General features: G+C 45.4%; 57 protein-coding genes, 1 tRNA gene and 2 rRNA genes (2 of these 60 only partly in view). 34 read left to right on the top strand and 26 right to left on the bottom strand.

The annotated features are described in order from the left end of the window. Together QWZ13_RS05175 and rrf are read left to right on the top strand one after the other, a co-directional pair. A 23S ribosomal RNA gene (locus QWZ13_RS05175) occupies positions 1–1933 on the top strand (it extends 1069 nt beyond the left edge of the window). A gap of 146 nt (positions 1934–2079) precedes the next feature. Then, positions 2080–2195: ribosomal RNA gene (rrf, locus tag QWZ13_RS05180) — 5S ribosomal RNA — on the top strand. Positions 2196–2561: 366 nt separating this feature from the next. On the opposite strand, the gene QWZ13_RS05185 is transcribed toward rrf, so the two are convergent. Continuing rightward, positions 2562–2768, bottom strand: coding sequence for a hypothetical protein (locus QWZ13_RS05185; protein ID WP_290280829.1), 207 nt, complete (start codon positions 2766–2768; stop codon positions 2562–2564). 29 nt (positions 2769–2797) lie between these two features. Here QWZ13_RS05185 and QWZ13_RS05190 point away from each other — a divergent pair, with 29 nt between their 5' ends. Next, positions 2798–3814: an IS110 family RNA-guided transposase gene (locus QWZ13_RS05190; RefSeq protein ID WP_290283236.1), complete on the top strand. Its 1017-nt coding sequence runs from the start codon at positions 2798–2800 to the stop codon at positions 3812–3814. On the opposite strand, the gene QWZ13_RS05195 is transcribed toward QWZ13_RS05190, so the two are convergent. After that, a complete protein-coding gene (locus QWZ13_RS05195; protein WP_290280165.1) occupies positions 3796–4011 on the bottom strand; it encodes a hypothetical protein in 216 nt (71 codons plus the stop codon). The two genes, QWZ13_RS05190 and QWZ13_RS05195, sit on opposite strands and share 19 nt — an antisense overlap. Positions 4012–4038: 27 nt before the next feature. Between QWZ13_RS05195 and QWZ13_RS05200 the strand changes: the two genes are divergently transcribed. After that, positions 4039–4224, top strand: coding sequence for a hypothetical protein (locus QWZ13_RS05200; protein ID WP_290280830.1), 186 nt, complete (start codon positions 4039–4041; stop codon positions 4222–4224). A 112-nt stretch (positions 4225–4336) separates the two neighbouring features. On the opposite strand, the gene QWZ13_RS05205 is transcribed toward QWZ13_RS05200, so the two are convergent. Further along, complete coding sequence (locus tag QWZ13_RS05205; RefSeq protein WP_290280831.1) at positions 4337–4480, bottom strand: hypothetical protein; 144 nt, start codon at positions 4478–4480, stop codon at positions 4337–4339. Positions 4481–4521: 41 nt separating this feature from the next. After that, complete coding sequence (locus QWZ13_RS05210) at positions 4522–4845, bottom strand: hypothetical protein (protein WP_290280832.1); 324 nt, start codon at positions 4843–4845, stop codon at positions 4522–4524. On the opposite strand from QWZ13_RS05210, the gene QWZ13_RS05215 reads away from it, so the two are divergent. Then, on the top strand, positions 4844–5431 hold the full coding sequence (locus tag QWZ13_RS05215; RefSeq protein ID WP_290280833.1) for an alpha-ketoglutarate-dependent dioxygenase AlkB family protein: 588 nt from the start codon (positions 4844–4846) through the stop codon (positions 5429–5431). The genes QWZ13_RS05210 and QWZ13_RS05215 overlap by 2 nt on opposite strands. On the opposite strand, the gene QWZ13_RS05220 is transcribed toward QWZ13_RS05215, so the two are convergent. Further along, positions 5428–6030: a hypothetical protein gene (locus tag QWZ13_RS05220; protein ID WP_216001449.1), complete on the bottom strand. Its 603-nt coding sequence runs from the start codon at positions 6028–6030 to the stop codon at positions 5428–5430. The genes QWZ13_RS05215 and QWZ13_RS05220 overlap by 4 nt on opposite strands. Positions 6031–6271: 241 nt before the next feature. On the opposite strand from QWZ13_RS05220, the gene QWZ13_RS05225 reads away from it, so the two are divergent. Beyond that, complete coding sequence (locus QWZ13_RS05225) at positions 6272–7138, top strand: acyl-CoA thioesterase (protein WP_216001448.1); 867 nt, start codon at positions 6272–6274, stop codon at positions 7136–7138. 2 nt (positions 7139–7140) lie between these two features. Then, positions 7141–7746 (top strand): flavin prenyltransferase UbiX, encoded by a 606-nt coding sequence (locus tag QWZ13_RS05230; protein ID WP_290280834.1) that lies wholly within the window; start codon positions 7141–7143, stop codon positions 7744–7746. On the opposite strand, the gene QWZ13_RS05235 is transcribed toward QWZ13_RS05230, so the two are convergent. From QWZ13_RS05235 to QWZ13_RS05245, 3 genes are read right to left on the bottom strand one after another with little or no spacing between them, the layout of a single operon-like run. Further along, the gene (locus QWZ13_RS05235; protein ID WP_290280835.1) at positions 7743–9089 is read right to left on the bottom strand and encodes a multifunctional CCA addition/repair protein; all 1347 of its coding nucleotides are present in this window, start codon (positions 9087–9089) and stop codon (positions 7743–7745) included. The genes QWZ13_RS05230 and QWZ13_RS05235 overlap by 4 nt on opposite strands. Positions 9090–9127: 38 nt before the next feature. Further along, entirely contained in the window at positions 9128–10831 is a 1704-nt protein-coding gene (gene traF / locus QWZ13_RS05240) for a conjugal transfer protein TraF (RefSeq protein WP_290280836.1), read from the bottom strand. Positions 10832–10865: 34 nt separating this feature from the next. Next, entirely contained in the window at positions 10866–11033 is a 168-nt protein-coding gene (locus tag QWZ13_RS05245; protein ID WP_290280837.1) for a hypothetical protein, read from the bottom strand. Positions 11034–11173: 140 nt separating this feature from the next. Here QWZ13_RS05245 and QWZ13_RS05250 point away from each other — a divergent pair, with 140 nt between their 5' ends. Continuing rightward, positions 11174–11770: an LPP20 family lipoprotein gene (locus tag QWZ13_RS05250; RefSeq protein WP_216001445.1), complete on the top strand. Its 597-nt coding sequence runs from the start codon at positions 11174–11176 to the stop codon at positions 11768–11770. 16 nt (positions 11771–11786) lie between these two features. Then, positions 11787–13019 (top strand): flagellar assembly protein T N-terminal domain-containing protein, encoded by a 1233-nt coding sequence (locus QWZ13_RS05255; RefSeq protein ID WP_290283279.1) that lies wholly within the window; start codon positions 11787–11789, stop codon positions 13017–13019. A 7-nt stretch (positions 13020–13026) separates the two neighbouring features. Here QWZ13_RS05255 and QWZ13_RS05260 read toward each other — a convergent pair whose 3' ends face one another. Genes QWZ13_RS05260 through QWZ13_RS05280 form a run of 5 tightly spaced genes read right to left on the bottom strand, consistent with a single transcriptional unit; the run spans position 13027 to position 19336 of the window. Next, positions 13027–13851: a symmetrical bis(5'-nucleosyl)-tetraphosphatase gene (locus QWZ13_RS05260; protein WP_290280838.1), complete on the bottom strand. Its 825-nt coding sequence runs from the start codon at positions 13849–13851 to the stop codon at positions 13027–13029. Between the two features lie 8 nt (positions 13852–13859). Continuing rightward, complete coding sequence (rsmA, locus tag QWZ13_RS05265) at positions 13860–14639, bottom strand: 16S rRNA (adenine(1518)-N(6)/adenine(1519)-N(6))-dimethyltransferase RsmA (protein ID WP_290280839.1); 780 nt, start codon at positions 14637–14639, stop codon at positions 13860–13862. Next, a complete protein-coding gene (gene pdxA / locus QWZ13_RS05270; protein WP_290280840.1) occupies positions 14632–15633 on the bottom strand; it encodes a 4-hydroxythreonine-4-phosphate dehydrogenase PdxA in 1002 nt (333 codons plus the stop codon). The genes rsmA and pdxA overlap by 8 nt, the downstream gene beginning before the upstream one ends. Beyond that, entirely contained in the window at positions 15630–16859 is a 1230-nt protein-coding gene (locus tag QWZ13_RS05275) for a peptidylprolyl isomerase (RefSeq protein ID WP_290280841.1), read from the bottom strand. The genes pdxA and QWZ13_RS05275 overlap by 4 nt, the downstream gene beginning before the upstream one ends. A 5-nt stretch (positions 16860–16864) precedes the next feature. Further along, entirely contained in the window at positions 16865–19336 is a 2472-nt protein-coding gene (locus QWZ13_RS05280) for an LPS-assembly protein LptD (RefSeq protein WP_290280842.1), read from the bottom strand. 134 nt (positions 19337–19470) lie between these two features. Here QWZ13_RS05280 and djlA point away from each other — a divergent pair, with 134 nt between their 5' ends. Then, the gene (gene djlA / locus QWZ13_RS05285) at positions 19471–20292 is read left to right on the top strand and encodes a co-chaperone DjlA (protein WP_290280843.1); all 822 of its coding nucleotides are present in this window, start codon (positions 19471–19473) and stop codon (positions 20290–20292) included. Between the two features lie 3 nt (positions 20293–20295). On the opposite strand, the gene trmB is transcribed toward djlA, so the two are convergent. From trmB to ftsY, 6 genes are all read right to left on the bottom strand, one after another. Continuing rightward, positions 20296–21000: a tRNA (guanosine(46)-N7)-methyltransferase TrmB gene (trmB, locus tag QWZ13_RS05290; RefSeq protein WP_290280844.1), complete on the bottom strand. Its 705-nt coding sequence runs from the start codon at positions 20998–21000 to the stop codon at positions 20296–20298. A 13-nt stretch (positions 21001–21013) separates the two neighbouring features. Next, positions 21014–21382 (bottom strand): DUF423 domain-containing protein, encoded by a 369-nt coding sequence (locus QWZ13_RS05295; RefSeq protein WP_290280845.1) that lies wholly within the window; start codon positions 21380–21382, stop codon positions 21014–21016. 76 nt (positions 21383–21458) lie between these two features. Further along, positions 21459–22331: an RNA polymerase sigma factor RpoH gene (gene rpoH / locus QWZ13_RS05300; protein WP_216001435.1), complete on the bottom strand. Its 873-nt coding sequence runs from the start codon at positions 22329–22331 to the stop codon at positions 21459–21461. A 149-nt stretch (positions 22332–22480) separates the two neighbouring features. Further along, positions 22481–23446: a permease-like cell division protein FtsX gene (gene ftsX, locus QWZ13_RS05305; protein ID WP_290280846.1), complete on the bottom strand. Its 966-nt coding sequence runs from the start codon at positions 23444–23446 to the stop codon at positions 22481–22483. Between the two features lie 13 nt (positions 23447–23459). Beyond that, positions 23460–24125 (bottom strand): cell division ATP-binding protein FtsE, encoded by a 666-nt coding sequence (ftsE, locus tag QWZ13_RS05310; protein ID WP_216001433.1) that lies wholly within the window; start codon positions 24123–24125, stop codon positions 23460–23462. After that, positions 24122–25114 (bottom strand): signal recognition particle-docking protein FtsY, encoded by a 993-nt coding sequence (gene ftsY, locus QWZ13_RS05315; protein WP_353958971.1) that lies wholly within the window; start codon positions 25112–25114, stop codon positions 24122–24124. Before ftsY ends, ftsE begins: the two co-directional genes overlap by 4 nt. A gap of 77 nt (positions 25115–25191) precedes the next feature. Between ftsY and QWZ13_RS05325 the strand changes: the two genes are divergently transcribed. The 5 genes from QWZ13_RS05325 to QWZ13_RS05345 are packed head-to-tail and all read left to right on the top strand — an operon-like array spanning position 25192 to position 28975. Continuing rightward, complete coding sequence (locus QWZ13_RS05325) at positions 25192–26091, top strand: hypothetical protein (RefSeq protein WP_290280848.1); 900 nt, start codon at positions 25192–25194, stop codon at positions 26089–26091. Further along, positions 26066–26659 (top strand): 16S rRNA (guanine(966)-N(2))-methyltransferase RsmD, encoded by a 594-nt coding sequence (gene rsmD, locus QWZ13_RS05330; RefSeq protein ID WP_290280849.1) that lies wholly within the window; start codon positions 26066–26068, stop codon positions 26657–26659. The genes QWZ13_RS05325 and rsmD overlap by 26 nt, the downstream gene beginning before the upstream one ends. A 60-nt stretch (positions 26660–26719) precedes the next feature. Continuing rightward, on the top strand, positions 26720–28147 hold the full coding sequence (locus tag QWZ13_RS05335; protein ID WP_290280850.1) for a coniferyl aldehyde dehydrogenase: 1428 nt from the start codon (positions 26720–26722) through the stop codon (positions 28145–28147). Positions 28148–28204: 57 nt separating this feature from the next. After that, a complete protein-coding gene (coaD, locus tag QWZ13_RS05340; protein WP_290280851.1) occupies positions 28205–28687 on the top strand; it encodes a pantetheine-phosphate adenylyltransferase in 483 nt (160 codons plus the stop codon). A gap of 33 nt (positions 28688–28720) precedes the next feature. Beyond that, positions 28721–28975: a YfhL family 4Fe-4S dicluster ferredoxin gene (locus QWZ13_RS05345; protein ID WP_216001427.1), complete on the top strand. Its 255-nt coding sequence runs from the start codon at positions 28721–28723 to the stop codon at positions 28973–28975. 57 nt (positions 28976–29032) lie between these two features. Here the strand turns inward: QWZ13_RS05345 and QWZ13_RS05350 are convergent, their stop codons facing one another. Further along, complete coding sequence (locus QWZ13_RS05350; protein WP_290280852.1) at positions 29033–29158, bottom strand: hypothetical protein; 126 nt, start codon at positions 29156–29158, stop codon at positions 29033–29035. On the opposite strand from QWZ13_RS05350, the gene QWZ13_RS05355 reads away from it, so the two are divergent. After that, a complete protein-coding gene (locus tag QWZ13_RS05355; RefSeq protein WP_290280853.1) occupies positions 29157–30155 on the top strand; it encodes a GMP reductase in 999 nt (332 codons plus the stop codon). The genes QWZ13_RS05350 and QWZ13_RS05355 overlap by 2 nt on opposite strands. A gap of 27 nt (positions 30156–30182) precedes the next feature. On the opposite strand, the gene QWZ13_RS05360 is transcribed toward QWZ13_RS05355, so the two are convergent. From QWZ13_RS05360 to QWZ13_RS05375, 4 genes are read right to left on the bottom strand one after another with little or no spacing between them, the layout of a single operon-like run. Next, entirely contained in the window at positions 30183–30806 is a 624-nt protein-coding gene (locus QWZ13_RS05360) for a CDP-alcohol phosphatidyltransferase family protein (RefSeq protein WP_290280854.1), read from the bottom strand. Then, the gene (locus QWZ13_RS05365) at positions 30799–31437 is read right to left on the bottom strand and encodes an ATP-binding cassette domain-containing protein (protein ID WP_290280855.1); all 639 of its coding nucleotides are present in this window, start codon (positions 31435–31437) and stop codon (positions 30799–30801) included. The genes QWZ13_RS05360 and QWZ13_RS05365 overlap by 8 nt, the downstream gene beginning before the upstream one ends. Positions 31438–31444: 7 nt before the next feature. Further along, positions 31445–33172 carry an ABC transporter permease gene (locus tag QWZ13_RS05370; protein WP_290280857.1) on the bottom strand — a complete coding sequence of 576 codons (1728 nt, stop codon included), beginning with the start codon at positions 33170–33172 and terminating at the stop codon, positions 31445–31447. Continuing rightward, positions 33172–34452, bottom strand: coding sequence for an ABC transporter substrate-binding protein (locus QWZ13_RS05375; protein ID WP_290280858.1), 1281 nt, complete (start codon positions 34450–34452; stop codon positions 33172–33174). Before QWZ13_RS05375 ends, QWZ13_RS05370 begins: the two co-directional genes overlap by 1 nt. 86 nt (positions 34453–34538) lie before the next feature. Here QWZ13_RS05375 and glnE point away from each other — a divergent pair, with 86 nt between their 5' ends. Continuing rightward, the gene (gene glnE / locus QWZ13_RS05380) at positions 34539–37343 is read left to right on the top strand and encodes a bifunctional [glutamate--ammonia ligase]-adenylyl-L-tyrosine phosphorylase/[glutamate--ammonia-ligase] adenylyltransferase (RefSeq protein ID WP_290280859.1); all 2805 of its coding nucleotides are present in this window, start codon (positions 34539–34541) and stop codon (positions 37341–37343) included. A 136-nt stretch (positions 37344–37479) separates the two neighbouring features. Beyond that, entirely contained in the window at positions 37480–38478 is a 999-nt protein-coding gene (locus tag QWZ13_RS05385) for a branched-chain amino acid aminotransferase (RefSeq protein WP_290280860.1), read from the top strand. Positions 38479–38534: 56 nt separating this feature from the next. Here the strand turns inward: QWZ13_RS05385 and yhbY are convergent, their stop codons facing one another. After that, a complete protein-coding gene (gene yhbY / locus QWZ13_RS05390; protein WP_216001419.1) occupies positions 38535–38849 on the bottom strand; it encodes a ribosome assembly RNA-binding protein YhbY in 315 nt (104 codons plus the stop codon). 83 nt (positions 38850–38932) lie between these two features. Here yhbY and rlmE point away from each other — a divergent pair, with 83 nt between their 5' ends. From rlmE to truB, 12 genes are all read left to right on the top strand, one after another. Further along, positions 38933–39553, top strand: a complete 621-nt coding sequence (gene rlmE, locus QWZ13_RS05395) for a 23S rRNA (uridine(2552)-2'-O)-methyltransferase RlmE (protein WP_290280861.1) — start codon at positions 38933–38935, stop codon at positions 39551–39553. Positions 39554–39599: 46 nt separating this feature from the next. After that, a complete protein-coding gene (gene ftsH, locus QWZ13_RS05400) occupies positions 39600–41531 on the top strand; it encodes an ATP-dependent zinc metalloprotease FtsH (protein ID WP_290283280.1) in 1932 nt (643 codons plus the stop codon). A gap of 86 nt (positions 41532–41617) precedes the next feature. Next, complete coding sequence (gene folP, locus QWZ13_RS05405) at positions 41618–42448, top strand: dihydropteroate synthase (protein WP_290280862.1); 831 nt, start codon at positions 41618–41620, stop codon at positions 42446–42448. A gap of 24 nt (positions 42449–42472) precedes the next feature. Next, complete coding sequence (gene glmM / locus QWZ13_RS05410; RefSeq protein WP_290280863.1) at positions 42473–43819, top strand: phosphoglucosamine mutase; 1347 nt, start codon at positions 42473–42475, stop codon at positions 43817–43819. Between the two features lie 114 nt (positions 43820–43933). Continuing rightward, positions 43934–44689, top strand: a complete 756-nt coding sequence (tpiA, locus tag QWZ13_RS05415; RefSeq protein ID WP_290280864.1) for a triose-phosphate isomerase — start codon at positions 43934–43936, stop codon at positions 44687–44689. A 5-nt stretch (positions 44690–44694) separates the two neighbouring features. After that, entirely contained in the window at positions 44695–45033 is a 339-nt protein-coding gene (secG, locus tag QWZ13_RS05420; RefSeq protein ID WP_252729144.1) for a preprotein translocase subunit SecG, read from the top strand. A 9-nt stretch (positions 45034–45042) separates the two neighbouring features. After that, a tRNA-Leu gene (locus tag QWZ13_RS05425) sits at positions 45043–45129 on the top strand. A gap of 356 nt (positions 45130–45485) precedes the next feature. Then, the gene (gene rimP, locus QWZ13_RS05430) at positions 45486–45941 is read left to right on the top strand and encodes a ribosome maturation factor RimP (protein ID WP_216001414.1); all 456 of its coding nucleotides are present in this window, start codon (positions 45486–45488) and stop codon (positions 45939–45941) included. Between the two features lie 61 nt (positions 45942–46002). Next, a complete protein-coding gene (gene nusA / locus QWZ13_RS05435; protein ID WP_290283281.1) occupies positions 46003–47496 on the top strand; it encodes a transcription termination factor NusA in 1494 nt (497 codons plus the stop codon). A gap of 17 nt (positions 47497–47513) precedes the next feature. Next, positions 47514–50090: a translation initiation factor IF-2 gene (gene infB, locus QWZ13_RS05440; RefSeq protein WP_290280865.1), complete on the top strand. Its 2577-nt coding sequence runs from the start codon at positions 47514–47516 to the stop codon at positions 50088–50090. 75 nt (positions 50091–50165) lie between these two features. Further along, entirely contained in the window at positions 50166–50570 is a 405-nt protein-coding gene (gene rbfA / locus QWZ13_RS05445) for a 30S ribosome-binding factor RbfA (protein WP_216001411.1), read from the top strand. Between the two features lie 2 nt (positions 50571–50572). Beyond that, entirely contained in the window at positions 50573–51490 is a 918-nt protein-coding gene (gene truB / locus QWZ13_RS05450; protein WP_290280866.1) for a tRNA pseudouridine(55) synthase TruB, read from the top strand. Here the strand turns inward: truB and QWZ13_RS05455 are convergent. Then, positions 51449–51601 (bottom strand): hypothetical protein, encoded by a 153-nt coding sequence (locus QWZ13_RS05455; protein WP_290280867.1) that lies wholly within the window; start codon positions 51599–51601, stop codon positions 51449–51451. The genes truB and QWZ13_RS05455 overlap by 42 nt on opposite strands. A 29-nt stretch (positions 51602–51630) precedes the next feature. Between QWZ13_RS05455 and rpsO the strand changes: the two genes are divergently transcribed. The 4 genes from rpsO to QWZ13_RS05475 form a co-directional block, all read left to right on the top strand. Next, positions 51631–51900, top strand: a complete 270-nt coding sequence (gene rpsO / locus QWZ13_RS05460; RefSeq protein WP_216001409.1) for a 30S ribosomal protein S15 — start codon at positions 51631–51633, stop codon at positions 51898–51900. Positions 51901–52096: 196 nt separating this feature from the next. Then, complete coding sequence (pnp, locus tag QWZ13_RS05465) at positions 52097–54220, top strand: polyribonucleotide nucleotidyltransferase (RefSeq protein WP_290280868.1); 2124 nt, start codon at positions 52097–52099, stop codon at positions 54218–54220. Positions 54221–54449: 229 nt separating this feature from the next. Beyond that, complete coding sequence (locus tag QWZ13_RS05470; RefSeq protein WP_290280869.1) at positions 54450–56222, top strand: sensor domain-containing diguanylate cyclase; 1773 nt, start codon at positions 54450–54452, stop codon at positions 56220–56222. Between the two features lie 89 nt (positions 56223–56311). Further along, positions 56312–56814: the start of a GGDEF domain-containing protein gene (locus QWZ13_RS05475; RefSeq protein WP_290280870.1), read on the top strand. The gene runs 1288 nt beyond the window's last position; 503 of the gene's 1791 nt are visible here — the first part of the coding sequence; it begins with the start codon at positions 56312–56314; its stop codon lies beyond the right edge, outside the window.

The following is a 56814-nucleotide window of genomic DNA, read 5'->3' on the forward strand; positions in this document are numbered from 1 at the left end:
AAGGGAAACAACCCAGACCGTCAGCTAAGGTCCCAAAGTTTTGGTTAAGTGGGAAACGATGTGGGAAGGCTCAGACAGCTAGGAGGTTGGCTTAGAAGCAGCCATCCTTTAAAGAAAGCGTAATAGCTCACTAGTCGAGTCGGCCTGCGCGGAAGATATAACGGGGCTCAAACCAAACACCGAAGCTACGGACTTGCGTTTAGGCGTGAGTGGTAGAGGAGCGTTCTGTAAGCGGATGAAGGTGAGTCGAGAGGCTTGCTGGACGTATCAGAAGTGCGAATGCTGACATGAGTAACGATAATGGGAGTGAAAAACTCCCACGCCGAAAGATCAAGGGTTCCTGTCCAACGTTAATCGGGGCAGGGTGAGTCGGCCCCTAAGGCGAGGCTGAGAAGCGTAGTCGATGGGAAACGGGTTAATATTCCCGTACTTGAGTGTAGTGCGAAGGGGGGACGGAGCAGGCTAGGTCATCCACGCGTTGGTTGTCGTGGTTCAAGCGTGTAGGCTGAGTGTTTAGGTAAATCCGGACGCTCGTGAAGGCTGAGACGTGATGACGGTGTCTCTACGGAGACCGAAGTGATTGATGCCATACTTCCAGGAAAAGCCTCTAAGCTCCAGCTACACTGAAACCGTACTCTAAACCGACACAGGTGATCAGGTAGAGAATACCAAGGCGCTTGAGAGAACTCGGGTGAAGGAACTAGGCAAAATGGTGCCGTAACTTCGGGAGAAGGCACGCTGCTGGCGGTGACGAGATTTACTCTCTGAGCTACTGGCAGTCGAAGATACCAGGCCCCTGCGACTGTTTACTTAAAACACAGCACTCTGCAAACACGAAAGTGGACGTATAGGGTGTGACACCTGCCCGGTGCCGGAAGGTTAATTGATGGGGTTAGCGTAAGCGAAGCTCTTGATCGAAGCCCCGGTAAACGGCGGCCGTAACTATAACGGTCCTAAGGTAGCGAAATTCCTTGTCGGGTAAGTTCCGACCTGCACGAATGGTGTAACGATGGGGGCGCTGTCTCCACCCGAGACTCAGTGAAATTGAAATCGCTGTTAAGATGCAGTGTATCCGCGGCTAGACGGAAAGACCCCGTGAACCTTTACTATAGCTTCACACTGGACTTTGAATGTATTTGTGTAGGATAGGTGGGAGGCTTTGAAGCAGCGACGCTAGTTGTTGTGGAGCCAACCTTGAAATACCACCCTGATACATTTGAGGTTCTAACGCAGGCCTCGAAACGAGGTTGCGGACCGTGTGTGGTGGGTAGTTTGACTGGGGCGGTCTCCTCCCAAAGAGTAACGGAGGAGTACGAAGGTGCGCTAAGCATGGTCGGAAATCATGCGGTTAGTATAATGGCAAAAGCGCGCTTGACTGCGAGACGGACAGGTCGAGCAGGTACGAAAGTAGGTCATAGTGATCCGGTGGTTCTGTATGGAAGGGCCATCGCTCAACGGATAAAAGGTACTCCGGGGATAACAGGCTGATACCGCCCAAGAGTTCACATCGACGGCGGTGTTTGGCACCTCGATGTCGGCTCATCACATCCTGGGGCTGAAGCCGGTCCCAAGGGTATGGCTGTTCGCCATTTAAAGTGGTACGCGAGCTGGGTTTAGAACGTCGTGAGACAGTTCGGTCCCTATCTGCCGTGGACGTTGGAAAATTGAGAAGAGCTGCTCCTAGTACGAGAGGACCGGAGTGGACGAACCGCTGGTGTTCGGGTTGTCATGCCAATGGCATTGCCCGGTAGCTACGTTCGGACGGGATAACCGCTGAAAGCATCTAAGCGGGAAGCCCCCTTCAAGATAAGTTTTCCCTGAGACTTTAAGTCTCCTGAAGGGCCCAGTAAGACTAACTGGTTGATAGGCAGGGTGTGTAAGCGTTGTGAGGCGTTGAGCTAACCTGTACTAATTGCCCGTGCGGCTTGGCCATATAACGCCAAAAGAGTTTTGATTGTTGATCAAACATTGCGAATAAGAGTTGAACGATAGACCCGAATATATAAGAGAATTCCTCTAGTACCCAATTGCGTAAAGCGTGGTAGCGCATATACCACCACGAGTTACACAACCAGTTTGCTTGACGACCATAGAGCGTTGGAACCACCTGATCCCATACCGAACTCAGCAGTGAAACGACGTATCGCCGATGGTAGTGTGGGGTTTCCCCATGTGAGAGTAGGTCATCGTCAAGCGCCAAATAAGAAAAGCCCGTTAGGTAAACCCTAACGGGCTTTTTGCTGTGCGGAAGAAAAGTTTAGGGCTGCGAGCTGCGAGCTGCGGGTCAGGTCAACAGATGGTGTTCATTGGCATGCTGCACCGCGGTGGCTGAATGGCTGCCCTCGGTCGCGGTGAATACGTCCTTGTACGCTTAAGTTCGCCATCCATGGCTCACATACCCGAGGTCAACCACACAGCAACCACGGCTTGGGTCAGCTGAGAAACTGAGTATATGCACCAAATAACTTGTAGGAATCTTCGGAGCGTAGCGGAGAGATGATTTTTTTAAGCTGCAAGTTTATAGCTGCAAGCTTCAAGCGAGACAAACACATTGCATCACCTTAAAACATCGCGTCTCCGCAGGCTTCGATCGCTCCTACGCAACATTGGATATGAAAGTGGCAACCTATTAAGCATTGAGGGTGTGGGTGGGTTGAGTGGGTATCTGAGCCATGGATGGCGAAGCTAAGCGGCGCATGGATAATGGTATGGACCCACCCCACTTCCCTATCGGCCTCATAATGGGCCAAAATGGAAGTTGAACACAAACCATTTAACAGAAGCGGAGTGGGTCGATATGAAGATTACAACGATTGGGTTAGATATTGCAAAGTCTGTTTTTCATCTGTTTGCTACCAACCGGATGGGCAAGCTGGTTAAGAAAAAGCAGCTGCGTCGAAAAGAGGTTTTGGCTTACATGGCAAACTTAGATCCGTGTTTAATTGTGATGGAAGCCTGCGGCGGCGCCAACTACTGGGCGTGGGCGTTTATTGCGCAAGGTCATCAGGTCAAACTTATCGCGCCGCAGTACGTCAAGCCGTTTTTAAAAGGTAATAAAAACGACTACAACGATGCTGAGGCAATCGCTGAAGCCGCGCAGCGGCCAACGATGCGCTTTGTGCCTATCAAGAGTATTGAGCAACAAGATGTACAGAATTATCACTGCCGCCGTGAACGTCTTAAAAAGGCCCGTACCGGATTGGTCAATCAGGTACGAGGGTTACTGGCGGAGTATGGGATTGTGATTAACCAAGGGATTGCCTCTGTACGCCGAACATTGCCGGAAGTATTAGAAGATGCAGAAAATGGTTTAACGGTTATGGCACGAGAGCTCTTTGCCGACTTGCTCGACGAGCTGTACGAACTGGATCAACGACTGCACATCTGCGAGCAAAGGATAAAAGCAGTGAACAAAGAGAACGAGACCTGTAAACGCCTAGAAGGCGTGTTGGGCATCGGCGCAATAACCGCCAGTGCATTGTATGCGGCTGCAGGCGATGGCAAAAACTTTGTGAATGGTCGTCATTTTTCTGCGTGGATTGGCCTCGTACCTGGGCAACACGCCAGTGGCGGCAAGGCAGGTTTACTTGGGATCAGTAAACGGGGTAACGGCTACTTACGCACTCTATTGATACACGGTGCTCGCGCAGTACTCATGCATTCGGCCGGCAAGATCGATCGCTTCAGTTGTTGGGCACAAGCACTGTTGGCGCGCCGCGGGCATAATAAAGCCTGTGTCGCTGTAGCTAATAAACTAGCACGTATTGCTTGGGTAGTTATGGCCCGAGAAGAGAGTTACCGCTTAGCGGTATAGAAGCAAACGCCAGCCAAAGGCTGGCAATATAATAAGAGAAAGTAATTACCTTTCACTTCAGTTGCAAAAGACAGATTGATCGGATGGTGAGATAGGTCAGACCGGCTCATCCGAACCCTTACACGCGCATTGGCCTTCGAGGCCGTATGGATGATGAGGGGGTTGAGCGCAGATAACCATCGGGGCCAGGAGGTCAAAAACACCTTCAGTCAAAGGCCGGATATATGAGAGCAATGATTTTCTCTCACATGATGATCAAATATGTCTTGCAAACGGGGTGGGTCCATATATGCGCGAACAGCGACCGCTCAAGCCATCCACTCCCTCAAGGCGATCAACGCCATGGAAAAGCAACATGTCGCCGTAACTTGCAAGACATGGTAACCCTCAAGGCGACCACTGGCACCTAAGGTGTTGTTTGCCTCTCAACTTGCATAAAAAATGGCGGACCAATGAATTGGCCCGCCATTTTGTACTTCCTTGTCCCAATATCCTTATCGGAACTCCCTTTAGTTTAATCCCTTAAACATGCCATCCTTGGCGTACTGCTCCCTTACTATTCAAACATGTTGAAGCAATCTTGCTTCGGCCTGAATCGAAGGGAAATGTAAGGTAGTCGAAATGAAAAATACACAAGTTTCCGAAAAGTACCCTTATACTAGACATAGGGTAGCTTTAGATAATACTTTATTGAAAATCTTGTGTAGTTAGTCAGATCGCTTATCGAGTTGAGCTTTAAGCGCAGCAAAAGTTTCTAGTTTGATATCATCAGCCAGTTCAACAGGTTGATTGTCGGGAATTAGAGCGCTGGCGTCTAAATTCGCACTACTGGCTTCAGGTGTTGATTGATGTTTGGCTTGAAGGTGAGCGCTTAGAGCGTCTACGGCTTCTATAGATCCTTGAATGCCCTCGTCATCACCCTGCCAGTTATCGATACGAGACTCTAGTTTTTGAATCATCTCTTCGACTTGGGTATCGCTGGGTGAGGAATCCTTTAACCATTTTTCTGCACTTTGTGCGGTGGTAGACATGAGTAAACCTATAACAATTATTGATGATGGCCTTTCTAGGGTGCAAGTATACTCAGATTGGCTCAATAATGCAGACGCTTGCTTTGAAAAGTTACAGCAAGAAGTAGAATGGCAGCATCGTAAAATCATCTTATTCGGAAAAGAGCATAGCATTCCTAGACAGGAATCCTGGGTAGGAGAGCAAGGAGTGGGCTATCAATATAGTGGTCACAGATATATTGCAGCAGGTTGGCCAGAGTGTTTGGCGAATGTGCCTGCACAAATAGAAAAGGCGTTTGGCTGGAAAGCAAACAGCGCTTTATTGAATTTTTATACCGATGGTCAAAATTCAATGGGTTGGCACAGCGATGATGAACCAGAGCTGGGGCATAACCCAACAATTATGATTTTATCTGTTGGCGAACCACGCACATTTCAAATGCGCCACAAAAAAGAAAAACAACAGAAACACGCCATAGAGCTCGCGCATGGCTCGCTATTAATCATGTCGAAGGAGACGCAGCATCATTGGCAACACGCTATACCAAAGCGTGCGAAGATAAAGCAGCCTCGAATAAGCTGTACGTTTAGAAAGGTGTTAGTTTAAAGGCCTTCAGAGATCTCATCTGCGTCACGGTACAAAGACGACATTTTGTCAAAAATTGCGGTTTTAATGCTGTCTTTTTCGTATTCTGATCGATGCGTTAATGCACTGAGCTTAATACGGTGTAAGTGCAAGCACGGTATGTCTACATCAAACTCTCGTAGATCACCTTTAATTAGAATCGGTAAAAACGGATCGTCATCGTGGCTGGTTTTAACCATGCGCTTTAAAGCATGCCGGATGGGTAATGGAACTGGCTTAACATTAGAGTTTTTATACTTAACAATAATATAAAGTCCACTTTTTCCGATTAAACGGCCTGGCACTATAAAAAGCCCGGTATCTCTAACGGCTTCTTGGCTTATGCCATGAAAAGTATCATGAAAAGCATATGGGTTCGGTAGAACAACCATCTTTCCAGACTCTGTCGACGGAAAGTTTAGGCTGTAATTGGTGTAGATCTGCTCAACCGATGGAGAGTAGACGCATAAACGAGACTCAAAACGAGATACAAAGCTTTTAGCCATATCGCGCTGCGTGAAGTTATCTAAACTCCAAACGAGATCGTTATTAGCTGTGTTTGTATCTAATGCAGTGCTCATGTTGTTCTCCAGTTGAACGCAATTTCACTATAGTCTGCTTCAGACTTTATAGCACGTTAGAATGCATCGGGTGTTCATTTTTGTGAATCAGTGCCTAATTTGACCCTAAACAGGCCAACAAATGCCAATATATTGAATTATTGGTTGTTATTTGAACGGTGAAAATAAAAACGTCAAAAATTCACAGAAACTCGAACAGTCATAGGCTAAAATAGACTGAAATATTATTGGGAAATGATTCATGTCTGAAGTGGTTAGTAACCTCATTGAACTTTTGCAACTCGAGTCGTTAGGCAACAATCAATTTAGAGGCTTATCGCAAGATCTTGGTTACCCGAAGCTATTCGGTGGTCAGGTTATTGGACAGGCGTTGTCGGCCGCGAGCCAGACATTATCGGATAAATCTGTTCACTCATTACACGCCTATTTCTTAAGACCAGGCGATGCGCATCACCCAATCGATTACAATGTGGAAATAGTGCGAGATGGCCGTTCATTCAGCGTTCGTCGGGTAATCGCCAGCCAGTTTGATAAACCTATTTTGGCGCTCACCGCCTCTTTCCAGATCGAAGAAGATGGTTTAGACCATCAAGTTTCCATGCCAAATGTACCGGGACCTGATTTACTTGAACCCGAGTTAAAGATTTTTAGAGCGCATGCCGAAGAAATACCAGAAAAAGTACGAGCGCAGTTTACCGCCGATCGGCCGATAGAGTATCGCATCGTGGAAGCTCAGAACCCATTCAGGCCCAAGCATGGTATTGCCAAACGCCATATGTGGATTCGTTCCACCGCTCCGTTACCCGATGATCCTATTATCCACAAGTCGATGCTTGCCTATACGACCGATTACGGGTTTCTAGAAACGGCTCTAATGCCTCATGGTATTTCGGTGGTGAGTCCAAACTTAACGATCGCCAGCTTAGACCATGCGATTTGGTTCCACCGACCATTCCGATTGGATGATTGGTTATTGTATGTTGCCGATTCTCCAACAACAGGGCGAGCGCGAGGGTTTGTTCGGGGTCAAATCTTTGATCGAGAGGGTCACCTCGTGGCTAGTACCACGCAAGAAGGTATGTTGCGATACAATGAAGGCGATAAATAATCATGCCGTTTGAAGTTACCTTAGCCATAACGGGCGCCAGTGGTGCGCCCTACGCCAAGCGTTTGTTGCAAGTATTGCTCGATCAGCAGGCTACAGTGCACTTATTAGTTTCTAAAGCCGCGTTAATGGTAATGGCGCAAGAAGACCAAACGCCGTGGCCATCGAATCATGAAAAAATGAAGCAGCATATTCGTGAGACGTTATCGGCAAACGGTGAATTAATTGTCTATGGTAAAGAAGACTGGTCTAGCCCCGTTGCCAGTGGTTCAGGGGCGCCGGAAACAATGATTATTTGCCCATGTTCAATGGGGACTATGGCGGCTATTGCCACAGGGCAATGCGATAACCTAATTGAACGTGGCGCGGATGTGGCTTTAAAGGAAGAAAACAAACTCATTATTGTGCCGCGAGAAAGCCCGTTCAGTGAAATACACCTAAAGAATATGTTAGCGCTGAAACAAGCGGGAGCAACCATCATTCCGGCAAGTCCGGGGTTTTATCATCAGCCGAAAACAATTGAAGACTTAATCGATTTTATCGTTGCGCGTATTTTAAAATCGGCCGGGCTGAAGCAAAGATTGCTAGCTCCTTGGGGGCGAGGCACCTAAACCGTATTTAAATAGGCTTTGACGCGACTGGCTCGTTCAAGGTCTAAGGCTTCTCCAATGGCTTTCCCTTTTAGTCCTTTATCCACAAATCGTTGTGCGGTAACTTCTGACGCCACCTGAAAACATTGTTTTAAGATCTCTTTTTGAGTGTAGGTATGTTGCTCAAACCCTGATCGGCCTCGGAAATCAGCTTCACATACCATTGAAAATTGATCGATGAGTTCGGGTTGTGAAAAACCACCGAGCGACTTAATGAGCTTTACAATGGTAGTGGGTTTTAAGTTTTTAATATTATGGCTGTGGGTATGATATCGGGCAACGCGCTCTGCAAGAACCGTCGCTTTCGTTGGCCACTTATAGTGTTTGGCTAATTTCTTAATCAAGTTTGCACCCGATCCTTCGTGGCCATGATGTGAAGGTAATACAGCATCTTGGGTTAACCCTTTGCCTAAGTCGTGACATAAGGTTGCAAATAAAGGTTCTAATTGCTGAGTCATTGAGCGACATATATCGAGCGCTTTTAGAGTATGAATACCGGTATCAACTTCGGGGTGCCAGCGCATGGTTTGAGGAATACCAAATAGCCTATCCAGCTCAGGGAAAATAACCTTGAGAGCGCCGCAACGTTTGAGAACGTTAAAAAATTCGCTCGGTACTTCAGCTTGAAGCGCGCGCGACAACTCTTGCCAGACACGTTCAGCAACTAAATGCTCCAACTCACCGCTGCTGACCATGTTTTCCATAAGTAACATGGTTTCATCGGCCACTTGAAAGCCGTGGTTGTATAAACGGGCTGCAAAACGGGCGACTCGCAATACACGCAATGGATCTTCGCAAAATGCCGGAGACACATGACGCAGCGTTTTATTTTGAATGTCAGCTAACCCACCATAAGGATCAACAAATTGGCCATCGTCTGTTTTAGCAATGGCATTAATTGTTAAATCGCGACGAAGTAAATCTTCCTCTAACGTAACGTCAGCATCAAAGGTTACAGAAAAACCCGTATAACCGTGGCCCGACTTTCGTTCGGTGCGTGCTAATGCGTATTCATCTTTAGTTTTGGGGTGCAAAAAGACAGGGAAATCGTCGCCTACTTGAGTGAAGCCTTGTGACAATAAGTCTTCTGGCGACGCGCCCACAACAACATAGTCTTTGTCTTTAAAAGGAATGCCAAGCAATTCATCTCTGACGGCACCACCAACGAGGTAGGTTTTCATAATGTTAAATAATTGAAAATAGAATAATAAGTATAGTCTACACAGGCTGGCGATGCGATGGTGTTTCGGAGATCTCCGATTTTGAATTTGTAGATCTATAGATAAATAAAAGCCCGACGGCAAAAAGTCGGGCTAATGTTATTTCGTTTAATCTGGGCGTGCTAGAAGTTCATCGAGAATTCTACAACTGCGCCCATGTCTTGAATGAGTACCGCCCAATCATCCAAGGAAGTAGGTTTCGCCCAAGCACTGATTTCAACGCCTACGCCAAATGGCGTTAAGCCAATACCACCTGAAACCACACTGCTGTTTTCAACACTTAAGTTAGCGCGGTAACCTGCACGAAGTGCCGCCCAGCCCCATGCGTTGACTTCACCGCCTAAACCGAAGTACCGCGTAGGTACACCGTATTTCAGCGGTTTGTTTTCAGTGATGTCTAGATCTACAGCCACTTTAGTGAACTTAGTTTCATGTGCGGCACCAACACGCAATTTAGGGCGAATGAGTAATTCAGTGCCCGACTTACTTTCCAATGTCCAAGGGATCAAATCTTTTAAAGCCACCCCTGCACGAACTTTACCGTAGAAGTCCCAAGTTTTTGCGGCACCAAAATCAACGTTAACACGCATAAGCGAAGTAGTGTTGTTTAGAAAGTAGCCTGATGGGTCGGCCGATAACTGATCCATTTCAGAAGAAGAGTTTGATAAATTAATGGTTTTTTCAAAGATATTGATTGATTGAATCTTTGGAGTTACACCAAAAGCAATGTCTTCACCGCCAACAACAAATCGGCGTGCGGCTGATACACTCACTTCAGTAATGTTTGCGCCAACAAACTCTATTTCACTTTGAGGGTCTTCGCCCAATGAAAAGTTAATGGAGCCGTTGACGATGGTGCCGTTTGACCCATTGAAATTGTCTAATGCTATTCGGGAATCGTCGACATCTCCTTGCGCGTCTATAATTGCTTGTTCTTTAACTGCTAACTCGTCTTCCCAGGCTTGATACTCTGGGCTACCAAATGCCGGAGCATTTTGAAAATGTAGGGTTAAATCTGCATTGGCCGCAGCTAAGGCTGATACGGCAGCAGTTAAATTTGTTGCTTCTGTTGAATATTCTGATAAATCGCCAGTTAGATCTACAATTGGGTCTAAATCTTCAGAGGCTACATTTAATGTGGAGCCAACAGCCGTATTGGTCGATATACCTACCGCCAAACCTAAGCCTTCACTTGGTAGTGCAGCATTTAAAATATCTAAGCCTAAACCCAACTGCAATGGCTTACTTGATAGGCCAGTTAAATCACTTTGTGCTGAACGAGACGTGTTGTTTAAATTTGAAACTTGGGTGCTTACAGAGACAACCGTTGTATCCAAAGTGGCCGAATTACTAGATAAAGAGGCTGAAGCATTTCCTAAATCATCAACAGCTGTTTCGTATGCTGGTTGGTCATTATTATCTACTGCAGTTTCAATATCCAGAATGGCTTGAGTAATATCATCAACATCGCCACCAATTGCTGTCATCGTCGTAGCTATGTCACCCACCGCAGATTCAAGAGCAGCCGAATCAATCGTTTGAACTTGATCCCAAGTACCGCCTGATTCTGTAAATGCGCCTGCGCTTTTGATAAACCCTTTCGAATCGTCCACATAAAACTTGAAGCTCGGTAGCGTCATACCAAAACCCACGCCGTCATACTGGTCTGCTAGCAATGCTGGGTTGAAATTCACAGCATTTTGAACTTCAGAAGAGGCCACGCCGGTATTACCCATGGCATTAGATTGAGCATCGTTGCCGTTGAATGGCGTTGCAATGGCACTGCCTGCAACCGTTATTGCTACAGCTAAAAGGGTCTTTTTCATGGAAATTCCTAATGGTTTTTATCGTCAATAGTGTCTAGCTTAGTCTATTCGATGAGGCTTGGCACCGTAACGAGCGGTTATTGTTGCCCTTTGCTTTGAAAAAAGCACTGTATAGGTCTTTTTTTAGCCATATTAGCGCTGTTAGCCGATTAATTGGCACTCGCTTGTTCAATGAGAGTCGAATCCGTGACGTATTGACCACCGTTATCAGTAATTTGAAACAAAAAAGTCGTTTGGGTTTCTTCGTTGGAAAAGTTTTTTAAGATTTGCCTAAGGCTTTTTCATTGCACGCCGATACACACATCAAAGCAGCAATTCAGCGGCATCGCAGTGGAGTGACCTATGACTGTACGTAATTTATTTCTCATGGCTTTTATATTGGTATTTTCGACCAGTTGCAGTATGTGGCCTTTTAACAGCAAGCAAAAGAAAGTCGACGAAATTGTTTCTAACGTGAAGCAAATTAATGAGAAGCTTCCTCCGATGGAACCAATGGTGCTTCGTGTGACTGGCTATGGTGCTATTAATCCAACGACACGAAATTTAACCGAAGTCCAAAAGCGCTTATTAGCCATGCGTGCTTCCAAGTTAGATGCGTATCGTACTTTAGCTGAGCGTGTTTATGGTACCCAAATCATCGGTAACTCTACGGTTGAAAATCTTGTGGTGCAAAACGATCAGTATCGCTCTTTTGTCGATGCGAAAATAATTGGTGCTAACGTAATTTATCAAGATGCCTTACCCGATGGCAGCTATGAAACCATGGTTGAAATGATTATTGATGAAGGCTTCCGTAACTGCTTGGCCAGCCAAAATAATGGCCGACAAAACTCAAGTTGTGCCTCTAGCGCGTTACACGATTTAGATTCTATATCTCGTAACAGTTTAACGGCACAAGGTGTTGAGTCTTCGGGTTCTGGTTTGTACTTTATAGAGTAATGATAGGGGCAGAGTGATGAAAATTTTTAGGCACATTCAAACGATTGTCGCTTTGCTTGTACTTTTAACGACAGGCGCTGCTGCGCAATCTTCTATGCCCGATCTTCGAATGGTCGAAGCGCAAGGGTTTGCACCTGTTGAGTTTAATGATGAAAACAGCGCCCGTATGCGCGCATTGCGAAATGCCATCGAAAACGCCTCACTACAAGGGGCATCAAATATTCAAAGCACTCAGGTTATGGAGCAGGGCAACCTCACGGTCGACTACTTACGTGTGAGCAGCTCTGCAAAAGTTTCCGATGTACAAGTTATGAGTGAATCGCGTGAAGGCGATTTATATAAGGTTTCGATTCTTGCGAAGGTCGACCCTAAAAAGATGTGCGCTAATGTGATGTCGAATCATTTTCGAAAATCGGTAGCGGTCACGGGGTTCCCCATGGAGCACCCCGAACACACTTCGTTAGGGCGATTAGGCTCGGTTGATCGATCACTGGCTGCATTGTTGGTGAATGATCTCAGCGGTTTGAATGGCGTGCGTGTTCTAAATGCTAACTACATGACGCTGTACCCAAATTCTGAAAGTGCACCCACGCAAATTTCACCTCGTATGACATTAACCCGCGCTGTTACGGCCGCGAAAGATTTAGGGGTTCAGTTTGTTGTTTCTGGTGTAATACGAGATTTGGCAATGGAAAATCCAGATGCTCCGAGAGCGAGTAATTGGGACGGGTGGCTAAAAAAAGTTGGCATCAGTAAAGCCTCACGCACTCGTCATTTTGTACTCGATATATTTGTCCATGATGGCTATTCAGGTGCCTTGGTATTTCAGACTCGGTATCGCACATACGGAATTTGGAACGAACGTAACAACGCCCAAGTCGGTTTTGGTACCGCTAAGTTCTTTTCAACTAACTACGGCGAACAAGTCAGAATTATGTTGAACCAAGCCGTGGACGACTTGCAAGAAACCATTCAATGCCAGCCATTCATGGCGACGATTGCTCAAGTGAATGGCAAGCGCATATATATATCTAGTGGTGCTGAAAGTGGGTTACGACCTGGAGACTATTTATCGGTTTATCGAACCAGTCAAAAATTTGATCGCCAAGGTGAAAGCTTCTGGCAAATTACCGATACTCGTTTAGTTGCTCAAGTAAAGCAGGTACAACCCTATTATGCAGTGGCTGATCTACCAATAGATGCTGATCGATTGAATCTGCAAATGGATGACATCATCATGGCTTGGTAATTAGGCGCTAAACCTGATAAAACACCAAGCCATTGCTGTTGCAGTGGGTGCGCTCGCCGCTGTCTAAGTTCATCATTGTCATGTCATTACCCCAAACGTATCCGGTATCGAGCGCCAATACATCATCGTTACCGGTTATGCCCCTTAGCGCGGCCCAATGCCCAAAAACCAACGTATGTTGTCTCTTTATCGGCCATTCGAACCACGGCTTCATGCCATTGGGTGCGTTACTTGCTTCGCCATTGTGACTAAAATTGAGTTTGCCATGTAAGTCTGTAAATCGCATTCTAGTGAAGGCGTTGATCACGTATCGTATACGATCAAACCCGTTAAGTTCATCGCGCCAAGTGTCTGGGCTATTGCCATACATGACCTTCAAGAAATCGCTGCGCAGCTTATCGTTACGAAGAATTTCTTCGGCTTCATGAGCGAGTGCGATCGCTTGTGTATCGGACCAGCACGGCGGTATGCCGGCGTGGGTTAAAATAAGTTTGCGTTCAACATCTCGAATCAATAAAGGTTGTTGTACCAACCAAGCTAAGTCTTCGTTGATGGTCGGCGATGAGAGGGTGTCTAAAATATCCGGGCTGTTGGTCGATTTTACGCCCGCGTGAATCGCTAATAGGTGTAAATCATGGTTCCCTAATACAGTGCTGGCACTGTCGCTCATCTCTCTCACAAACCTCAAGCAGCCGGCTGAGTTTGGTCCTCGATTCACTAAATCGCCTGTCAGCCAAAGATGGTCCTGGCTGGGGTCAAAATTTACGTGATCAAGAAGCATCTTCAAAGGGTCTAAGCACCCTTGAAGATCGCCCACTGCATACAAAGACATGGTGGTTCCTATTCGCTAATTACATTCGCGATATCGACAAAGGTTTTAATGCTGAGCGTTTCTGCTCGGGCACTTGGGTCTACATCGATAGAGGTGAGTTGTTCGTCGTTGACAATACCTTTTAAATTATTGCGTAATGTTTTACGACGCTGGGCGAATGCCGCTTTGACCACTTTTTCAAATGTTGCAAAATCATTTGCAGGGTGTTTTATTTCTTTGCGCGGCTCTAATCGTACGATAGCGGAATCTACTTTTGGCGCAGGGTCAAAACTGCCAGGAGGCACGGTAAATAAATAGCGTGTTTGGCACTGGTACTGCATCATAATGCCTAAACGGCCATAGGCTTTTTCACCCGGTGCCGCGCATAGGCGTTCTACCACTTCTTTTTGCAACATAAAATGCATGTCTTGAATAATGGGCGCGTAACTGAGTAGGTGAAACATCAGTGGTGTTGAAATGTTGTAGGGTAAGTTACCTACTAAACGCAACGGGCGCTCATCTGTGTGTAATGCAGCAAAGTCAAACTGCATAGCGTCGGCTTCGTGTATCGTCAGTGCTTGGGCATTGAAGAATTGAGCGCGTAAAATTGGGATTAAATCGCGATCGAGTTCAATCACATCTAAGTGCCCATCTGTTGCTTCTAACAAAGGCTCAGTAATAGCGCCTCTACCGGGTCCAATTTCTACCAAATGTTGGTCTGGTTTGGGCGCGATGCTGCTGATGATTTTATCGATGACATGAGAGTCATGGAGGAAGTTTTGTCCAAATCGTTTACGAGCTTTATGCATAGCGTTTCTCCCGGTGCATAGCCATGGTGTACGCCGTGGTCAGGGCAGTTGTAAGTGAGCCGGTATTGGCGTGGCCTGTGCCGGCTAAATCGAGGGCCGTACCATGATCCACCGAAGTTCGAATAAAGGGTAGGCCAAGGGTGATATTTACCGCGTTCCCAAAGCCTTTATACTTTAAAACGGGCAACCCTTGATCATGGTACATCGCCAATACGGCATCAGCGCCATCTAAATAGTGCGGTTGAAAAAGAGTGTCGGCTGGCAGAGGCCCTATTAAATTTAGTTTCATGGCTCTCAGTTTTTCGAGTGCTGGAATAATTGTATCAATCTCTTCGCGCCCTAAGTGACCGTCTTCACCCGCGTGCGGATTCAAACCCGATACTAATATTTTTGGCTGCGAACAGCCGAAATCTTGTTGCAACGCGGCATATAATATAGCGATTGTTGAATGCAGTTTTGTCGGTGTTATAGCCGAAGGAACTTCAGCCAACGGTAAATGCGTGGTGACTAGCGCCACACGCAAACCTTCGGTGGCTAACATCATAACAACATCTTCAACACCACAAGCATCGCGCAGGTATTCCGTGTGGCCGGTAAAAGGTAAGCCAGCGTCATTGATGATACTTTTATGTACAGGGCCCGTTACGATGCCAGCAACGTGTTGGTTTTGAGCGCAATCAATGGCAGCGTCTAAGGTTTCTAACACGTAGGAGGCATTTAATGCTGAGAGCTCACCTGCATTGCAGTGCGTTTTTAAGGGGATGTCATACACATACAGGTTGCCGGGCTTTGCGGCACTTAGTGTGGCGAAATCCTCAATACTAACCAAGGTTAACGTGATATTTAATTGCAACACTTCAGCGCGACGGGCTAATAATTCTGCAGATGCAAACGCGACTACACAGATATCACCGCCAGCATGAGCCAGTTGCAAAACAACATCTGGACCAATACCGGCAGGTTCACCTGGAGTAATCGCTAATGGCCGAATCATGGGCGATACTCGATAAACGATTCAGCCAGCAGTTCAGTTTGCCAGCGTTGAATAGCTTCTTGGAAGCGTCTATTTTGCAATTGACTTCGAATTTGATTCCGCAATACATCTAAGCCAACATTACGAGTGCGCTTATCTTCTACTCGAAGAATATGGAATCCAAATCGAGTTTTAAATACGGGAGACAGCGCATTGATGTCTGACGCTTTTGCAGCGGCTGCGAACTCTTTAGCATATGAGTCTAAAGTAGCCCAGCCCAAAGACCCCCCAACACCACGAGTACCAATGTCGTCACTGAATTGATCGGCTAATTCTGCCATATCAGCACCGCTTTCTATTTGGCTGCGCAAATTTTCGATGGCCGCTTTTGCCGACGCTTCGTCGAGTAAGGCATCTGACTTTATTAAAATATGGCGAATATTAAATTCTTGAATGTTCACTTGCTGAGCGTCGGTTTTGTTGATCAATTGCCCCACGTGAACGGCATTTTCTTTTTCGATCAAAATGGCTTCGTTCTCTTTAAGCACAGGCACTAACGTTTTAAATACCGTCGGAATGGCATCGAGCTTTCGCAATCCTAAATCTTTAGCGTTTGGGTCAAGTTTCAGAGATTGTCCTCGGTTTAGGTTGTCGGTTAAGGCTTGGGCTTGTGCCAACTCAGAAACTGGGAATTGGCGGTAATAAAGCTGATATTCAATGTCTTGCAATGATTGACCGGCCTGGCTGTTGATAAAGCGTTCTACTTCGGCTTCAGATACATAAACCGAACTCGCAACGGCGCGCCGATGAACTTCATTCAGTAACAGCTCTTTGGAAATTTGAGTACGGAATGAGGCAATGGTTTGGCCTTGCGCTTTTACCGCTGCAAGTAATTGCTCTGTGGTCGCATTTTGGCGTTGAGCAATGGTGTTGATAGCGTTGTCGATATTGGCTTGAGGAATGGTTAAATTCATTTTGTCGGCGATTTGGTATTGCAACGATTCAAGTACGAGTTGATCGAGCACTTGTTTTTCTAAAATGGCATCGGCCGGTAAGACGTTAGGGTTTGTTCGATACTGCATTTTTACGTTTGCGATGCGGGCGTCGAGTTCTAGTTGAGTCACGATATCATCATTAGCGATGGCTCGTATGCGATCTAACGTGTCGGCTTGAGCAACTACGCTTGCCAAAAAAATCAAAGGTGCTGCACAAAAGATAACTAAAGTTTGTTTCATGTTAGTGGCCAATAAACCTATTTGTAATTAAACATTTTACCGGTGTACCCGATATTTAAATTCGTTAAAAAGTCTTCAATGGTGCCAAAACTTGCACCTAAGCCTTTAAGGGTGAATTCGAAATACACCCCTCGATTTGTTTCAAGTGGAAAAAAAGTATCGCTCTGATCGTTGTCTACGGCGGTGTCATACCCAGCTAAGCGAATGTTCCAACAGCAGCTGTCGTAATCTACACCGTAAACAAATTCTTTAAATTTAAAGCCGTCTAGTTGAAAATCTTCTTCGTTGTTCTCGACTATAGCATAGCCAATTAAGGCTATATTTTGGCGAACCGGAAAGTAGGTTGCAAACCCAAGTTCTCGTTCACTCCCTTCTTGGGTTAAATGTAAGTTACTAAAAACGCGGCCTTCCGGTTGGTAACTTACATTAACGTTGTAATCTTTCAGTTCTAGTGAACGGTGTGCAAACCCCCACTGGCTGCTTACGGTTAATGCGTCGCTCGGTTTAACGTCGGCTTTTACCGTCCACGAAGAATACTCAATAGGTGTGTTAGTTGCCGTTGCCGCTTCGTTTAGCGTGATACGTTCTTGGCTGAGTTTCATGCCCTTTTCGAGGGCTAAGGTCGCCAGCGTGCGGTTGTTTTCACTAGAAATGAATGAGCTTGTCAAGCTACTTGAAAGGCGGTTCATATCTCCTATGCGATCGATACTGCTGAATCTTGACGTTTGAAATAATGCATAGGCGGTGGCTTCTGTTTCTTCTAATACGTCATGGGGCTGCTCCACAAAAGGTGTATAAGTGTAGTGGAGTCTAGGTGTGATTTCGGTATTAACTTTTTCACCAGGATTTTCGATAGTCAATGCTTGGTCAAAGGTTGCCCGCCAAACTGTTCGGTCTGTTTGTTTTTTTTCTGTGGCTGCATTGGCCGTTGAAAATACGTCAAACAAATCATTTTCAGTATTATAAACCGTGTAATAACCGGTGATACTGGGTTTAAAATACCCCCAGTTTTCGATAATCGGGCTAGTGAACTCAATTTGAGCGTGGTTGCGTTGCGTTGAATTGTTAAGTGACACGTCGTTTTCATCGAGTGTGCTTTTTAACTCGTTGCTCAAAGCTCTATCAAAAAAAGCCATGCGTGTTTGTGTGTCGGTATTAACAAAATCTAACCATCGCGTAGAGTGTTCAAGTGTGATTTCAGGCTGACGTTTGAGTTCGGTTTGGGCGGCGCTGGCAGGTCGTGCTTCTGCGTCAAACAGTGAGTGATGCTCATAGTAGAGTTTGCCACGCCAATCCGTCACTTGAGTTGTTGCCAAAGCATGGGTTTTGTTAAAGCGGTAGCCTTCAGCGCTATCAGCGACAGGCTGTTTGTAGTCGATGGCGAGCGTGTTCTTAAAATCGCCCGAACGATGCGTTAAGTTGGCCTTAAGTGTTTGCTCAGGCTTTGCTTCGGTTTCTGCAGCAAAAGCTTGTTCAAAGTTTACATCGCTGACCCAGTTGGCTTTAACATCGTAAACCGTATTTTGACTTAGTTTTCCAGATTGCTGATGCTTTACTTGCCAGCGTTGAATGTCTTGTTGGGCGGAGTCGTCAAGATCTTTTGGGAGCGTTAATATCGCTACATCGTTTATGCCATTATGGTTAGGCGTTAAAAAACGAAACTCGTTATCAAAGAGTAGGCCTTCATTGCCAAAATAATGCAAGGCTAGGGTGTCATCATAGTTGGGCGCTAAATTCATGTAAAAAGGCAGCCGTAGCTCACCTAAAAACTGGTCGCCCTGTGTAAACCCAAAGGTAGGTGTTAAAAACCCCGTAAATCGCTGATCGTCTAATGGGAAACTAACATACGGCCAGTAAAAAACTGGAACCCCTTTAACTTTTAATTGCGTGTGCCATGCTTTGGCGTAACGCTTTTCATTGTCTATGGTCAAGCTAGCCGACTGAAGCGCCCAGGCGTTGTCGCTGGGAGAACAGCGCGTTAAGGCTACTTTTTGTGCATAGGTGTAGCGATCATCTCGCCCTAAAGTGTCGGCCTTGCCGCGCATATCGTTGGAATGAATGACAAAGACGCTGTTGTTTGCACTTGCCGCAGAATTTTGAGTGCTAAATTGTGCTTGGTCACTGGAAAGTGCAAAGTTATCAAATCGGATAAGCGCCTCTCCTTCGAGAGTGGCTTGTTCGTTGGGTCGGTTATAGGTGAGCTGATTCGTTTGAGCGAGTACATCTTCTGCGCTGAGCGTTACATTGCCATAAAATACGCCCGAACCATTCACATTAGCTTCAGCACGATCATAGTGAATTATAGTCTCATCGGTTTTAGGCCAGGCAGGCGAAACAAAGCCTCCCGGGCAATAGGGCGCGATGTTTGCCGAGTCCTGCTCAGGTAATTGATTGATATCGACCCAATCCAGATCGACCACCGTTTGTGCATAGCTAACGGTGGTGTAAGATGTGATTGCTGTGGCTAAAACGCGATAGAGTAGTTTCAACGTATTTCGTGGTTAAAATTAAAGCCTTGATTCTATCGAATTATGGAGCAGCCGCACAGTTTTTCAGGGTAATCCGTTAGTAAAATATAAGCAGGGCGACTAATCTTGCCGTGTCAGTACTTTTAAGATGTAAATTGGGTAGTAGACGTATGTTGAATTGGACAGGAAAACTCATCGGAGCCGCCCTAGGCTTGTATTTCGGTGGCCCAGTTGGAGCGGCACTGGGTATATTGTTGGGTAATGCCTTTGATAAAACTCAGGCGAGGCGTGCTCAGGGCGATATCGGTGGTGGCTCGAAAGGCGTTTTACAAACAGCTTTCTTCCAAGCCACGTTCTTAGTCATGGGGAAAGTTGCCAAAGCCGATGGCCGCGTCAGTGAGCAAGAGATTGAAATAGCACGGCATGTGATGGCGCGAATGGGGTTATCCGAACGCCAAAGACTAGAAGCCATGAGCTTGTTTAATGAAGGTAAAGATCCGGAGTTCTCAATTGAAACCGTATTAACCGACTTAGCTGATGTCATTGGTCGGCGAGCCACCTTGGCGCAAATATTTCTCGAAGTGCAATTGCAGGTGGCTTATTCCGATGGTCAGCTTACGGTTAACGAGCGCAATGTACTGCAAACCATCAGCAATTATTTGGGCATTAACCGAATACAATTTGAAATAATTCATCAACGTATTCGAGCTCAGATGCACTTTTCCGAAGGCCAGCACCAGCAGCAGCCACGTTCAAGCCAATCACAATTAGCCAATGCTTATCAAATACTTGGTGTCAGCGCATCTTCATCTGATGCAGAGTTGAAAAAGGCTTACCGGCGATTAATGAACCAACATCATCCAGATAAGCTGGTTGCAAAAGGGCTGCCAGAAGAGATGATGTCTATTGCCAAGGAGAAAACTCAGGAAATACAGACCGCCTATGAGCGTGTGCGTAAGGCACGCAAGGCGGCCTAAAGGCTAGTTATTCTTTTGGTAGATTAGATCCCAAACGCCATGACCGAGCTTTTGACCGCGCTTTTCAAATTTAGTTACCGGGCGATGCGGCGGACGACCGTCGGTGAAATTACCTTGTCCAGATGTGTTTGAAAAGCCTTCAGCAGCATCCATAACCTCAAGCATATGCTCAGCATAGTTCTCCCAATCGGTGGCCATGTGAAAGGTGCCACCCTTTTTAAGTTTTTGACGAACCAGCTGGGCAAATTCCGGCTGAACAATGCGACGTTTATTGTGACGTTTTTTGTGCCATGGGTCGGGGAAGAACAATTGAACGGTAGCTAACGAGCCATCAGCGATGCAGTTTTGCAGTATTTCAACAGCATCTTCTTTGTAGCACCGTATGTTCTTAACTTGCTCTTTCTCAGTGCGGTTAAGCATTCGCCCGATACCCGGTAAATGTACCTCAATACCAATAAAGTCTTTTTCGGGTGCTGCAATCGCCATATCGACAAATGAATCACCCATGCCAAAACCAATTTCTAAGACGACATCGGATGTTCGCCCAAAAGTTTGCTCTAAATTAAGAGCACCATCGGCCAGAGATAAACCATAGTTGGCCCAGTTTTCATCTAAGCTCTTTTTTTGCCCATCGGTCATTCTTGCTGCACGCATGACAAAACTGCGGATTTTTCGCTGAATGGGCTGTTCTGGAGTCGAATCGGTCATGTTTATTCTCAAGTTACAATCGTTTAAAAAAGGTTAAGGCTGCACTGAGCCAGCCAATAATTATGAGTACGCCGCCTATCGGCGCAATGGCACCAAGCCAAGGTAGATCGAAAAGTACCAGTAATAATAGAGCCGCGCTAAACAGGCCCGTACCGGCCATGAGCAGTATAGCCGAGTGTTTAACTGAAACAGCGTAGGTTTTTGCTAACAAGGCTAACCCTAGTAAGCCCAAACCGTGGGTCATCAGGTAGCGGCTAGCGGTGTGCCAAGTGTTTAATCGAGCAGGGCTTACCTGTTCTGCAATAGCATGCGCGCCAAAAGCACCCAAAGCGACCGATAATGCACACATTAAAGTGCCTATAATGATGGTGGTTCGATTCATACAAATGGCTCAATAGTCGCTTCTGTTAGGCCAAAAAAAAGCCGCACTAAGCGGCTCTGGTAAAAGGCGTCGTGGTTTAAAACTCGACCGACATGACCTTTTTTACTTTATTCATGGCGTTTTTTTCGAGCTGGCGAATTCGCTCAGCAGAAACACCGTATTTGTCGGCTAATTCATGCAAGGTGGCTTTTTCTTCGCTTAACCAACGCTGTTTAATGATGTCTTTAGAGCGATCGTCTAAATCGGCCAACGCCGCAAACAGTTGCTCATTTGCATCATCAGTGTAATCGGCGTTTTCAACAGCCAACGCAGGGTCATCAGCACTGTTCATCAAGTAGTCAGATGGATGAAAAGCAGGGCCCTCATCGTCATCGTCTTGCATGCCGTCGAATGTTGGGTCGCCAGAAGTTAGGCGTCCTTCCATGTCATAAACGGTTTTTTTGGTGACCCCTAAGGTATCTGCAATGTCTTGCGCTTCTTGGTCATTTAACCAACCTAAACGCTTTTTCGAGCTGCGAAGGTTAAAGAACAGTTTACGCTGTGCTTTGGTGGTCGCAATTTTTACGATGCGCCAGTTGCGCAAAATAAACTCGTGAATTTCAGCTTTAATCCAATGCACAGCAAAGCTCACTAGGCGCACACCCACTTCTGGGTTAAAGCGACGAACGGCTTTCATTAAGCCAACGTTACCTTCTTGGATAAGGTCGCCTTGATTGAGGCCATAGCCGGAATAGCTTTTTGCAATGTGCACGACAAATCGAAGATGCGAAAGCACCAAACGACGGGCAGATTCTAGGTCTTCGTCGTAGTAAAGACGCTCTGCTAATTCTTTTTCTTCCTCGGCTGTCAGTAATTCGAAGCTGTTGACCGTTGAAATATAAGCTTCAAGATTCTGACCTGGCGATAAGGAATCTAATACCAATGCTGGTACCGAACTGTTCAGTTTCACTCAGTTAATCCTCCTAGGAGTTGTGTGAAATCTATCTCATGACACATTATAAGATAGCTAGGCGTATAAAGAAAACCCAGTTTTACACCCTTGATACAAACGATTTACGTTGAAACAGTGTTATTGGATCACCTTGTATAACCTTTGGTTCATTTAGGCTGATCAAACTCTCTTAAATGCCGCCATAACGCTATTCTCGCGCCAAACAGGCTGATGAGGATAGAGGCCAAAAGTAATAATATTATTTGGCGGCCTGTTAACCACAGTTTAGGTGCTAGCAGGTTATAGCTGCTGAGAAACTCCGATAAGGTTGAGTGTATGCTTAGGCTGATTAGGGTGATTAATAGCCATGCCGCTAAGCCACCAAGGCAGCCGTACCAAAACCCCAAATACACGAAAGGCCTCTTAATATAGGCGTCGGTCGCTCCCAGCAGCTTAATAATTCGAATTTCATCTTTGCGCGATTCAATGTTTAACCTAATGGTATTGCCCACAATTAAGACCACCGCTACCGCTAAAATAAGGCCAATCAACTGAACCACTTTCTCGGCCAATGCCAACAATTGGTTTAATCGGCTGATCCATTCTAAATCTATTTGAATATTGTCTACGTTAGCGAGCCCTTGCAATGTTAAAACCAGTGCTTCTAATTCAACGCTACTTTGCTGCTTAGGTATCAAGACGATGCTGGCCGGCAGGGGGTTCGAAAAATCAGCCAGTTCATTGGTCATCGTGAGTGCGCTTTGAAAGTCACTCCAGGCCTGTTGTTTATCGATGTATTGGCTGAACTCTATTTCAGGTCGGCTGGCTAGGTCGGCACTTAAGGCTAAACCTTCGGCTTTATTGGTGTCATCCGATAAATATAAGGTGATTTGCCCGCCAGCTTGCCAAGCTTGAGTCGACAAATTCACGGCGTGAAAGGCAACGTAGAAAAGCGTCGGTAACATGATGGCGATCGCAATGACCAACCAAGTTAAGGCCGAAGAAATTGGGTGTTTGACCAAGCGAATTAAAGACTCAACCGCGCATTGGCGGTGATGCCGAAGCCAAGACTTAACATCTATAGTGGGTGCTCTATTGCGACGTCGGTTGGTGGCCGCTTTACGTTTAGACATATGGGTGCCTTAACTATTGAAAAGGTGAGGCAAGCAATTTGCCTTGGTTTAACGACAAAACCCGGTAATCTAATCGCGCTATGAGGCCTAAATCGTGGCTGGCAATTAATACGGTAGTGCCCACTTCATTGAACTGTCGAAACAGATTCATAATATCGCGAGACAATTCAGGGTCTAAGTTACCTGTAGGCTCATCGGCTAGAATTAGATCGGGTTTTTTAACGACAGCCCGCGCAATCCCTACTCTTTGCTGTTCACCCCCAGAAAGTTGCACGGGGTTAAACTTTTCTTTGCTAAGAAGCCCAACTTTATCGAGGGCGGCGCGAACACGGCGCTTTACCTCATTTGGGGCTTCTCCAGCAATCAGCAGTGGCTGGGCTACATTGTTGAAAACACTCTGATCCATGATCAGCTGGTGGTCTTGATGCACAATGCCAACTTTACGACGGTAAAAAGCAATATCGCGCTTTGTTAGAGTGTTCAATTGCTGGCCATCAACGCGTATTTGGCCAGAAGATGGTTTTTCTATCGCAGTCAATAAATTCAAAAAGGTACTTTTGCCGGCTCCAGAATGGCCGGTGAGAAAGACCATTTCGCCTTTTTCGATACTGCAACTGACGCTAGATAGGGCTTCAAAGCCGCCGTCATAGCGTTTACTGACTTGATCAAAATGGATCATTCGGCATCGCTACTCAATAGTGCATCCACGAATTCAGAGGCGGTGAATGTGTTTAAATCTTCAGCTTGTTCGCCCACACCAATAAAGCGAACGGGTAAACCAAGCTTTTTCGCAAGGGCGAAAATAACCCCACCTTTTGCGGTGCCATCCAGTTTGGTTAAAACTAAACCCGTTAGCGGTGCGACTTTGGTGAAGTTTTCGGCTTGGCTGACGGCGTTTTGGCCTGTGGCGGCATCGAGCACTAACAGCACTTCGTGTGGGGCTGTATCGTCTATTTTTTTCATAACGCGGAGCACTTTTTCAAGTTCAGCCATTAAATTGTCTTTGTTGTGTAATCGGCCAGCGGTATCGGCAATTACGATATCGACGTTCCTAGAAGTGGCTGCTTGAACCGCATCAAAGATAACCGAAGCGCTGTCAGCACCGGTATGTTGAGCAATAACGGGTACATCGTTACGTTCGCCCCATGTTTGCAGCTGTTCTACGGCCGCCGCGCGAAAAGTATCACCCGCTGCGAGCATGACTGACTTGCCTTGGGCTTTAAAATGCTTGGTCATTTTACCAATAGTCGTGGTTTTACCTACCCCGTTTACGCCAACCACTAACACGACAAAAGGTTTATCCGATTGTTCAATGGTTAAGGGGGCTTCGACGGCCGTGAGCTCATCGGTTAATGTTTCGTGTAAAGCTTGCATCAGCGCGTCTGAGTCTTTCAGTTCTTTACGACTAACACGCTCTACTAAGTTATCTAAAATGGCCTGAGTCGCTTCAATGCCAACATCGGAGGACAGCAGAAGAGTTTCCAATTCTTCTAACGTGTCTTCATCAAGAGTCTTTTTACCGAGTAGGGCCGTTGCCATTCCGCTCGACAACTGTTTACGGGTTTTCCCTAAACCAGATTTTACACGGTCAAACCATGTTGATTTTGGCGCAGCCTCGGTGGCTTTTTCCGGTTCAGTTTTATCTTTACGCTTTGAGAATCCAAACATTTTAAGTAGTTGCCAGTTTTGCTTTGATAAACGGGACGGTATGCTAGCACAGAGTCACCCAAAAATGGATAAGTAGAATGTTTCACTTTCGGCGTCGTACGCTGTGGATCATCATTTATATAACGATACCGATGATCATCATTTTAAATAATCTGGGCTCCGACCCGGATGTGCCCGAGAATGTAGTAAGCGCATCTAGTAACCAACGTTGGTCTTTAGATAACGTTGAGGTGAGAAGCATTGGTTCCGTGCAGTGGTTAGCGCTGCCTTCGGCCGATTCTTTAATCATGAGTATTGTACTCAATGCGATCCCGTCCACTTCTTTGGCGGTCGATAACAGCTCGGCATTTTCGAGCCAGCTGCAAGGTGGTAAGTTGGTGCTCACTTTAACGAATCCAGTTAATAAAGCGGTTTTAGAAGAGTCTTTATTATTCTTAGAGCAATGGTTACCAGGCAATATCGAGTCTATAGTCGTTTCTGGGCCATTTAATACTCAGTGGGCGGAGCTTATTGATCGAGCGTTAGCCGAAACACGCGGTGAGGGCATTGAGATTAATATATCATCGAGTCGAGGGTTAGCACATTTAACTTCACCACCCATGCAATCTCAAGATCAGTTAGCCTTTTTAATGGCCGTTAGCATTATTAAGCAGCGCCTGTCTGGATACGACATTCAAATGTCATGGGACCACCGCCGTGAACGCAGTGTCGTGACATTTAACAGCACGTTGTCGACAGACGTTCTATTCGATGTAAATGCCAGTGAATTCAAACCCATCTATGAGGCCTTCGTTGAATCGGCAAAGGCTCGCAATAGAACCCAGTCGCAATTGCATCGATATTTACAGACAGCCATAGTTTATAATGTGCCGTTCCGTTTTTTTGTTGAGCAGCCTGAGCGGCTTGCCAACGTTTCCATAAAAGATGTAAACCGAATGATGGAGTATGCTCTTGAGCAAATCAAAACGCCCCAGTAATAAACCCGTTTTGGCGCAACTGAGAATTGTCGGGGGTAAGCATCGGGGGCGAAAGTTGCCTATCCCAGCTATTGAAGGTTTGCGCCCAACACCGGACCGAATTCGAGAAACCTTATTTAATTGGCTGCAATTTGACTTGGCCGACATGCATGTTATGGACTGTTTTGCTGGGACAGGGGCTTTGGGGTTAGAAGCCTTGTCTCGTGGGGCAGAGCATTGTGATTTTGTAGAGCCTTCTATACAGGCAGCCAATTCTATTCAAGCATCTTTGACGACTCTTAAAGAAACCAATGCACGGGTTCACAAAGTTAAAGCGGCGCAGTATTTACAATCGGTTTCGAGCCCTGTCGATTTGATCTTTATAGACCCTCCATTTGCGTTGAATTTATGGCAAGAAACACTGGAGATTATCGAGACACGCGGGCTTTTAACCGCGAAAGGTTTTTTGTATTTAGAAACACCGAAATCGCAAATACTAGACTTATCGCCTCATTGGCAAACAGTTAAAGACAAAACCGCTGGAAATTTAAGAATACGCCTTGTTCAGCAGGTCAATAACATTAGTTGACCCGCGGTCATTTATAGTTAAACTGCCTAACAATTATTCAATTTTATAGGTTGGTTTACGATGTCCACACCCTTACCCACAGCGTCTTTTGAGCACGTAAATGAGCAGTTTTCGGCGTTAAAACGTGCCTATGCCACTTCGCCTTACCCGAGTGTGTCTATTCGAAAACAACGCTTACTTAAGTTAAAAGCATTGATTTTGGAGAACCAAGACGCACTGATTGAGGCGATTTCAACCGATTTTGATGGCCGTGCTTATAACGACACACGCATTGGTGAAATTTTGCCCAGCATGATGGCGATTAATGATGCGCTAAAGCACTTGAAGCGTTGGGCTGCACCTAAGCGTAAATTTGCGGGCCTCATTCATATGCCTGCCAGTGCAAAGGTGATTTATCAGCCTGTTGGTGTCGTTGGGGTCATTGCGCCTTGGAATTACCCATTGCTGCTAACCGTAGCGCCAGTCGTAGGTGCTATTGCGGCAGGAAATGTGGCATTGGTCAAGGTTTCTGAATTTACGCCGGCCTTTGGCGCGTTAATGGAATCGCTGGTGCGAAAATATTTTGCGGCATCAGAACTGCGCATCGTAAATGGCGAAGTCGATATAGCCCAAGCTTTTTCAGAGTTGCCTTTTGATCACCTATTGTTTACGGGTTCTACTACAGTTGGCAAGCACATCATGCGTGCCGCCAGTCAGAACTTAACTCCAGTGACGCTAGAGTTGGGCGGAAAAAGCCCGGTCGTTATCGATAAATCGATCCCCGTTCGCGAAGCGGCGGCTAGGTTAGTGTTTCCGAAGTGCGTGAATGCAGGTCAAACCTGCGTAGCACCAGATTATGTACTTTGCCCGACAGATCGTATTGACGAATTTGTTCAGCATTTCTTGGTGGAAGCACGTCGACAGTACCCAAATGTCGCCGATAACAATGACTATACTTCAATCATCAATGAACGACAGCGTGCGCGATTAGTGGGCTATGTAGAAGAAGCGTTGGCGCGCGGTGCAGCGCTGCACATAGCGGGTGACAGTGAAAATTTAGCGGATTATGGAACCAAGCTGCCACCGATGTTGTTGACGGGTGTTCCAGACGATTGCGCTGTAATGCAAGAGGAGATCTTTGGTCCACTTTTACCTGTAGTCGGTTATGAATCCTTAGCCGAAGCCACTCAATACATTAATGACCGACCACGGCCGCTTGCTCTGTATGTGTTTGGCTATGATAAGTCTTTGAAACCGGTTTTTGAACAACAAACTCACAGTGGTGGGCTTGTGTTTAATGAAGCTATGGTCCAAGTCACCATGGATAATCTCCCCTTTGGAGGTATTGGGCACAGCGGAATGGGGCATTATCACGGTTATGATGGTTTTCAAACGTTTTCCAAGGCCAAGCCCGTGGTAAGCAAGGGCCGAATCAATAGCCTACAATTATTCTATCCACCCTATAAAAATTGGCTTGTGTCATCAATTATGAGGATTTTTGGTCGTTAATTTGTTTGTCAGCGTCGCATACGTTAATATGCGCGCGCTTTTTAATGGAGCTCATAGATGTCAAGCATAGTTGTTTACCCAGGTACCTTTGACCCAATTACCCGTGGTCATATGGATCTTATTGAACGTGGCCTACGTCATTTCGATAAGGTGATCGTGGCCGTTGCCGACAGTCCTCGTAAAAAACCGTTGTTTGACTTAGAGCGCCGAGTTGATTTGGCAAAGCAAGTCACGCAGGGCCTAGGTAATGTCGAAGTGGAAGGCTTTAGTAACTTGTTGGTCGAATTTGCGCGCGAGCACAAAGCTACCGTTATTCTGCGTGGTTTACGTGTTGTGAGTGATTTTGAGTACGAATTCCAGCTCGCCAACATGAACCGCGTGTTAGCTCCAGATTTGGAAAGCTTGTTTTTAACGCCATCGGAACAATATTCCTTTATATCTTCAACGTTTGTGCGTGAAATTGCGCATTTAAATGGCGATGTGTCAAAGATGGTGCACCCAATTGTAGAAGCCGCTCTGAAAGAACGTTTCAATAATTAATCGACTTAACCCGCGACAAAGAGGATCTGATGCATGGCGCTAATCATTACGGATGAATGCATTAACTGTGACGTATGTGAACCGGAATGCCCAAACAGCGCAATATACGAAGGCGAAGAGATCTATGAAATTGATCCTAACCTTTGTACTGAGTGTGTAGGTCATTACGATGAGCCTCAATGCCAGCAGGTTTGCCCTGTGGATTGCATTCCGCACGACCCTAATCACGTTGAAACTAACGACCAATTGCAGGAAAAATATGAGCGCATAATCGCCGCTTCTGCCTAATCCCTCTTAAATGGACCGCCTAATTCGTCGGTCCATTTAAATGATCTAACCATTTGGTCAAATAAATCTACCGATTATGCAAACTGCGTGATAGCATTGGACACCGGCTTGATCAAAAGTATCCCAAACCGGAGTAGTTATGCACGTTGAAAATGAAATCAAACTTGGCTTTAAAGATGTCATGATTCGCCCAAAGCGATCAACTTTAAAAAGCCGTTCGCAAGTGTCTCTCGATCGAACCTATACTTTCCGCAACAGTCAAAAAACTTGGACAGGTGTGCCCATTATTGCGGCCAATATGGACACTGTCGGTACGTTTGAAGCGGCAAAAACATTAGCCAATCATAAAATGTTAACGGCCGTTCACAAGCACTACAGTGTTGAGCAATGGCAAGCATTTTTGTCGGAAATCAGCGATGAACAGTGTAATTACATCATGGTCAGCACAGGCACTTCGGATGCTGATTTTGCTAAGTTAAAAGAAATTCTAGCGTTAGACCCAAGACTTATGTTCGCTTGCATTGATGTGGCCAATGGCTATTCAGAGCATTTTGTTGAGTTTTTGCGTAAAGTCCGTGCCGATAATCAAGACGTTGTTATTGTGGCCGGTAATGTGGTCACAGGCGAAATGGCCGAGGAGCTTATCATTTCTGGTGCGGATATCGTTAAGGTCGGTATTGGTCCTGGTTCTGTATGCACTACTCGAGTAAAAACGGGTGTGGGTTATCCGCAAGTATCGGCGGTGATTGAATGTGCAGATGCCGCGCACGGTTTAAATGGCCATGTAATTTCGGATGGCGGTTGCTCTTGCCCTGGGGACGTGTCTAAAGCCTTTGGCGCCGGTGCCGATTTTGTCATGCTTGGTGGAATGTTGGCCGGGCACGATGAATCAGGTGGTGACTTGGTTGAGCAAGAAGGCAAACAGTTTAAATTGTTTTATGGTATGAGTTCCGATACGGCCATGAATAAATATCATGGCGGCGTGGCGAATTATCGAGCCAGTGAAGGGAAAACGGTTAAGGTGCCTTATCGTGGTCCATTAGAGCAAACCGTTTCCGATATTCTAGGCGGTGTTCGTTCCACCTGTACATACGTGGGTGCCGCTTCTTTGAAAGAACTTTCAAAGCGTACTACTTTTATCCGTGTACAAGAGCAAGAGAATCGAGTGTTCACTCAATAATATTCTTAGTGTGAGCGCATCGCTTATTTAGGCTTTGCGCTCTTGTTCGGTTAACGTAAAAACACCGCTACGAACCCTGATCACCGTTGTTACCGCACACAGACCAGCAAAAATCCACGCAAATATTGCGAAATGCATCGGCCATATACACATCAGCACAAAGAAGGCGATGGTTTCGGTCCCCTCTGTTATACCGTTCAAGTAATAAAAGCCTTTACTAGGGTAAGTCATTGAGGATAATTGTCGACGTTCTGCAAAAATAGCAAAGGCTAAAAAACTAGCCCCCGTACCCATAAAAGAAAATATCAAGGCGCTAGCAGCAAGCGCATTAGCGTCTGGGTTTGCCAAAGCGAAGCCAAAAACAATGCCAGAGTAAAAGATAAAATCCAACACAATGTCTAAAAACGCTCCGGTGTCGGTCGCAGATTGTAATCGAGCAAGCTCACCGTCTAATCCATCGGCTAAGCGATTTAATACAAGAGCCACAAGCGCCCAGTTATAGTGTTCAAAGGCGAGCAAAGGAATACTCAACATGCCGATAAAAAAACCGGTTACGGTGACATGATTGGCCTTGATATCTAACTTGTTTAACAGCTTAGCTGTGTTACCGAGCGCAGGTTTTATTAATTTTAAGGACCAACGATCAAGCATAGTGGCTCTCCAATATCAACGTGGTACTGCCTTCGGGTACATCTTCTTTATCGTGAGTTACCAGTAAAGCTGGAATATTGTACGACTGTATTTGTTCAAACACTCGCTCTCTAAACTGTGCTCTCAATTCAGTGTCTAGTTTTGAAAAGGGTTCATCTAATAAAATGAGACTGGGATTAGAAAGTAAAGTGCGAAGTAAACTGACACGAGCGCGTTGACCTCCAGAAAGTGTCGAAACATCGCGATGTTCAAACTTTTCTAATCCTGAAGTCATCAGGGCTTGGTGAACTCTGTCCAGTTTCTCTTTCTTATTCATACTCGCCGGTAGGCCAAAAATTAAATTTTCGCACACATCGAGGTGAGGGAAGAGCAAGTCATCTTGAAAGAGAATGCCAACACCGCGCTTTTCTATCGCGACGCCTTTCAACGATTGATCATTTAAGATGAGATCGCCATGCATTTGAAAATTACCCGCGAGAGTACCTGAAATGGCCGCCAGTAAGGTTGACTTGCCTGAACCACTTGGGCCCATTACAGCCGCAATTTCACCATTTGCAACGGTTAAGTTTAACGCATCAAATAACGGTTTTTGATTCAAGTGGATGGTCAATTGCTTAATGATAAATGACATAGGTATCCTATTCAGTATGGCTCATCGATCGATGTTGTCTAAATCGAATGGCCGGTATAACAATAGCGAGTGTAAAAATGGCAAGCGGCAGTAATTGTTGCCACATAGCCAAAACCGCTATCATTCTTCGGTTGCTGCCCGATGTCATCGCAACGGCTTCTGTTGTGATGGTAGCGTAGTGGCCGGCCCCCACAAAAAGAGTCGGTAAATATTGCGCAATGGAGACAGAGAATCCAATAGCGAACGCATAGAGAATTGGGCGTAGCAACATGGTAAATTTAATTTTGAAGTAAGCGCGAATGGGTTGCCCCGATAATGACTTAGCGATGTAGCTATAGCGATCGTCATAATTTCGATAAGGCTCACTCAAAGTTAAAAACACATAAGGTATAACAAACACTAAGTGAGACCAGAGCACCGCCAACCAGTGCCCATCTAAATTTAGGTAAATTAGACTCACTTGAAACCCAAATAAGAAAGCAACTTGTGGCACGAGCAACGGTAAATAAAGCCAAAGTAATAGCCAGCTAGAGTTGATATTGTGACTATATTTATAGCGCAGCCGTACCTCGTTTTCTAAGGCTAATAAACAGAGAATCACGGCGAGCACAGCTGAGCATAGTGCTATTGAAAAGGTTGTTGTTAGCGTTTCTGATAGGCGATCAAAGGACCTTAGCCAAGAAGTGTTGGTCAGAGCGCTAGGAAAAATGTCTGGGTACCGCCATCGTTGTGCAATGCTCCATAAAAAAGTTACCGTCAACGAAAAAAAGTAACTGACAGTCAGCATCAGCAGCGTTGTCATCGACAACCCAAAGAGTATTTTTTGAGGGGCTTTACGACGGTTTCCTTTGGCTAACTGTCGAGACCTTAGCTTTGTTAAAAGCTGCTCAATTATTCGAACCCCAAGTAAACAAACGAGCACTAAAATTAATAGTGCACTTGCCCCGACAGCGCCTAAAAACCGATGCGATAAGTCGGCATCTGTAAATAAGCGCGTGATCATAACCGCGGCCGTGGGCGGTGCCGTTGGTCCTGCGATTATCGAAATATCGACCACCGATAATGAATACGCAATGACCGAATAAAAAGGTAGCCTCAGTCGCTGGTATAACTGTGGAAATAGTAGCCATGTCCAGGTAAATACCTTGGAGTACCCTAGGCTAGCCCCTAGCCAAAGTGTTTTAGAAACCTTTAGCGTTGGTAAAGTGGCTAAGGCCATAAACAATAAAAACGGAGTTTCCTTTAATAATAATATCAAAGTTAAGCTCAGGCCTTCACTGTCTTGTAGTGTTGTTATTATGGGAGGGCGATTAAACCATCCGGTAACCTCATGAATGGCTCTAAAAAACCACCCACTTGGGGTGATTAAAAAACCAAAGCCAATTGCGAAAGCCGCATGCGGGATTGATAAAATCGGTGCTAAAAAACGCTCTAATTTTTTAAAAATTGTTGAAGGGTATAAGCCCAGCAAAAGTATGAAGACACTCATAAGTGCCAGCAGAGAAGAAAACAACCCTGTACTAAGTGATAACCAAAATGCTTTGCCGACGCCGGGATAGTTGGTAAAGCTGATCAACGGAGTTAATGAGAACTCTGATTGCCCTAGCGCGGGTAAATAACCCGCAGCAGGCAACCAAGTGCCTAATAAACCCACAACGACAGGCCCTAAAAAGAGCCCTGCCATTAACCAAGGTGCAATAGCTATCCATGCATGGCGATTTAAACCTAATAACATTAATTAGCGTAACGAGCCAACCAGGCTTTTTCTAACGCTTCCACCCAACTCGTGTGTGGTTCACGTAACACTGAGCCTAATTCTTCATCTGACAAGGTTGCTTGGCCAAGAGGAAGGCTTTCGAATAAAGCTTTGTCTTCAGCGTTCAGTTTTTGCGTTGACAGTACCGTTGGGTCGCCCCAAATACTAGGGTCGGCTTTACGAGCTTGAGCGACAGGCGACATTAAGAAATTAGCTACGACCATTGCCCCTGCACTGTTGCTGGAGTTAAATGGAATAGTCACAAAGTGGGTATTCCCGATAGATCCGCCATCATGGACATAGGTTCGGATGGATTCTGGCAGCTCACCGGTTGCAATGGCGTTACTAGCGTCATTTGGGTTAAAACTGAGTGAAATATCGAGTTCACCATCATTTAATAGCTGCTTCATTTGTGGCGCGCCTGAAGCAAAGGTTTTTCCTTGACCCCACATGTGCGGGTGCAAAGCATCTAAATAATTCCAAAGTGGTGCCGTTACGGTGTCAAAATCTGACACTGCAACCGGTGCATAGAGTGCTTCTTTATTGTCAGTTAACTCCAGTAATGCTTGTTTGATAAAGGTGGTTCCATAAAACGACGGTGGCGCAGGGTAAGTGACACGTCCTGGATTTTGTTCGGCATAATTTAGTAATTGGTTCATATTTTTAGGAGGCTGAGAAACTTGCTCTGTGTCGTACATAAAGACTAATTGAGCCATGCCCCAAGGAGCTTCCATGTTATCGACCGATGTAGTGAAGTCGAATAAAGTAGTGGGTTTGTTTTCAGTATCAACATAGGCGTAATTTGGGAGTTTTTGCGTAAAAGCGCCTAGTAATAAACCGTTTTGTTTCATGGCTCTAAAGTTCTCGCCGTTAATCCAAACTAAATCAACAGCTCCTTCGGTAAGCTTGCCCGCGGTTTTCTCAGATAATACTTGGCTAACAACATTGCCTGTTTCTGTGACTCGAACATGCTTTAAGGTGACATCATGGCTTTTCTTAACCTGTTCTCCAGCCCATCGAATATAGTCGTTAATAGTTTCACTACCACCCCATGCATGAAAGTACACTGTTTGTCCTTGAGCTTTTTGTTCAATGTCGCTCCAGTCTTGGGCAAAAAGCGATGTTGCTGAAAACAATGTGCCGGCTATGCAAAGCTGAGCGAGAGTTTTAATGCTCATTAAAATGTCCTTAATATTTTTGTAGAGTCGTTGCAATTTAACAAAGACTCGCAAATGATAGTAGTCATACGTTTGATACAAGACATTAGATGCGTCAAAAAGTTCCCCAGATGCGGTTAACTTAAGGGCAATACATACTGACAGTCTATTAAGGAGACATAGCCGTCATGGATAAACAGCTCGCAAAAGCACTCCAAGCGATGAAATCACTCGATCAATATATTCAATGTGATCATAGTGATGCCGCCGATCGTTTATTGATGGCAAGCCCTTGGTTGTGTGACTGGCTAAAAAAACAACCCGATTGGAATCGCGAGCTTGAGTTTTTTAAGCAGGAAACCGACGCCAATGCCGAGTTAGAAGCACTTGCCAATCAATGGACGCTCGATAACGAACCGTCAGTTATGCACGATCTTCGGGTTTGGCGTAATCGGCACATGGCTCGTTTAATGGCTCGTGATGCCTTGCAGTTGTCGACAGTGCGCGAAACAGCGAAACAAGTGAGCGATCTTGCTGACAGTGCGTTGCAATTCGCCGTGTGGTGGGCTGAACAATTTTGGCAGCTTAAAACGGGTGCACCTGCGGTTTGTCCATTTTCTGGTGAAAGCCAGCGGCTTCATGTTATTGCCATGGGTAAGCACGGAGCTCAAGAGCTTAATCTTTCTTCAGATATTGATTTGATTTTTGCTTATCCTTGCGAAGGGGAAACAAGTAACGGCACGCCACACGAACAATATTTTACGAGGGTAGGTCGAAAGGTAATTCAATTGCTCGATGCACGAACAGCCGATGGCTTTGTGTTTCGCGTAGATATGAGATTACGCCCATGGGGGCAATCTGGAGCATTAGCCTCAAACTTTAAAGCTCTAAACAACTATTATCTACAGCAAGGTCGTTTCTGGGAGCGCTTTGCCATGGTAAAGGCTAGAGCCGTAACAGGAACCGCAGAGTCAAAATACGAATTGGAGCAATTGTTAAGCCCATTTGTGTATCGGCGATATGTTGATTTCCAAGCCGTAGGGGCACTTCGTGAACTCAAGGTGAAAATTCAACAAGAAGTCCGTCGCCAAAATTTAGGACGAAATATCAAGCTCGGAAAAGGTGGTATTCGAGAAGTTGAATTTATTGCTCAAGTATTTCAACTGGTGCGTGGTGGCCAAGATGAATCGTTGCAAACGCGGGGAACTTGGTCCGCCTTAACGCAAATTGCAGCGTTAGAGCTTTTGCCGAATGAAGTGGTCAATCAACTCATCAATGCATACGATTTTCTGAGAGATTTAGAGCACAAAATTCAAGCGCTGCGCGATGAACAAACCCAGATGTTGCCTACCGACGATAGCGACTTAGAGCGTTTGGCTGCAAATATGAACGAACCAAGTGTAGAAGCCTTGCTAGGTAAGTTAGAACAGGTTCGTAGCTCTGTGAATGTACATTTTAGCAATTTGATTGCCGAAGAAGAGCCGGTGAATAAAATTTCGTCGATTGGTCCTTTTGTCGAAGCATGGCAATCTAAGGCATCTCTAACAAGCTTAAAGTGCACGCCAGAATTAACCGACCTGATAATGCAGTTTTCTGAACATCCGACCATTCAAAAACTGACCGATGAGTCGCTTCAAAATTTAGATAATTTCATGCCTATTTTATGGTATGAATTGAGTCAGTTTTCCGACGGCGACCGGCGTTTTACGATCATACGTCCCATTTTGGAAGCCATATTGCGGCGGTCATCTTATTTTGTATTGCTCTCAGAAAATCCGCAGGCCATTCGAGAGCTGGTGAAGCTAGCGCCATTGAGTTCGTGGATAACAAAGCAGTTTAAAGAAAATCCGTTTCTATTGGATGAGCTGACAGACCTAAAGAGTTTGTACCAGTTACCACGGCAAACTGAGTTGCATGATGAAATTCAGCAATTAATGTTAAGGGTTCCTGAGGATGACTTGGAGCGACAGATGGAAGTGTTACGGCATTTTCACCACGCTCGTATTCTTAGGGCGGCGGCTTGCGAAGTGACGAATCAATTGCCATTAATGAAAATATCCGACTATTTAGCGTGGGTGGCTGAAGTAGTCGTGGATCAGGCGTTGGCGATTGTTTGGCGGCAAATGATTGCCAAACATGGCCGCCCGCTGCAAACCAATGGCGATTGGTGTGACTTCCCATTTGGCGTAATTGCTTATGGCAAAATGGGTGGGTTAGAAATATCCTATGAATCCGATTTGGATTTAGTTTTTATTCACGATGCCGACACGAACGGGCAGACCGAAGGCCCTTCTGTAATTGAGAACGTTGTGTTTATGGCGCGACTGGGGCAAAAATTGATCCACATGCTGAGCAGCAACACGCCTTCGGGGATGTTGTATGAAGTTGATACCCGATTACGACCTTCTGGAAGCTCGGGTTTATTAGTAACCAGTTTACCGAGCTTCGAAAAGTATCAGCGCAATGATGCTTGGACCTGGGAGCACCAAGCGCTAGTGCGCGCCCGATTTATTGCAGGTGATAGAAATCTTAAGCAAAAGTTCAATGCATTGCGCCGGGATATCGTTTGCAGCAAGCGAGACCTTCCTGTTTTGAAAAAAGATATCGTAGAAATGCGTGCAAAAATGTCATCTCACCTCTCAACAAAATCTGAGTTAGAAGGCCGATGTTTTGATATTAAACATGACGCCGGTGGCATCGTCGACCTTGAGTTTATTGTTCAGTATTTGGTGTTGGCGTATGCGAATGAATACCCTGAGCTCGCGAAGTGGTCAGACAACGTCCGCTGCATTGAGGCCTTGGCGAAACATGGCTTGATTACAGAGGGCGAAAAGGGAGATTGGATGGAGGCCTATTTGGCGCTGAGGCAAGAAGTTCATTACGCTATATTGCAAAATGAAAACAGGCAGCGGCTCATTGAAGAATTGCCGGAGACCTTTGTCAAAGCGACACAAACTATCGTTAATATTTGGCAAGATAAGATCATTCATTAGGCCGCTGTAAATGCGTTGTGTACAGTGCAATGAACAGTTGCAAGCATTGCGGTGGAAAGGCTGTATTTGTGACTGGTGATTTTAGATCAAATTGCCTTACAATGGCTTTAATATCGCACTTATAAGAGAAAACAACATGGCTGCATTTGGTACCGTTTTTATTCCAGAGATGACGTTAGCAAGTTATTCAGATAACCAATGGAGCGACAGCGAAATTGTCCCTTCAAATAAGCTTGAATTTCATCCTGGGGCACACGTTTTACATTATTCAAGTACCTGTTTTGAAGGTTTGAAAGCCTTTAAGCACGAAGACGGTTCAGTCAATATTTTCAGAATGGAAGCAAACATTGCGCGTATGGTGCAAAGCTCACAATTGTTAAGTTTGCCTGCAATTAATGAAGCCCTATTGTCGAAAATGATCACCGATATTGTCGAAAAATACGCCGACGAAACCCCAGCACCACCGGGTTCTATGTATATTCGACCAACACACTTAGGTACTGAGGCCGCGATTGGAAAGGCGGCGGCACCATCGTTGAGTTCATTGTTGTATGTTTTGCTTTCGCCGGTCGGTGATTATTTTGCCGGTGGCGCACAAGCGTTACGGTTGTTATTAGAAGAAGATGGCATGCGTTGCGCGCCACACATGGGGATGGTTAAAAGCGGCGGAAACTACGCCAGTGCCTTAGCCCCTATCTCTCAAGCACGTGAAAAATACAACGCTGATCAAGTATTGTTTTGCCCAGGTGGCGATGTTCAAGAAACCGGTGCGGCAAACTTTATCTTAATCGATGGCGATGAAGTGATTACCAAAGCGCTAGACAGTTCTTTTCTGCATGGCATAACGCGTGATTCTATTCTAACCATTGCACGTGATTTGGGGATGAAAGTATCAGAGCGTGAGCTCAGTGTTGATGAGTTGCTTGAGCGTGCTGCAAAACCCGGTACAGAAGCCGCGCTTTCTGGAACAGCCGCCGTTTTAACGCCGGTCGGAACTTTAATTCATAAGGATAAAGAGTTTTCTGTGGGCAGTGGGCAGGCTGGTCCGACAACGGAGCGTTTGCGCCAAGCTCTCAATGCCATTCAGTGGGGTAAAGCTGAAGACAAGCACGGTTGGTTAACTAAGATTAAATAGCAATTTTGCGCACTTTAGTTGACGAAAAATTTCGTAAATTAAAGTGCGCTCACCGATTACAGGTGTGAGAATCGACTGATATTCGATAATTTCGGGTTCGGCTCTTTCGCTTTTTTCAAGATTAAAGCAATGTGACCAATTTGTTGTACTAAAATTGCACCACATTGCCCTGTGATGGCTTCGATGATGGCCTTTTTGTCATCACGATCTTCGGCAACGATTTTCACTTTAATTAACTCGTGGTCGTTCAGTGCTCGTTCAATTTCTGTCATCACGGATTCGCTTAGGCCCTTATCAGCTACCGTTACAACGGGGTTTAGCTGGTGGCCAATGGTGCGAAATCGCTTTTTTTGGTCTTGAGTTAATTTCATATTCTGTTTATCTCATGTTTAAATGTTATCGAAACATCGTAATTGTACTTTAGATAGTACAAATTACCTAAAGAGGAATTGAATTGGCACGATCAAAAAGCAGCAAACAGTGGTTGGATGAGCATTTTGATGATCGATACGTGAAAATGTCGCGTCAAGATGGCTATCGCAGTCGCGCAAGCTATAAATTATTGGAAATCTGTGAAAAAGGGCAACTGATCCGTTCTGGGATGACAGTTGTAGATTTAGGCTCAGCACCTGGTGGCTGGTCTCAGGTCGCGGCGCGGTTAGTCGGTGACAAGGGCCGAGTCGTTTCTTCTGATATTTTAGAGATGGATTCTATTGCCGGCGTCGAGTTTATTCAGGGCGACTTTACGGATGACGGCGTCTTTCAGAGCCTTCTTGAATGTATTGGAGAATCACCCGTTGACCTTGTAATATCGGATATGGCCCCCAATATGAGTGGCAATGCATCGATTGATCAACCGGCAGCCATGTATTTGGTCGAGCTGGCGTTAGATATGGCGCAGTCTATTCTTAAGCCAGGCGGTGGATTTATAGCAAAAGTTTTTCATGGCGAAGGCTTTGATGATTACATTAAAACTATTCGTCAGCAGTTTACAAAAGTTACAATGCGTAAACCGGAAGCTTCTCGAGCACGTTCACGAGAAACCTATGTGGTTGCTTCAGGTTATAAAGGATAAGTTTGTACGTAACATTCATTACGTAAGAAGGTGAAAGTTGAACGATATGGCGAAGAATTTAGTACTTTGGCTCATCATTGCAGTGGTTTTACTGGCTGTATTTAATAATTTTGACATGGCGCCAAGCGCTGAAAAAGTGAACTACTCGCGATTTGTGCAGCAAGTGCAGCAAGATCAGATACGTTCAGTTGCCTATTCAGGTCAGGCCATAGTGGGTGAGCGTCGAGATGGCACTACCTTTGAAACTGTGCGTCCGCCGCAAACCAGCGACCAAGAATTGATCGAAAATATGATCGCGCACGGAGTGGAAGTGCAAGCCAAACAGCCTGAGCAGCCTAGTATTTGGACTCAGCTTATAGTTGCCTCTTTCCCAATCTTAATTATTTTAGCGGTCTTCATGTTTTTCATGCGCCAAATGCAAGGTGGCGGCGGTGGTGGCAAAGGCCCGATGAGCTTTGGTAAAAGTAAGGCTCGTTTGCTCAGTGAAGACCAAATTAATACCACCTTTAAAGATGTTGCAGGTGTAGAAGAAGCCAAAGATGATGTTCAAGAATTAGTCGAGTTTTTAAGAGACCCAGGTAAGTATCAGCGTTTGGGCGGCAAAATCCCTCGCGGTGTGCTTATGGTTGGCCCTCCTGGTACGGGTAAAACCTTGCTAGCTAAGGCGATCGCGGGTGAAGCGAAAGTACCTTTCTTCTCTATTTCTGGTTCTGACTTTGTAGAGATGTTTGTCGGCGTAGGTGCATCACGTGTGCGCGACATGTTTGAGCAGGCTAAAAAGCAAGCCCCTTGTATTATCTTTATTGATGAGATTGATGCTGTTGGCCGATCACGTGGCGCTGGTATTGGTGGCGGTAATGATGAGCGCGAGCAAACTTTAAACCAGCTTTTAGTTGAAATGGACGGTTTTGAAGTGAATGACGGTGTGATTGTTATTGCCGCTACAAACCGCCCAGATGTACTAGACCCTGCGTTATTACGCCCAGGTCGATTCGATCGCCAAGTAACTGTTGGCTTGCCAGATATCCTTGGTCGTGAGCAAATTTTAAAAGTTCATATGCGCAAAGTGCCAATTGCTGACGATGTCGATGCTGCGATTGTTGCGCGAGGTACGCCGGGCTTTTCTGGTGCCGATTTAGCGAACTTAGTCAACGAGGCTGCGCTGTTTTCAGCCCGCTTAAATCGTCGCTTAGTCTCAATGGAAGAATTTGATCGCGCCAAAGATAAAATCATGATGGGCGCTGAGCGTAAAGCCATGGTGATGTCTGAAAAAGAAAAAACTAATACCGCTTATCACGAAGCAGGGCATGCCATTGTGGGTAATTTGGTCCCAGACCATGATCCTGTTTATAAGGTGAGTATCATTCCTCGTGGCCGCGCCCTGGGTGTGACCATGTTCTTACCGGAAGAAGATCGTTACTCTATCAGCAAGCGAGCGCTCCAAGGCCAGATCAGCGGATTATACGGTGGCCGAATTGCCGAAGAAATGACGCTAGGCGCCGAAGGCGTAACCACTGGGGCATCGAACGATATTGAGCGAGCTACTGCAATCGCCCGCAACATGGTGACTAAATGGGGTTTAAGTGAGTTAGGTGCTCAGCAGTTTGAAGAAGAACAGCAAGGCTACTTAGGCAGCCAAACTACAGCACTGGCGGCTTCTCAAATGACAGCGCAAAAGGTAGACGAAGAAGTTAAACGAATTCTTGATGCCAGCTACAAAGAGGCTTACCGCATTCTAGAAGAGAACCGCGATAAGCTAGAAGCTATGAAAGATGCATTGTTGGAATATGAAACCATTGATGCGGCACAAATTGAAGACATCATGGCAGGCAAAACGCCAAGAGCACCGAAAGGCTGGGAAGATCGAGACAAGCCTAGCGCTAAAGCTGAGCCAGAAGTTAAAGCAGGTGAGGATTCAGATGAGCGAGTATCAAGACCTGAAGAGTCTTCTGAACCAAAGTCGGATGATGACGCCTAACGGTAGTTCTTAGAGGTTGAATCTACATTAAAAATCGGGCATCAGCCCGATTTTTTGCGCTTTACCGTCGCCAAAAGGAGGCCAGCTTGTCATCATTTCTATTTAAAGATCGTTCGTTGCCTTTGAATCGAGCTCATGTCATGGGCGTGCTCAATGTAACACCTGATTCTTTTTCCGATGGAGGTCGGTTTAATCAATTAGATGATGCGGTTGTTCAGGCTCAAAAAATGGTAGCACAAGGTGCTGCATTTATTGATGTAGGCGGGGAAAGTACTCGCCCTGGTGCAGATCCTGTCTCGGAACAGCAAGAACTCGATCGCGTCATTCCAGTCATTGAACGTCTTTCGAAGGAATGCGATGCGATAGTTTCTGTAGATACCAGTACCGCAGCCGTCATGCAGGCCGCAGCCTCGGCCGGTGCGCATCTGATTAATGATGTTCGGGCGTTAACACGACCTGGGGCTATAGAAACAGCAGCGAAAACAGGTTTGCCAGTGTGTTTAATGCACAGTAAAGGTGAACCGAAACATATGCAAAACAATCCGCATTACGAAAATGTGGTGTCTGAAGTCTGTGATTATTTACGTGACCGAGTTCAGGCTTGTATAGAGCAAGGTATTGATAAACAGAAAATCATGATTGATCCTGGCTTTGGCTTCGGGAAAACATTAGAGCATAATCTTCAGTTAATGAATCAATTGACTGAGTTGCAGTCAATGGGCCTGCCAATGTTGGTCGGCGTATCTCGCAAGAGCATGGTGGGTGCCGTGTTGAATAAAGCTGTCGAAGAGCGCTTAATTGGCAGCTTAGCTCTGGCCGCGAAAGCGCTTTGTTCAGGCGCTTGGGTCATTAGAGCGCATGATATCGACGAAACCGCGCAAGTGGTAACCCTGTTAAATGCCGTTCACCAAAGTTGAACGCACGTACGTAGGAGAGTAGTAGTGAGTAAAGGAAAAAAGTATTTTGGTACGGACGGAATCCGAGGTGAAGTCGGTAAAGGTGTCATTAATCCTGATTTTGTCTTAAAGCTTGGCTGGGCCGCGGGTCGCGTTTTTTCGCGAGAAGGCCGAGGCAAAATAGTCATCGGTAAAGATACGCGGATATCTGGTTATATGTTTGAGTCTGTGCTGCAGGCCGGGTTAGCATCGGCGGGCTGCGACAGTTTGCTGGTGGGGCCAATGCCAACGCCCGCCATTGCATATTTAACACGTACCTTCAGTGCTAATGCGGGTATTGTTATTTCTGCCTCACACAACCCTTATTATGATAATGGCATTAAGTTTTTCTCTGCTGACGGTACCAAGCTACCTGACGACATTGAACACGCCATTGAGAAAGAATTGGAACAAGTATTACTTACCTCCGCCAGCGCCGATTTAGGTAAGGCGCGACGTATCGATGATGCCAATGGCCGTTATGTTGAGTACTGTAAAAGTACATCGGGCTACCTGCATTTAGACGGCATGCACGTTGTATTGGATTGCGCCCACGGAGCGACCTATGATGTTGCGCCAAAGGTGTTTCGGGAACTCGGCGCAGAAGTTACAGTCATTGGTGCTCAGCCTAATGGGCTTAACATTAACGAAAAAGTTGGCTCGACGGCGCCGTCCGCTCTTCAAGCAAAAGTGCTTGAGGTCGGCGCTGACATCGGTATTGCCTACGATGGCGATGGCGATCGGTTAGCCATGGTAGATCATGAGGGGCAAATAGTTGATGGCGATGAGCTTCTTTTTATTTTAGCTAATCACTATAAAACAACCGGAATCGTTAAAGATGGCGTAGTTGGGACGTTAATGACCAATCTAGGCTTGGAAGTGGCCCTGAAAAAAATTGGCCTGAAATTAGTACGGGCAGATGTTGGCGATCGCTATGTTAATGAGCAGCTAACCGCGCATGGATGGCAGCTTGGTGGTGAAAACTCTGGTCATCTGGTGTTAAAGCATGTTTCCACAACGGGTGATGGAATTGTAGCTTCTTTGCAGGTATTGGCTGCATTGCTCGCCGCGAATCAGACGCTGTCTCAAGCTAAGTCGGGTATGCGTAAATATCCTCAGGTCATGATAAATGTAAAAATGCCCAAAAAGATGGATGTTCTCTCCATTCCGGCGGTAAAAGAGGCCGTTGCTCAGGCCGAAGCAGACTTAGCCGACACCGGCCGGGTGTTGCTGCGACCTTCTGGAACCGAGCCTGTTGTGCGTGTCATGGTAGAAGGTGAAGATGTAAATATTGTGAAGCCGGTCTGTGAAAAGCTGGCTTTAGCGGTCGAATCCGCCGTAACAAAAGGCTAATCATCTGATTTTGTTGGCTTTTTTATAACCACTTAAGAAGATTTTTTACCAGTTGCGCTTGCTCTGCAAGTGCAAACTCAGTAAACTCTGCGCCCGCTTAAAGGAGGCAATACTATGACAACGCGTCGCACGCTTGTAGCTGCAAACTGGAAAATGAACGGAAATAAAGAGACAGTCGCATCTTTGTTGACTGCATTTAAATCGGGCATGAACGGTTCATCGGACGTTGCTGTATTTCCTCCTGCTTTATATGTTGCGCAAGCAGCCGAGTTGCTAAAAGACACCGATATCGCCTATGGCGTGCAAAATGTCAGTGCTGAAGCATCAGGTGCCTTTACCGGTGAGCTGAGTCTTTCAATGGTAAAAGAATTTGATTGCCAGTATGCACTTATTGGCCATTCTGAGCGCCGTGAGCTGTTTGGCGAAACAGATGCGCAAATTGCACAGAAAGTTAAAGCGACGTTAGAATCTGGTGTTATCCCTATGTTGTGTATAGGTGAAACATTGGCGCAGCGAGAATCTGGTGTTACAGAAGACGTTGTAAGAACACAAATTCAAGCGGTTTTGGATGCAGTAGGAATTGCGGCATTCGACACCATTGTTGTTGCCTATGAGCCGGTTTGGGCTATAGGAACAGGTAAAACAGCTAGCCCAGAGCAAGCACAAGAAGTGCACGCTTTTATTCGTGGCATGCTAGCAGCAGAAGATGCTGCAGTGGCAGCAAAAACGAGAATTTTATACGGTGGCAGCGTAAAGGCCGCCAGTGCTGAAGCGCTATTTGGCCAGCCTGATATCGATGGCGGACTGGTCGGGGGTGCATCATTGATCGCAGATGAATTTGTAGCAATTTGTAATGCTGCAAAAGGGTAATTGATATGGGTATTGAAAAAATCGTATTACTAATACACGTAGTTTTAGCCGTTGGCGTTATTGCCTTTGTGTTACTGCAGCGTGGAAAAGGCGCGGATGCTGGTGCTTCTTTTGGAGGCGGTGCTTCGCAGACTGTTTTCGGTTCAGAAGGCAGTGGCAACTTTTTAACGCGCACAACAGGTATTTTAGTGACAGGCTTTTTTGTGACCAGTATGGCGTTAGCCTTTATTGCACAGGAAAAAGCAAATAGCTTAGAAAGTATCAATGTTCCTGTAGTTGAGGCTGTAGAGACCGATGTCCCTGCTGCTACTTCAGCTGACGAGAATGCTTTGCCTGCTGAATAATAGTTTTATGCCGACGTGGTGAAATTGGTAGACACGCCACCTTGAGGGGGTGGTGGGCTTACGCCCGTGCTAGTTCGAATCTAGTCGTCGGTACCATATTTAAAAAGGCCTGTTAAACTGCAGGCCTTTTTTTATGGCTTGGTTGAAAGTTGCAGTAGTTATCCGTATACTACCGCGCTGATTTTAGAGGTCTTAGACTTCAATGATAATGGCTCCAAAGTGGGTGTTATCGCTTCAACTTCGGTTGAATAGCACCGCGGTGCTGCAGAGTACTTTGAGAGGGCTCTGGTAAAAGGTATTTGTATTAGGCCCCTCTTTGAAGGGGTTTTTTAGTTTTTGGAGATCTGCATTTTAGGTCTTCAACGTAAGATGGGCTTTAGGATGAGCGTCTTAGATGTTTTTCCCATAGTGCCCATTTTTTATAGCTGTCGAAATTAGGTGAACAACTTTTAATGGCAAAAGTAGATGAATTAACAGCGTTAATCGATCCCGTTGTAACCGGGATGGGCTTTTCGTTGTGGGGGATTGAATACATCCGCAGTGGGAAATACTCCACATTAAGAATTTATATCGACCACGAAGATGGTATTGGTGTTGATCACTGTGCTGATGTCAGTCGACAAGTAAGCGCAGTCATGGATGTTGAAGACCCCATCTCAACTGAATATACCTTAGAGGTGTCATCACCGGGTATGGATCGTCCTTTGTTCACACTCGAGCAATACAGCGCTTTTGTGAATGAATGGGTAGAGATAAAGCTTAAATACGCGTTTGAAGGTCGACGAAACTTCAAAGGTGTCATCGTCGGTATAGAAGAAAGTGATGTGGTGATTGCCGCTGACGGTGAAGAATTTTTATTACCAATTGAAAGTATAGATAAAGGTCGGGTCATTCCGAATTTTAGCTAAATTATAAAATTTAAACTTAATATTGAGCAAATTGCTTGAGCGAAAGGAAGGGGCTGAGACGATGAGTAAAGAAATTCTTTTAGTCGTAGATGCAGTAGCGAACGAAAAAGGTGTTTCGCGCGAAGTCATCTTCGATGCAATGGAGCTAGCATTAGCGACCGCTGCAAAAAAACGATTAGATGATGAAGGTGAGCCAGACGTTTACGTATCTATAGATCGTAAAACAGGTGAATATAAAACATTCCGTCGCTGGGAAGTTAAAGGCGATGATGAAATGTCTATTTTAGGTTCTCAGTGGACCACCGAAGAAGCTCGTGAAGTTGACACTAACTTACAACCGGGCGATGTATACGAAGTTGAAATCGAAAGTGAAGGTTTTGGTCGTATCAGCGCGCAAGCGGCGAAACAAATTATTGTTCAGAAAGTACGTGATGCTGAGCGAGCTCGAATTGTAGATACATACCGTGAGCGTATTGGCGAAATGGTATCGGGTACTGTTAAAAAGGTAACTCGTGAAGCGCTGATTGTTGATCTTGGTAATAATGCAGAAGCTATTCTACCTCGAGAAAATATGATTGGCCGTGAGATGTTCCGATTAGCGGATCGCGTTCGCGCGGTTTTACAGTCAATTAAAACAGAAGGTCGTGGACCACAACTCGTATTGAGCCGTTCTAGCAACGAAATGTTGATTGAATTGTTCCGTATTGAAGTGCCAGAGATTCAAGAAGAAATTATTGAAATCCGCGGCTGTGCACGTGACCCAGGCTCGCGAGCTAAAATTGCTGTTAAAACCAATGACGGGCGAATTGACCCAGTTGGCGCATGTGTTGGTATGCGTGGCTCACGTGTTCAAGCTGTTTCTAATGAACTTGGCAATGAACGCGTTGACATCATTACTTGGGATGATAACCCAGCACAGCTGGTCATTAATGCAATGGCGCCAGCTGAAGTTGCATCGATTGTGATGGATGAAGACACCAATACAATGCAAGTTGCCGTAGAAGAAGACAACCTAGCTATGGCGATTGGCCGAAGTGGTCAAAACGTTCGTTTAGCCAGTGAGTTGACGGGTTGGACAATCAATGTAATGACTGAATCTGAAGCCGGCGAAAAGCAGGAAGAAGAGACCGTTAAACTGATTCAAAACTTTGTTGAAAAGCTTGATGTTGATGAAGATATTGCCGTTGTACTGGTCGAAGAAGGCTTTGCAACTTTAGAAGAAGTGGCTTATGTACCGATCGATGAAATGTTAGAAATCGATGGGTTTGATGAAGACATCGTTACCGAACTTCGCCAGCGTGCTAAAGACGTACTAGTGACGTTAGAGTTGGCAAATGAAGAACAGTTAGATTCTGCACAACCGGCTCAAGACTTACTTGAAATGGATGGTATGAATGAACCTCTTGCTCGCTTAATTGCATCAAAAGGCATTTGCAGCATGGAAGATTTAGCTGAATTGAGTATCGATGAGCTTGTAGAAGCTGGCGAAATTGACGAAAAATTTGCTGGTGAATTAATTATGACTGCGCGTGCGCCGTGGTTTGAGAATGAATAAACGGGAAGGAGTTATTAATGTCTGAAGTTACTGTAAAAGAGTTGGCCGCATCGGTCGGCACTCCCGTTGATCGACTGCTCCAGCAGATGGGCGCAGCGGGTCTGCCACATAAAAAAGAAACAGAATCTGTAAGCGATAGCCAAAAGAAAACGTTGCTGACTTATTTAAAGACAAGTCATGGTGAATCAACAGACGCACCAAAGAAAATTACGTTAAAGCGTAAAGTAACGACCACTTTAAAAACAGGTGGTGGCTCAAAGGCTAAGACAATTAGTATTGAAGTACGTAAAAAGCGTACTTATGTTAAGCGTGACGAAGCTGATGCACAGCAAGATGCACCCGTAGCCGATACTTCTACGAATACAGAAGATCGTGCTGCTCGTCGAGCAGAAGAAGATGCTAAATTAGAAGCAGCGCGTGCTAAAGCCGCTCAAGAAAAGCAAAAGCAAGAAAAAGCGGCTCAAGCGAAAACTGAAGAAAAATCAGTTGCTGGAAAGGAAGCTAAGAAAAAGCCAGTAGCAAAAGCTGAACCTGTGGCTACTGTTGCCGATGCTGAAGCTAAAATGGGTAAAGACAATCGTGTTGCTGAGAAAAAGAAACATGAGAAGTCTCGCCCAAGTGGTCCTCGCTTAGAAGATGGTCAAGCCAACGCTCCGCGTAAGGCTGGCCATAAAAAAGGCGGCGTTAAATCTGAAGCGCAACGAACTTCGCAGCACCGTACGGGTAATAAGCATCAACAAATGCTGGATGCTTTAAATGATAACGGTGGTAGCCGTCGTCGTCGTCCTAAGAAGATGAAGAAGTCAACTGAACATCAATTTGAAAAGCCAACAGCTCCGGTTATTCGCGAAGTTGAATTAGGTGAAGCAATCAGTGTTGCAGAGTTAGCGGGTAAAATGTCAGCTAAGTCGGCAGAGGTCGTAAAGATTTTGTTTAAGATGGGCGTTATGGCCACCGTAAACCAAATTCTAGATCAAGATACTGCAATTTTAGTCATCGAAGAGATGGGTCATAAGTATCAAATTGTGAATGAAAACGCACTTGAAGATACGATGATGGAAGTTGAGTACGATGGCGATGTTGCAACGCGTGCGCCAGTCGTCACTGTTATGGGCCACGTTGACCACGGTAAAACCAGCTTACTCGATTACATTCGTGAAACACGTGTAACCGCGGGTGAATCTGGGGGTATAACTCAGCACATTGGTGCTTACCATGTTGAATCTTCACGTGGCATGATTACCTTTTTAGATACTCCGGGTCACGCCGCATTTACAGCAATGCGTGCTCGCGGTGCGAAAGCAACCGATGTTGTTATTTTGGTTGTTGCCGCAGACGATGGCGTAATGCCGCAAACCATTGAAGCTATCCAGCATGCGAAAGCAGGCGGCGTGCCTTTGGTTATTGCGATAAACAAAATGGATAAAGAATCGGCTGATCCTGAGCGTGTGACCAATGAATTGGCACAACACGATGTGATCCCAGAATCTTGGGGTGGCGACACTCAGTTCATTCAAGTCTCGGCGCATACTGGCCAAGGTGTAGATGAGTTGCTAGAAGCCATTTCACTGCAAGCTGAACTTTTAGAATTAAAAGCTCACCACAGCGGCCCAGGTAAGGGTGTTGTCATTGAGTCTAGCCTAGATAAAGGGCGTGGCGCCGTTGCAACGGTTCTTGTTCAAGCCGGCCAGTTAAATCGTGGCGACATTGTATTAGCGGGTACCTTCTATGGGCGTGTTCGTGCTTTGTTTGACGAGGCGGGTAAGCCATTAGATAAAGCTGGGCCTTCTATTCCATGTGAAATTTTAGGTTTAAACGGAACGCCAGGTGCGGGTGATGAGTTTGTTGTGACCGAAAGTGAACGTGCAGCCCGTGAAGTTGCTGACTTACGAGCTTCACGCTCGAAAGACGCTGCTCATGCAATGCAGCAAGCGGCTAAGTTAGATGCGTTGTTTGCAAATGTAGGTGACAACGAAGTACGCATTCTAAACGTAGTCTTAAAAACAGACGTACGTGGTTCACTAGAAGCCATCAATGGCGCTTTAATGAAGGTTGGTAACGAAGAAGTGCGCGTTAATATCGTTTCTGGTGGTGTTGGTGCCATTTCTGAATCTGACGCTAACTTAGCGATTGCAGCCAATGCCGTTGTCTTTGGTTTTAACGTTCGTGCAACCGGTAAAGCGCGTGAAGTTATTGAGCGCGGTGGTTTAGACTTACGTTACTACAACGTTATTTACGATCTGATCGATGATGTGAAGTCTGCATTAAGCGGCATGTTATCGCCTGATCTTCGTGAAGACATCGTGGGTCTTGCTGAAGTACGTGACGTGTTCAATTCACCTAAATTCGGCCAAATTGCGGGCTGTATGGTAGTTGAAGGTACGGTTTACCGTAACAAGAAAATCCGTGTACTGCGTGATGAAGTTGTTATTTATGAAGGTGAACTTGAATCATTGCGTCGGTTCAAAGACGATGTACAAGAAGTTAGCCGCGGCATGGAATGTGGTATCGGTGTTAAGAACTACACTGATGTTAAAGCTGGCGATAAAATCGAAGTGTTTGACGTGAAAGAAGTAGCACGTACCATCGATTAATCGGTTCGGTTATTTATAAAAGCAAGCCGGCCGCAACTAAGTTTGAGGCCGGTTTTTTATTTTAGAGGGTTTATTATGGGTGCAAACTCGAGTCGAGTACGTCGAATTGGTGATCAAATTCAACGTGATCTTGCGAAGATTATTCAGCAAGAAGTGAAAGACCCACGCGTGGGTATGGTGACGGTAAACGACGTGAAAGTGTCGAGCGACTTATCATACGCAGACGTGTACTTCACTTGCATGGCGTTTGGTCGCCAAGATGCGGTGCAAGAACGTGGCGAGCAAGAGAAAATATTGAATAACGCTGCAGGTTTTATGCGCACCAAATTGGCGAAAGGGTTAAATATGAGAGTGATTCCTTTGTTGCGCTTTCATTACGATAAAGTCATTGATACCGGTTCAGAGTTATCGGCATTAATTGATCGTGCGATTGATGAAGATAAGTCTCATCAAACGAATTCGGACGATTCAGAAGGATAGTTATGGCTCGGCGTAAAAAAGGTCGGCCAATTTCGGGTGTGTTGTTAGTTGATAAGCCGCTCGGTTTTAGCTCCAATCAGATACTTCAAAAAGCAAAATGGTTGTATCAGGCACAAAAAGCGGGTCATACCGGCACTTTAGACCCCGCAGCCACTGGGCTGTTGCCCATTTGCTTTGGTGAGGCCACTAAGTTTTCCCAATTTTTGCTCGATGCTGAAAAGGCTTATTTAACCACCGGTGTTTTTGGGATATCCACCGAAACATTGGACGCGGAAGGTGAGGTAACGCAAGAGCGAGAGGTGCCCAATATTTCGGAGCCTCAATTGCAGGCCGTGTTATCGAAGTTTACCGGTGATATTGAGCAAGTCCCCCCAATGTATTCCGCCTTAAAGCGCGATGGAAAAAAGCTCTACGAGCTGGCACGAGAGGGCATAGAGGTAGAAATAGACCCAAGACCCGTCACCATTACGCGCAATGATTTGCTACGATTTGAATCGCCAGAATTCGACTTAGACGTTCAGTGCAGTAAAGGTACCTACATTCGCACGCTTGTGGCGGATATAGGTGAAGAGGTTGGTTGCGGCGCGCACGTAAAAACCTTGCGACGTACTCGTCATGGTCAATTCAACATTGATCAAGCCATATCTTTGGAAGTGCTCGAAGGGCTGCGTGAGGCCGAAAACTATGAGGCGTTAGATGCTTTGTTGGTTTCATTGGATGAATTGTTAGCTGATTTGCCGAGAATTGACTTAGACGAACACCGTGCCAAGTACTTTTCGAATGGTAATGACGTGAATTGTGACGCCAGTGCTTGTACCGCAAGAGTTTACTTAGATGACCGCTTTTTAGGGGTTGGTCGAGTGTCCGAACAACGGCGCTTACAGCCAGAAAGACTGGTCTCTAAAGAAGTTGATGCATAACCCATGCAAATAGTTGGTTAGCAGCGTTAGGTGATGTATAATCCGCCGCGATTTAGTCCTAATTGGGCTAAATTGGAATGCGGCTGTTAATGTGCACGGCCCGCACTCCATTATTTAGGCACATTCTTGGAGTTAGTACGATGGCATTAAGCGTCGAAAAGAAAGCGGAAATTTTAAAAGAATACGGTCAAGGCGAAGGCGACACTGGTTCTCCTGAAGTTCAGGTAGCACTATTAACTGCAAACATTGAAACGTTGCAGGGTCACTTCAAAGAGCACGCGAAAGATCACCACTCGCGTCGCGGTCTAATCCGTATGGTAAACCAGCGTCGTAAGTTGTTGGATTACTTGAAGCGTAAAGACGTAGCACGCTACGCATCTTTGATTAAGCGCTTAGGTTTACGTCGATAAACCCCGCTGTCTTCAAAAGGGCTCCTCATCGGGAGCCCTTTGTCGTTTTACCTTCTGATGAACTCTTTATAAAACTTAAAATGAAATAAAGCCTCTTCGGTTACTGCCCAGTACAACGCATTGGGGCTTCTATCGATGTATTTGATCGCAAGTACATCGATAGAAGCATCGTAGAGGCCTCAAATGAGGAAACTAAATGTTAGATTTAACACCTAAGACAAAACAATTTGAATTTGGCGGCAAAACCGTCACGCTAGAAACCGGTCGTGTAGCACGTCAAGCAACCGGTGCTGTACTTTGTACTATTGACGACACGGTTGTTTTAGCAACGGTTGTTGGCGCTAAAGACACTAAGCCGGGGCAAGACTTCTTCCCGTTGTCTGTTCACTATCAAGAAAAATTCTACGCGGTTGGTAAAATCCCGGGTGGTTACTTAAAGCGTGAAGGTCGTCCTTCTGAGAAAGAAACACTGACGTCTCGTTTAATTGACCGTCCAATTCGTCCGTTATTCCCTAAAGGCTTCATGAATGAAGTTCAGGTTGTGATTAACGTAATCTCTGCAAACAAAACAGATGATCCAGATATCGCAGCAATGTTAGCGACTTCGGCCGCTATTTCTATCTCTGGTATTCCTTTCAGCGGCCCTATTGGTGCAGCGCGTGTAGGTTACACCGATGAGCGTGGTTACTTTGTTAACCCATCGTACGAAGAATTAAAAGATACTCGTTTAGACATGGTTGTAGCCGGTACTGAAGACGCTGTACTTATGGTTGAATCAGAAGCTGAACAGCTTTCTGAAGACCAGATGTTAGGCGCTGTATTATTTGCACACCAAGAATTCCAAGTAGCCATTGCCGCTATTAAAGAGTTCGCTGCCGAAAACGGAAAGCCAACTTGGGATTGGGCACCAGAAGTTGAAAACGAAGAATTAAAAGCCGCTGTTGCAGGCGCTTACGGCGCTAAAATTTCTGAAGCTTACCAAGTGTCAGACAAAATGCAGCGTTATGCATTATTAAACGAAGTTCGTTCAGCTGCAGTTGCTGAGCTTACAAATGAAGAAGCGGGTGTTTCTGCCGATGACGTAAGCGCTATGTTCTCTAAAATCGAGAAGCAAACCGTTCGTCAGCGCATCATCGAAGGCCAACCTCGTATTGATGGACGTGATGGCAAAACAGTTCGTGGCATTGAAGTTGATATCGACGTGCTTCCAGGCGCCCACGGTTCTTCATTGTTCACACGTGGTGAAACTCAGGCTATCGTTACCGCTACATTGGGTACGCTACGTGATGGCAAGATGGAAGACATGCTTCATGAGAAAAACACCGATCACCTAATGTTGCACTACAACTTCCCTCCGTTCAGCGTTGGTGAAGCAGGTCGAATGGGTGGTGTTGGTCGTCGTGAAATCGGTCATGGCCGTTTAGCTAAGCGTGGTATTTTGGCGGTTATGCCAGATATCGAAGAATTCCCATACACGATTCGTTTGGTATCTGAGATTACTGAATCTAACGGTTCATCTTCTATGGCTTCTGTTTGTGGCGCATCGCTTGCGCTTATGGACGCCGGTGTTCCTGTTAAGCACCCAGTTGCGGGTATAGCAATGGGCTTAGTAAAAGAAGGTGATAAGTTCACTGTTTTAACTGACATCTTAGGTGATGAAGATCACTTAGGTGACATGGACTTTAAAGTAGCCGGTACCGAGCAAGGTATTACAGCGTTACAGATGGATATCAAGATTCAAGGTATCACTGAAGAGATCATGGAGATTGCATTAGAGCAAGCCATGGACGCACGTCTTCACATCTTGCGTGAAATGGCGAAAGTGATTGGTTACTCACGCCCTGAGCTACCAGACAACGCACCTTCTATGGATGTTATGAAAATTGACACCGACAAGATTCGTGACGTTATCGGTAAAGGCGGCGCAACCATCCGTTCTATCATCGAAGAAACAGGTGCTGAAGTTGATATTCAAGACGACGGTTCTGTCCGCATCTACGCACCAACTAAAGAAGCCGCTGATGCCGCTAAAGAGCGCATCTTAGGTATTACAGCTGAGCCTGAAATTGGCGCAGTATACTTAGGTAAAGTTGCACGTTTAGCCGATTTCGGCGCATTCGTAACCTTCTTGCCTGGTAAAGACGGTTTGGTACACATTTCTCAAATCGCTCAAGAGCGTATCGAGAAAGTATCAGACAAGATCAGCGAAGGCGAAGAAGTCGTTGTTAAGATCTTAGACGTCGACGCACGTGGCCGTGTTAAATTGTCTATGAAAGAAGTAACAGAAGAAGATAAAGCTAAGTTAGCATCTGCTGAGTAAGTCTTTACTTCTAAGAATAAGCCCGCATTTGCGGGCTTTTTTTTGTGTTAAATAAAGCAATTGACGTGCATTAACTATTAATCATCGTAACCAATAATCTAAATTTCTTTGACCCGTATTTTCCTTGTACCACTAAAGCGCTATTAGGCATTCTGGACTATGCTTAACGCATGTGAACAGGGTTTGGATTCTCGATTTGAAGCATTGTGGCACTTTAAGGTGTCGATATTTGGTCATATTTTGCTTATTTCTGAGCGGTTTGTCTTCTGCTAATTGGGTAGAAGAGAGTCGTTTACGTGCTGAAATTGATACTCAAGCATTAAGAAAAGGCGAAGCAATTGAATTAAATGGTGAGTGGTGGTTTAAGTTTGGAGAGCACATTAAGCCTGAAGATGTTCCTTTAAAATTAAAACAGCAAGCGCTTGATACTATCAATGTCCCTAGTTCTTGGAATGAAAAGGTAAAGCCACTGACTGATGAGCCGAATCAACATGGAAAGGCTACCTATGTATTACCTATCTCTTTTTCATCTCCTGTAGATTTTTCAGTCATTGTAGAGGCGGGTTTAATAACCAGTACTTATCGTATTTATTGGCTAGAAGAAGGCACAACAGAAGCGTTCAGTGTTGGTGCAGCTGGAGAGATGATCAATGGGCAGAAAGTAGAAAAGGGCATCGATTTTTTTAATCTACCCGCCCAGCAACAAGGTGCGTTAATAATACACGTCTCTAAAACTAACATGTTTAAAGGTGGAGTAAGGCACCCAGTTCGGTTGCAACGAAGTGATGTTTTCTTGAAAGCAAACGTACTAAATGTTTTTGTCACTAGCCTGCTAATAGGCAGTATGCTTGTACTTTGCATTCATTATTTAATTCAATATCGATACTCTACCAATAATATCAGTGCATTGTATTTATCTATTTTATGTTTTATAGCAGCACTGCGCAGTATGGTGACTTCTGGTTATTTTGATCTATTAATTCAAGGTTTTATAGATCAGTATTTGATTGTATCCATTAAGACGGAATATATAACAGTCTTTTTAATACCGATATCTTACTTTATATTCATAAGCTCCCTGTTTAGAAGTCTGTCAGCAACTCGGTTTATTCGTCATGCGGTGTTGTTTGGTTTGTATGGCGTTTTAGTCACCGTGTTGTTGCCCACGGAAGTCATGACTAGGAGTTTGGTGTTCTACCAATTGATTCTGGGGCTTTGGGCGGTTATAAATTTATCGGTAGTGGCTTTAGCGATTCGAAGAAGGCTCAAGTTTTCAAAACAGATCTTATTGAGTGTTCTTGTCGTACTAGCTGGCGCAGTTAATGATATTGTTGCCTCTCACAGTGCTACCTACAATTCTTTTGTTTCGTCCTATGTTTTCTTTATATTTTTATTTATGCAAGCGTTGATTGTTGGACAGCAATTGCGTGAAAGTATGTCTCAAGCTAATCGATTAAATGATGAAAAACTTAAGTTACAAAAAGAACACGTGAAAGCCTTAATGGCAAGCCAATTAGACCATTTAACTGGTTTGAATAATCGACTCGCTTGCACTGAAAAAATAAAGCAGTTAGATCAAGAAAGCATCAGTAAATTTCAGTTTGTGGGCGTCATTATGTTAGATATAGATCACTTTAAAAAAATTAATGATAATTATGGTCACGACGTTGGTGATGAAATCTTGATTTTTGTGGCTTCATTGCTGCACGGGTTTCAACTACGCTCCGAAGATTTTAAGTGCCGTTACGGCGGTGAAGAATTTTTAGTGTTGTTGCCTGGCGCAACTATAGAAAGAACGGAGGTGGTTGCGGAGTCTATGCGCCAAGCTTTAGAAAAGTATGCCGCCTTTCAAAATAACGGCTTTTCAATTCACATTACGGCAAGTTTTGGTGTATCGGTACAAGATAAACATGCTGGCAAAGGGCTAAAGGAGGTTATTTCTGAGGCGGACCAGGCTTTATATCGGGCAAAAGAATCTGGACGAAATCGAGTTTCATTATAGCCACTATTAAATCAACTTTGGTGCTTCTCGCACCTTCATTAAAGTTGAGCTATTCTTTAACTGATCATTTTTAAAAGTAGTCAATAGGTGTGATACGGATATTCCGGTTTGGTTTTATATTGTTGGTGCTGCTGTCGCTGAGTGGCTTGGCGCAACCTGCTGAAAAGGTTGAGGTTTTTGCTGTGGATGGTGAATTATTAAAGCAAGGCCAGCGTGTAAATTTAAACAGTCAGTGGGCGTTTCTATTTGGCGAGCACTTGCCGGTAAATGAAATCTCATTAGCTTTCTCCGAAGGCAAATTTAACACCATAACCGTGCCTAGTTCTTGGAACGATGAGGTGGCTAAATTAACAGAGCAGAGATATCAACATGGGCGAGCGACTTATGCCATACCGCTTTCATTTACTGAGAATATAGAAGATCCAATCAGTTTGTACGCTTCATTTATTGCAGGTGCTTATAAAATTTTTTGGCTGCCGAATGCCTCTAGCAAACCTCAAATTATTGGACAAGCCGGTGATTTGAGCAATGGTCAACATGCTGGGTTGAAAGGGCAAATCCATCATTTCCCAGCTTCCTCAAACGGCCTACT

This window comes from Reinekea marina, from assembly GCF_030409715.1.
GTDB lineage: Bacteria > Pseudomonadota > Gammaproteobacteria > Pseudomonadales > Natronospirillaceae > Reinekea > Reinekea marina.

What these genes read in the sequence shown, in the direction of transcription:
- QWZ13_RS05190 (WP_290283236.1), top strand. Translation starts at nt 2,798, where the DNA reads ATGAAGATTACAACGATTGGGTTAGATATTGCAAAGTCTGTTTTTCAT.
- QWZ13_RS05200 (WP_290280830.1), top strand. Translation starts at nt 4,039, where the DNA reads ATGAGAGCAATGATTTTCTCTCACATGATGATCAAATATGTCTTGCAA.
- QWZ13_RS05205 (WP_290280831.1), bottom strand. Translation starts at nt 4,480, where the DNA reads ATGTCTAGTATAAGGGTACTTTTCGGAAACTTGTGTATTTTTCATTTC.
- QWZ13_RS05215 (WP_290280833.1), top strand. Translation starts at nt 4,844, where the DNA reads ATGAGTAAACCTATAACAATTATTGATGATGGCCTTTCTAGGGTGCAA.
- QWZ13_RS05210 (WP_290280832.1), bottom strand. Translation starts at nt 4,845, where the DNA reads ATGTCTACCACCGCACAAAGTGCAGAAAAATGGTTAAAGGATTCCTCA.
- QWZ13_RS05220 (WP_216001449.1), bottom strand. Translation starts at nt 6,030, where the DNA reads ATGAGCACTGCATTAGATACAAACACAGCTAATAACGATCTCGTTTGG.
- QWZ13_RS05225 (WP_216001448.1), top strand. Translation starts at nt 6,272, where the DNA reads ATGTCTGAAGTGGTTAGTAACCTCATTGAACTTTTGCAACTCGAGTCG.
- QWZ13_RS05230 (WP_290280834.1), top strand. Translation starts at nt 7,141, where the DNA reads ATGCCGTTTGAAGTTACCTTAGCCATAACGGGCGCCAGTGGTGCGCCC.
- traF (WP_290280836.1), bottom strand. Translation starts at nt 10,831, where the DNA reads ATGAAAAAGACCCTTTTAGCTGTAGCAATAACGGTTGCAGGCAGTGCC.
- QWZ13_RS05250 (WP_216001445.1), top strand. Translation starts at nt 11,174, where the DNA reads ATGACTGTACGTAATTTATTTCTCATGGCTTTTATATTGGTATTTTCG.
- QWZ13_RS05255 (WP_290283279.1), top strand. Translation starts at nt 11,787, where the DNA reads ATGAAAATTTTTAGGCACATTCAAACGATTGTCGCTTTGCTTGTACTT.
- QWZ13_RS05260 (WP_290280838.1), bottom strand. Translation starts at nt 13,851, where the DNA reads ATGTCTTTGTATGCAGTGGGCGATCTTCAAGGGTGCTTAGACCCTTTG.
- rsmA (WP_290280839.1), bottom strand. Translation starts at nt 14,639, where the DNA reads ATGCATAAAGCTCGTAAACGATTTGGACAAAACTTCCTCCATGACTCT.
- pdxA (WP_290280840.1), bottom strand. Translation starts at nt 15,633, where the DNA reads ATGATTCGGCCATTAGCGATTACTCCAGGTGAACCTGCCGGTATTGGT.
- trmB (WP_290280844.1), bottom strand. Translation starts at nt 21,000, where the DNA reads ATGACCGATTCGACTCCAGAACAGCCCATTCAGCGAAAAATCCGCAGT.
- QWZ13_RS05295 (WP_290280845.1), bottom strand. Translation starts at nt 21,382, where the DNA reads ATGAATCGAACCACCATCATTATAGGCACTTTAATGTGTGCATTATCG.
- ftsX (WP_290280846.1), bottom strand. Translation starts at nt 23,446, where the DNA reads ATGTCTAAACGTAAAGCGGCCACCAACCGACGTCGCAATAGAGCACCC.
- ftsE (WP_216001433.1), bottom strand. Translation starts at nt 24,125, where the DNA reads ATGATCCATTTTGATCAAGTCAGTAAACGCTATGACGGCGGCTTTGAA.
- ftsY (WP_353958971.1), bottom strand. Translation starts at nt 25,114, where the DNA reads ATGTTTGGATTCTCAAAGCGTAAAGATAAAACTGAACCGGAAAAAGCC.
- QWZ13_RS05325 (WP_290280848.1), top strand. Translation starts at nt 25,192, where the DNA reads ATGTTTCACTTTCGGCGTCGTACGCTGTGGATCATCATTTATATAACG.
- QWZ13_RS05335 (WP_290280850.1), top strand. Translation starts at nt 26,720, where the DNA reads ATGTCCACACCCTTACCCACAGCGTCTTTTGAGCACGTAAATGAGCAG.
- coaD (WP_290280851.1), top strand. Translation starts at nt 28,205, where the DNA reads ATGTCAAGCATAGTTGTTTACCCAGGTACCTTTGACCCAATTACCCGT.
- QWZ13_RS05345 (WP_216001427.1), top strand. Translation starts at nt 28,721, where the DNA reads ATGGCGCTAATCATTACGGATGAATGCATTAACTGTGACGTATGTGAA.
- QWZ13_RS05355 (WP_290280853.1), top strand. Translation starts at nt 29,157, where the DNA reads ATGATTCGCCCAAAGCGATCAACTTTAAAAAGCCGTTCGCAAGTGTCT.
- QWZ13_RS05350 (WP_290280852.1), bottom strand. Translation starts at nt 29,158, where the DNA reads ATGACATCTTTAAAGCCAAGTTTGATTTCATTTTCAACGTGCATAACT.
- QWZ13_RS05360 (WP_290280854.1), bottom strand. Translation starts at nt 30,806, where the DNA reads ATGCTTGATCGTTGGTCCTTAAAATTAATAAAACCTGCGCTCGGTAAC.
- QWZ13_RS05365 (WP_290280855.1), bottom strand. Translation starts at nt 31,437, where the DNA reads ATGTCATTTATCATTAAGCAATTGACCATCCACTTGAATCAAAAACCG.
- QWZ13_RS05370 (WP_290280857.1), bottom strand. Translation starts at nt 33,172, where the DNA reads ATGTTATTAGGTTTAAATCGCCATGCATGGATAGCTATTGCACCTTGG.
- glnE (WP_290280859.1), top strand. Translation starts at nt 34,539, where the DNA reads ATGGATAAACAGCTCGCAAAAGCACTCCAAGCGATGAAATCACTCGAT.
- QWZ13_RS05385 (WP_290280860.1), top strand. Translation starts at nt 37,480, where the DNA reads ATGGCTGCATTTGGTACCGTTTTTATTCCAGAGATGACGTTAGCAAGT.
- yhbY (WP_216001419.1), bottom strand. Translation starts at nt 38,849, where the DNA reads ATGAAATTAACTCAAGACCAAAAAAAGCGATTTCGCACCATTGGCCAC.
- ftsH (WP_290283280.1), top strand. Translation starts at nt 39,600, where the DNA reads ATGGCGAAGAATTTAGTACTTTGGCTCATCATTGCAGTGGTTTTACTG.
- tpiA (WP_290280864.1), top strand. Translation starts at nt 43,934, where the DNA reads ATGACAACGCGTCGCACGCTTGTAGCTGCAAACTGGAAAATGAACGGA.
- secG (WP_252729144.1), top strand. Translation starts at nt 44,695, where the DNA reads ATGGGTATTGAAAAAATCGTATTACTAATACACGTAGTTTTAGCCGTT.
- rimP (WP_216001414.1), top strand. Translation starts at nt 45,486, where the DNA reads ATGGCAAAAGTAGATGAATTAACAGCGTTAATCGATCCCGTTGTAACC.
- nusA (WP_290283281.1), top strand. Translation starts at nt 46,003, where the DNA reads ATGAGTAAAGAAATTCTTTTAGTCGTAGATGCAGTAGCGAACGAAAAA.
- infB (WP_290280865.1), top strand. Translation starts at nt 47,514, where the DNA reads ATGTCTGAAGTTACTGTAAAAGAGTTGGCCGCATCGGTCGGCACTCCC.
- rbfA (WP_216001411.1), top strand. Translation starts at nt 50,166, where the DNA reads ATGGGTGCAAACTCGAGTCGAGTACGTCGAATTGGTGATCAAATTCAA.
- truB (WP_290280866.1), top strand. Translation starts at nt 50,573, where the DNA reads ATGGCTCGGCGTAAAAAAGGTCGGCCAATTTCGGGTGTGTTGTTAGTT.
- QWZ13_RS05455 (WP_290280867.1), bottom strand. Translation starts at nt 51,601, where the DNA reads ATGGAGTGCGGGCCGTGCACATTAACAGCCGCATTCCAATTTAGCCCA.
- rpsO (WP_216001409.1), top strand. Translation starts at nt 51,631, where the DNA reads ATGGCATTAAGCGTCGAAAAGAAAGCGGAAATTTTAAAAGAATACGGT.
- pnp (WP_290280868.1), top strand. Translation starts at nt 52,097, where the DNA reads ATGTTAGATTTAACACCTAAGACAAAACAATTTGAATTTGGCGGCAAA.